Consider the following 42,907-nt stretch of genomic DNA (forward strand, 5'->3'; position numbering starts at 1 on the left):
CACTGACCTCTATGACCGAGGGAAGGCAGTTCACGGCAACCGACTTCGCGAAGACCTACCGCTGCCCGTAGCTGGATACGCGACCGGTGAACGATCCCCATGCGGGACGGTCGGATTACCGGGGTTGATCCGCCCCTCCGAGCCGCGGAAGCACGCCCTCTACGCGCGTGTCCCGTCAAGCAGTCTTATGTGCTCCTCCTCGCTGGCCCTCCGCCAGCCGTAGGGCGCGACAACCAGGTACGTCACGCCGCCCTCCTCAACTCGGAGTCGTCCGCCGGAAAGCCCACCGGTCCCCACCTCTTCATCGATCCACACGAGCAGCTGCGAAGTCCAGTCCGCAGCATCTCGCGGGGTGGCATAGATCCAGGGCTGATCATTTCCCGACGACGGCAACGCGATCCTGATCCGAGCCGTGTGACCGCCGACCTGCACAAGCCGAAAGTCGAGCAGACCAGCGACCAGCCGCACGTCATCGATCCGGTAGTCGTACTCCGAAACCGGATGACGCCGCCGCATCCCGACAGCCTCGAGCGCTGCGGCAAGCTCGGCGTCCAGCAACATGCGCTGATCCTCCCAGACGCCCGGCCAGCGATCCTCTTACGGGACGTAACGCCTTCCGTGGGATGGCTCAGTCGGCAGATGCCGCGACTGTCGGCGGTTCGAGGCCGAGTCCTTCGCAGAAGGGGCCGGTGGGCTGGCCCGCTCTGTTCGGGAAGACGCCGAGCCTGGTGTCCGCGAGGACGCAGACCGTCGGGTTGGGTACGTCGATGGGTCCGCTTCCCGGGTAGGGCTCGTCGGGGACGGCGCTCCAGCTCGCTTCGCATCGTTCGAGGGCGGCGGCGACCCGCTCCGACAGTGGAAGCAGCTCGAATGTGTTGCGGTCATCGTCCACGAGGCTGCTCGTGCCGTGGTCCGCGCGGACGTCGGCGACGGAGTAGCAGTCGAAGCTCGTGTTCGCTTCGTCATTGCTGGCCTGCGTGACGGCAATCGCGGCGGCGCTGGTGCCGGTCGCGACGACGGCCGCGAGGCCGAGACCGACGAGGCGGCGGCGCTTGGTGGAGCGGTGGCGGGCAGCGATGTCGGTGAGGATGGTGGCGCGCATCCTGGTGAGCTGTTCCGTGGTCGGGCCGAGGTCGTGGGTCATCAGTTCTCCCTTTCAAAGGGGCGCAGGGTGGTGCGGAGTGAGGCCCGGAGCCTGCTGAGCCGGTTACGGATGGAACCGTGGGTGGAGCCGAGTGCTTTCGCGGCGTCGGCGTAGCTGCTGCCCTGCTCGATGCACAGGTAGTACAACGCTTGATCGGTGTCGGAGAGCTCGGAGACGGCTTCCTTGATCGCCGCGGCGAGCTGGCGCCTCGCGACTTCCTCGTCAGGGGTGCCGCGTCGATCCGGGTGCAGGGACAGGTCCGCGTCCTCGGTGCGGTTCCGTGCACGGGTCTTGGTTCGGATGAGGTTGAGGGCGGTGAACCGTGCGGTGGTAAGCAGCCACGGGAGGGCGGATGTGTCTACGATCGCGACGTCGTTGATCCGCGTCCACGTGGTGAGGAATACGTCTTGCACGACGTCTTCGGCGTCGGCGGGCGCGCGGACGATACTGAGGGCATAGCGGTAGGTCGTCGCCGCGTGCCGGTCGTAGAGCCGGCCGAACGCCGCCCGGTCGCCTCGGCGCGCGCCGTCCATCAGGGCGGCGTCATCGGTGCGCGCCGCAGCGTCTCGCGCGAGTGCTGCTGCTTCTGGTGGCGTGCTCATGCTCAGTGGTGTCCGATCCGAGCCGATCGTCTCAGACGAGATCCGCTTCGCAACTGTCCGGTCAACCATCCCCATACGGGACGCGCCCCGCACCTGCGTAACCGGCGACCAGCCCCCAGGACCTAGCCTCTGCCTATGCCTTCGCAGACATTCGATCGTGACGACCGCCGGCATCTAGCTCACGCGCTGCAGGCCGGCATGACGCACGGCAACATGAACACTTATCAGGAAACGTTCAACCTCAACACAACTGGCAATCTGCCTACTCGCAGCGCCGCGATCATCAGGCACATCTTCGAAAACGAAGCAGACACCGATCGGTACGTTCTGGATCTGCTCAACGCGCTCTACGTCGATCATCCTGCCTCCGAGTTCCGGATGGACTCTGACGCCTACCGCACTCTCGAAACCAGAGTGCTGAACCGCCACGGTGTCACGCGGACGTCTCAGGGGTACGTCCTGCCCGACCAGGGACAGCCGACAGCCGCAGCTCCCGCGTCCGCTGCTGAACCGGCGCCGCCCGCCACCCTTCCCCTCCCACCTCGGCCAACCGCTCCAACTGACCTCGATGCTCGCAAACGCGTAGCGGTGATCTACGGGCAGGATCAGAGGGCGCGGACGGCGATGTTCACCTTCTTGCGAGCGCTGCACCTGGTGCCGTTGGAGTTCGAGACGATCGTCAACGACTCAGGAGAGGGCAGCCCCTTCACCGGGGCCGCGATCGACTTGGCGTTCACTCGGGCTCAGGCCATCGTCGCGCTCATCACGCCTGACGAATGGGCGGCGCTTCACCCAGACCTCGGCGTGTCGATCCGACGACTTCAAGCTCGACCCAACGTGATCTTCGAAGCCGGGCTTGCTTTCGGTCGTGTTCCGAGCCGGACCATCATCGTCACCTACGGGGACAGTGATCTGTGGAGCGATATCGACGGTCGACACCGCGTGGCGATGGACAACTCCCCTGAGCGCCGACAGGCGCTTCGGGATCGACTGCAACAAGCAGGATGCCTCATCACCCACGTCAGCTCGGACTACCTGTCCGCCTCAGGTGGCGGAGATTTCTCCGACTTCGCACGTTTGAGGTGACGGTCGGCGCCGACCGCGTCGCCACGGCATTGCGGCTGGGGTGGGCCGAGCCTGCGCTTGCAGTCAACCAGCCGGGGTCGCGTCCGGATAGTGCGCTCAGGAGAGGTCGGCCGCGCCGTCTCCAATGAAGCGAACGACGGCCGTTTCTTGCATGTCCTGGGGCTGCCAGAACAGGTAGTACGCCTGATCTCGGCCCCGCACTCGGACAGTGACAACGAAGGCGTTTGCTGGGCGGATGAGCTTGTTGCGCAGACGCCAGTGCCCCGGATCGGCGGGGTCATCTCGTTCGAGGAGGTCAAAAATCTCATCGAACGCGTCCGCGAGGTCGGGATCCTGCGCATCGTATAGGGCGAACTGCGCTGTTACTCGCGGGTCCATCTTGAGGTGCATTCACTCATCCTACACCCGTTTGCCCCATTACCCCAGCTCCCACTTGCGGCGCGACGGTTTAGGGGTAAACTGGCACGCACAAGACGGTCCCAGAGCGGACCACACAGACACAGACACAGACACAAGAACTGAAAAGTAGGCGACCATGAGCACCCTCATCCAGGTCGACGGAAGGAAGCGCGTGAGCCTCGGCAAGCTTGCGCAGCACGGCCAGTACCTCGTGACCGAGGAGCCCGGTGGGCGCCTCGTTCTTGAGCCGGCTGTTGTCCTGACCGTCGCTGAACAAAACTTCCTCAACGACCCCAGGCTCGTTGCGGCCCTTCAGGAGACCGCAGATACGAGTACGGCAACCGATGGGCGGCCCGCGCGCCGTCACAACGCATCTAGGGCAGCCTGATCGCGATGCCAAAAGGCCGGAGTCCGCTCGGGCTCCGGCCTTCCTCGCCTAAGGCGCAAGCCAAAGCCAAAACACCTGCTCAGCGCGCGTCGAGGGTCGCTACCGTAGCTGCATGAGCGACGAGCCTGATGGAACTGACGCACCTGAAACGCTGACCGGATCGACGTCGAGCACGAGGGGTCCTCGTTCGGAGTCTCCGAAGCAGCGTTACCTCGACCAGCTCATTGCTGAGGACTACGACAGCATGGGCGAAGGCGCGCGCCGAGAGATGCTCGAGGACTGACCTCGGATCTCGTGCCTGCGCGTCGCGGGGTACCGTCGTAGCCAGCAATGTCCGCGGTCGAACCTAGGGTGGGAAAGTGAAACTGCTGCCCGGCGACTCCGCGGAACTGCGCAAGGCGCGGGGCGCGTTCTTCACGCCGCCTGCGATTGCTGAACACCTGGCCGAGTGGGCCATCCGTGGGGATGCGGGCGCGAGTGTCCTCGATCCCACCTGCGGCGAAGCGGTGTTCCTCATCGCCGCAGGCCAGGAGTTGAAGCGCCTCGGGCAGACCGCCGGCGACCTCGACAGCCAGCTCTTCGGCGTTGATCTTCACGAAGCGTCCCTCGTTGAAGCGATGACGCTACTGGAGGACGAGGGGCTGGACGGGACGCTGATCGCGTCTGATTTCTTTGCCGTGCAGACCCCAGACATGCTCGGCGCGACCGTCCCGTTCGTTGACGCGGTGATCGGAAACCCGCCGTTCGTGCGCTACCAGGAGCACGTGGGCGTGTCCCGGCGCCTGTCGGCGGAGGCGGCTCTGCGAGGCGGCGTCCGCCTCAGCGGCCTCGCGTCCTCATGGGCGGCGAGCCTGGTGCACTCGGCCGGGTTCTTAAAGCCCGATGGACGGCTGGCGATGGTTCTGCCGGCGGAGCTGCTGACGGTCGGATACGCCGAACCGATCCGCGCGTGGCTGCGGAGCCGATTCGAGCGCGTGAGCCTTGTGCTCTTCGAACGACTTCAGTTCGAGGGTGCACTGGCCGACGTCGTGCTCCTGCTGGCCGAGGGTCGCGGTGGTTGCGACTCGTTCTCGCTGTATCACGTCGACTCCGCCGACGACCTCGCTCAGCTCCGCCCGTACACGCACACGAACGTCACCCCGCCGACGTCGGGTAAGTGGACTGACATCCTCATCCCCAAGAAGCAGCGGGGCCTGTACCGCGAGGTCATCGGCAGCCACTTCTCCGCACTCGGTGACTACGGGCGCGTCGAGTTGGGTGCCGTCACCGGCGGCAACTCGTTCTTCGCACTGACTGAGGCGACGCGGCTTGAATACGGGCTCGCGGAGAGCCAGCTCGTCAAGATCAGCCCACCCGGAACTCGCCACTTCCACTCGTCCGTGTTCACCGCGAAGCACTGGCAGGAGCTGCGCGAGCGCGGTGAGCGCGTGTGGCTCTTCCGGCCCGCGCCCACCGACGACTCCGATGCGCGCCGCGCGTACACCGCCTACGGCGAATCCCTGCACGTCAACGAGGCGTACAAGTGCCAGATCCGATCGCCGTGGTGGCGTCCTCCGGTCGCGGCTCCGCCGGACCTCTTCTTCACCTACATGAGCCACAACTACCCGCGGCTGATCACGAACACGGCGAAGGTCGGGTTCCTGAACTCCATGCACGGCATTCGGCTCCACGCTGACGCTTCGGCGGACGCCGCGGCCGCGCTGCCCCTGCTGTGCTTGAACTCCGCGACCATGCTCGGCGCGGAAATCAACGGCCGCTCCTACGGCGGCGGCATCCTGAAAATGGAGCCGCGCGAAGCAACCAGTCTCCCCGTCCCCAACGCGAGCGTCCTGGCCGCCGCATGGGCGGAACTGAAACCGATGAAGTCGAAACTGGAGAAGCAGCTCGCCGCCGGTGAGTGGACCGAAGTCGCGAAGCGCGTCGACGCCGCAGTGTTGGGTACCGGCGTCGGACTGGCCGAGGCCGAGATCGCGGAACTCCTCGAAGCAGCACGGCAGCTTCGATCCCGCCGACTCAACCGAGGAGAGTGACCCCATCGCGGACATCGATTCCCCCGAAGACCTCGACGCGCCAGGAGATGTGGCTGACGCGCGGCGCGCATCCCGGGACCCTGCTGATCAAGCGCGAGTCGAGGCCCTGGTCGGGAATCCCGCCCAGAAGCTCCTCCTCCTCAAGGAGCGGATTCAGGACGAGCACATTCGCGAGTTCAGTCGCGTCGAGGTCGACTTCCTCGACCTGCTGTGGTCGATCGACACCTACCGGCGCGAACACGTCATCCCCCGCACCCCGCGAGCGGTCGGAGCCGCCGTCGACAAGGACGAAACCGGCGAAGGCCTCTACCGCAGCAAAGGCAACTGGTTCTCCGAAATCATGGCCCTGATCCTCGGCAACAAGACCACCAGCGTCCTCGCGTCCAGGAGCAAGATCGCCGGCTTCTCGCAGAACCACCAGATCGACATCGCCTGGCCCGACCGCGACACAGCAGTTTTACGCGATCCCCTCATCTGCTGTGAAGCGAAGCTCACCGGAGCACCTGGAGTGAAGGGCGGCAAGCCCCGCGGTGGTCTCGCCGACTGGACCAACCGGCGCAAAGAACTGAAGTTCCAGGCAACGGACCTGAAACTTGCTCGGCACAGCACCAGCATCCACAACTGGAACGCGTGGAGGAAGAAAGCCGATCCTCGGGTATACACCCTGTGGGCCGCGCGACTCGAAAGCGTCACCGGTAACCATGATGAGGCGAAGCAGTACGCCCGCATGGTGAAAGAAGCACAGATCTTGACCGCCACCTACTCCGATGGAGTGGGTATCTACGCATTCAAACCCGACGACCTCAACCAGCGGTACGTTCCGGTGACAGTTTCGACCGATGCCGCTGCCCGGGTTACGACCTTGGATGAAGTACTGGATGAAATTGCGGGGGAAATCAAAGAACGGATGGAGGAGCACGGCAACCGTGTCCCACCTCCCCGCCCGTCACAGCCTCCTCTCGCCATCGACATCTCAGACGACGACTCCGACCAACTTCCGTCGTCCTGACTGGTGTCGGGGGAGCGTGAGGGGGTCGCCCCTCACGGGCCGGCCCGGGAGGCCGGCCCGCACCGCTCACTGGCGCGACCTGGCGCTCGAAGCGTCGATGGTCCCGGCAAGGCGGCGGATGATTTGCAGGGCGTGAGCGTGCTGCTCGGCGGTGATTCCGACGCTCTTGGTCGGGGAGTAGTCGAGCAATCCGGGCGATCGGAGCCAGTTTGCGGCGACCTGCGCCTGTGGCTTCCGCAGGAGTCGGGCAGTCTGGCGGAGGTCGCGCAGGATCGGGTTGTTCCGCTGAGCGCTCATCAGGCGTCCGTCTCGGTCGTCGCAGGAAGGCCGAGGAGGTCGCGCACGCGCGCTTCCTGCTCCGGGGTGAGGGGCACGGTGTCTCCCGTGTCGGCGTTCCCGCCGAGGACCACGGCGCTCCCGTAGACGGGGCTGGGGTAGCCGAGGAGGTTGGCCAGGAACGTCGCGGGGCGGTTAATGGTGCTCCCGTTGATCATGCCCTCGTCATCGACCCATAGATCGATCCCGTGCTTGCAGCGGATCACGTCAAACCAGTGGCAGCCGATCGCCGCCTGCAACTCAGCGACGTGCGCTTCCTCTCCCGGGTCCGCAATGCTCACCGTCTCGAATTCATCGGCCGTGATGCGAATGGCATCCATCTCTGCTCTCCCTTACTGATCGTTTTTCTTTGCCTCTCCGGCGAGTGAAAACCAATTGAGTGGAGCTGGCGGAGTGCTGGCTCTCTCGGGCGAAATAAGGGAGCTTGCGACCGCGTCCGAGAGAGACGGCACGCAGCCGGCGGAGCGAAATAGGTTGAAACCGCGGAGAGGTGAAGAAAACAGAAAAAGAGCCGCGTAGCGGCTTCCTCTTGGCGGTGCTCCGTCACCGCTGCGCGGGCAAAGCTCGCGCCTGAAAGAGAAAGCCAGAGGAGCTGGACCGAACTTGCCAAGTTCTTACGTGGACTAGGCAAAGCCAGTGGCGGCTGAGTTCAAGCGCCTGTGTGGTGTCTCACGGGCCTACAGGTTCGAGCGGGAGACTCCATCCCTCGGGCTTGTCGACGGCCTGGCCGTCGCGGTCGGTGAACACGTAGAAGTAGAACGTCGAGAGCCGCTTGTCGTTGTTGCCCGACAGGGCGCCGGCCGAGTAGAGCCGGCTCGCCCACGACTCCCCCACGGCCGCCTGCGCCCATGCGGCGTACTCGTCAGTGTCGAGGATCTCTGAGTTCCCGACGAGGAGATTCGAGCCCTTCACGGACACGCTGACGAGCGAGAGTGCCGGGTCGACGCCGGAGTCGGGTTCGAGCTGCGCGGCTGGGCCGCGGTCCATAATGACCGACACCTCTGCACGCCGGTTGGTCAGTGAGCGACCGCGCAGGCGCGGGAGGCTCGACGCGCGCGCTCGCGCTGCGGCGATCGCCTGGGCGTCGGTCATGCCGGCGCCGGCTATCCGCTCCCCCGCGTCGGTGAAGAGGGTGCGCTGCATCGCGCGGATGTCGCGCTCGTGCTTGTTGACGATCTTGCAAACAAGTGCCGAAACCATCCTCGGATTTTACGGAGGAGGACGCGCGCCCCTCAGCCGAGCGTGGCACGCTGGCGACATGAGTACTCCCCGGACTCCTCGGACGCCGCTGGCGTGGACCGCGTCGATCGCGAACGGCGGGGTGTGGGGCGGGCTGTCGCTGATGTTCCTCGGAATCGCAGGCGAGCAGACCTACGCGGCGTTCAGCGGTGAGTGGTTCAACGTCCTGGGCTGGGTGCTGATCGTCGCCGTCGCCGTGGGCCTGGCGGTCGTCGGCGTGATCGAGAACCGGAACATTCGAGCGGGGAAGACCTACAAGCCGCGACCCCGCCGCTGACGGCCGTTCGGGCGCGCCTGGCCGTTCCGGGCGTGCGGCGAGCGGTCGAGGGGGCTCTCCTCCTCGGGGCCGGTCCGACGAGGGCCGGCCCTGCATGTTCGGTGGGTCACTCCCCCATCGGTCGGCCCTGGGGCAGCTCGCGCGCTCCAACGGACGGGAACGGCTGGCCTCCGTTGTACTGAGCTTCGAGCCTCGCCACCTTCTCCATCACCGCGTCATTGATGAACTGCGAGAGAGTGCGGGTGCCTTCTTGGACCTGGGTGTGTCGGATCGCGCCGCGTACTCGAGACGTGTCCACGGGGTCCTGGTAGAAGCTCACCTTGGGCGGGTACTTCGGCTTCGTCATCGGCTTCGCGGCCGGCGTCTCCTGCTGTTCGATCGCGGGGGCCGGCGGCGCCGACCGAGCCGGGCTGTCCTGCGGAGCCGGCGGCTCTGCTGCCGGCTCCGCAGCCGCGATCTGAGGCGGGGTGATGGGATTTGCTCCGGCCAGGCTGGACTTACGGGGTGCGGGGCGGTTCACGGGCGTTCTCCTTCGATGCTGGCCAGGTGGTCGGCGTAGATGGCGCCGAGTGCGGATGCTTCGGCGCTCCCCCACTCGTCCAGGCCGCGGGCGGCCTCGGTCGCGTCCGCGATGACGACGCGCTTGGGGATCGGCGGGAGTAGGACACTGAGGCCCCGGGCCTCCGCGGCGCTGCGCAGCTCTTCCAGCCACGTCGCGCCACTGACGGTGCGCTCTTCGTGCTGGTTGACGATGATTCCCGCGACGCGCAGCTCGGCGTTGTAGTAGCCGCGAACGTTCTCGATGGTGTCGAGGAGCTGCGCGAGCCCGTTGGTGCTCCACAGCTTCGAGTGGGTGACCACCACGACGCCCTGGGCGGCCGTCAGGCCGTTGATCGTGAGCTGATCCAGCGACGGGGCGCAGTCGATGAGGATCAGGTCGTAGTCGTCCGCTACGGCCGCGAGAGCGCGGCGCAGCCGCCCCTCTCGCCCCGCTCCGGCGATGACCAGCTCGTCGCGGACGTAACCGAGAGTGACGCCGGTGGTGGGCACGACATCGAGCCCCGGCCAGACCCCCGCCACGATGACGTCGCGCAGTGTCTCTGGCGCGCGCTCGCTGAGCGCGTCTGCCAAGCCTGCCTGGTCGTCTGCGACGCCCTCGGCGGCGGCCACGGCGGTGAGGTTGCCCTGGGGGTCGTTGTCGACCACCAACACTCGCTGTCCGCGCAGCACTGCGGCGCGGGCTAGATGGAACGTGGTGGTGCTCTTGCCCACACCGCCCTTCTGGTTGCAGAGGGCGAATATCTGAGCGGTCATGGTGGTACCTCCAATGAGGAACAGTACTGTTACCGGGAGCCTAGCGGCAATCCCGGTAACAGTACCATTCGGGTTAGTTTGCGATAAGGGCCGCGTCGCCAAGGATCGCGGCCTGCGCCTGCTGCGCGAGTGCCCACCGGTCGGCCAATGCGGCCTGGTCTTGGGGTGAGTAGTCGCCGTGCTCGGCCTGGTACTTGAAGTCCTCGTAACCGCGCTCAGCGAAAGCCAGCAGCGCCTCCACACCCGCGCGCAGATCGTCGGAGACGACGAGCGTCCGCGCGTCGTCGACGTCGATCGTCAACGGGTCGTAGAGGTTCGTCAGGCGCAGCACGTACCCGGCGGGCGTGAGGTCGACGTGCGCGCCGAACACGGTGCGCTCCTCGTTGTCCTCGAAGTCGACGCGCCCGAACGTCTCGCGCTCGCTTGTGGGCTCCCAGAGCTGCGGCTGAAGCCGCTCCCCCGTGTCGTAGGGGGTAAGTGCCGATGCGGTCATGGCGTGATCCTCTCTCCTGTTACTACTAATAGTACTATTCGAGTTATTGTGAGTCAAGCGCGAGCGGGGGTGAGGAACGCGACCAGCGCGGCGGCGTAGGCGGTGCCGTCGTCAGTGACGGGGAACCCGCCCGGGCCACCCTCCCCGGGGAGGGCGAGCGTGTTGCGGACGTGCGCGAGGATCGCCGCATCCGAGTCGGACTCGAACGACTCGGGCTCGTCCTGGCGGTGGGTGGCACAGATGAGCGCGAGCTGGTCGGCGCTCGCGCGCCCACCGTCGACGGTGGACGCGCTGCGGTCGGTCTGAGGCTGGTTCTTCATGATGCTCCAATGCTGGTAAAAGTACTATTTAGGTCGGCTGGGATGAGCGGTGCTATCCGAAGGCGCCAGCCCAGCACGCGGGGTGGGTACCCGAGATGAGCAGCTCGCGCTGGTCCGCCGGGACATCCGGCAGCACGTCCTGGATGGGCGTTCCGGTCCGGTAGAGCGCCGCCTGATTGGCGGTCAGCTCGACGCGGCTGGCCTCGCCGCAGAACATGCACTTGCGGGTGGTCACTGTTGTGGTGGTCATGTGGTCCTCCAAACCTTCTACCCCTAATAGTACTATTGCCGCCACCGGATGGCAACGGCAATAGTACTATTGGGCTCAAATTTCTTCGGTGTCGGCGTCCTCGTCGGCGGTCAGCGCGTCGGCCAGGGTGTGTGCAGCGCGCAGCACCCGGGCGGCGGTGCTCTTGATCGTCTCGGGCTCGCCGTTGCTCCAGTTGGCGACGTATCCGATGCTGTAGGCGCTGGTGTCGAGCCCGAGAATCCCAGCGACGACGTACGCGACGCTCTCGGCCTCGGTCTCCTTGATGCCGCGGTGCTCGATGTACTCTTCCTCGTCCTCCTCGGCGTGGAGGATGACGTGCGCGGCCTCGTGCAGCGCAGTCTTGGCGGCCTGGGCGGGGGAGAGGTTGGCGTCGATCACGACGCGGCACGTGCCGTCCGTGGTCGTGTAGCCGTTGGCCTCACCGGGGATGTTCTCGCGCTCGACGGTCCATCCCTCCTCGGAGAGGTAATCCTCGACGGCCGCCGTGATGCCGAGCAAGTCGTCACCCGTGAGCCGCTGTGCGAGCGCCTGGGGGTCGCCCGCCTCGGGGTCGATGAGGTCCGTCTGGCTGATGTCGAACACGGAGAGGATGGGGAAGAACCGAACGACCTTCTGCCCCTCCTCGTCGGTCGTCGTCTCCTCGCCCTCTGCGACGTCCTCGGCGGCTACCTTCTTCTGACGGAAGCCGAAGATTCGGATGCCGCGCTCGCCCTTCCGCACCTGGCGGCCGAGCGCCTGCCACTTGCGGAACCCGGCGACGCGGCTCGCGGTGGGCATCTGGCTGAGTATCAGAAGAACGTTGTTGAGCGAGTAGGAGTGGAACGCCTGCGCGAAGGTCAGGAAGCGCGTCCACTGCTCCGTGCCGCGCAGCTCCTCGACCTGCTCAGCGATCGACGCTTGCAGCGCCTCGGCCTGCTCGCGGCGCTCTTCGGCGGTCTTGGTGCTGGTGATCTTGCGGGCCATTTCGGTTACCTCCGTTGATGGTATTAGTACTGTTAGCTCTCGCTGTCCCCCACGTTTTTTTGCCGTGGAGGCGGTTTTCCGCCTTAGCAACCGGAGGGCGTAGTGCAACCCGGAGGGCGGCGGGGGAGAGAGTTTCGGCGCGAAATAAGGGAGCGCAGCGACCGCGTGCCGAAAGTCTCGGAGGAGCTGGTGGCGGAGCCACTTGAACGGAGCCCGTAGGTGGCTACGAGGGAGCGCAGCGACCGAGCCGCCGAAGGCTTCACGGCAAAGAAACGGCACCCGAAGGGTGCATTTAGTCGGCCGGCTCGCCGGCCGTCCCTCACGACGCGCAGCGTCGAGGCTCTATAGAGCAGCCGGCGCCGACCTGGCTTCGACGGCAGAGGCCCAAACCCAGAGCCGGCGGCTGGTGTCGCGGTCCTGCCACTCGACCATGACGGCTCGGGCGGTCCAGGCGATCGCGAAGCCCTCAACGCGAACGGGGGTGCCGGGGTAGCGGACCCAAGCCCAGACGGGCAGGGGAGTGGCGGCCCAGGTGGGCCGCTGCCGGGTCTTGTCCAACTCGTCGTCGGTCAGGCCGATGGGGTGGCCGCGGCCGGCCGTCTCTTCGATGCGTCGATCGATCTGTGCGCCGACGTGGCGCTCGTAGCGTCGGTTCGTTCCCACGCCGCCAGTAGAACATATGTTCGAACGCGTGCAATCGACGTCATGCGGCGGTCGAGGACCACCAGAGCGAGCCGGGGGCGAGCATGCCGGTGCGTCCCCAGTGCAGCGCCTCGCGGTGATCGCCGCGGCCGGCGGCGTCGCGGGGGTAGAGCGGCCAGACGCGCTCACCAGCGGTGCTGTCCTCGAAAAGGGGACGGCTCGACACGTGTCGGCGTCGCGGTCGTTGCCTGGGGGAGGAGGAGCGGTGGGCGAGCTCGGCTAGCCACCAGGCCCAGACTTCGCGCTCGACGTCGTAGCGGTGCGCTCGATCCTTCAAGGCTCCGTCGACGCCGATCGCGCGAGCGGCGGCGGTTCGGAGGTCACGCTTGGCCTGGGTCCAGCCGTTGGTGTGCTTGATGATCAGGCGGTGGGTGCGGAGGCGGGAGAGGGCTGTGGCGGCGGTGCGGGTAGTCACTCCCAGCAGCGTGGCGGCGGCGTCGACGGCGAGGGTTCCTTCTCGGCGCAGCAGCGCGTACGCCTTCCCTGCCAGGTGTCCGAGACCGCCGCGGGTGAAGAGGTCGTGCCGAGTGTCCGTGAGGTCGGCCTCGAGCGTGGTGAGGAGCATGGTTCGTTCGGTGAAGAGCGGCCCGGGGGGGCGGGGGTTATTAGTGGTTGTGACCGGACCTTGCAGGGAGCCTGTGGAAAAGTGTTCGGAGAGTCGCCATTCGCTGGCGTTGGATCCGTCTGCGCGGACGGCGAGCTGCACGTAGCCGTCCTCGCGCAGCGTCCGCAGGGCGCTGGCGGCCGTGGTGCGGCCCAGGCCGGCCAGGAGGGCGAGGTCACGGATAGATGCGGCGACGGTGCGCTTGCCGGTGTGCAGGGTGAGGTAGGCCAGGGCGGTGAGGATCGTCTTCTCCGACGTCGCCCGCTCGGTCCTGCCCCACCGGCCCGGGCTCACCCGGAACCGGTCGAGGAGGGCGCTGACGGCGCCGACGAGGCTGTCCAGCTCCGCCAGGTCGCTCGGCTCGCGCTCGGGCGGGAGAACGGCGTGCAGCGCCGCGTACTGGCGGGCCTTCTCCCACTGCCGCGCCAGGCGCTCGGCGGCCTCGTCGCGGGCGCGGGGCCGGCGGTGGCCGCGGCCGGTGTTCTTGGTGCGGTAGTGCTCCATCCCGGGAGCGGTGCGAGCGGCGTGCTCGACGTCGGTCAAGGACCAGCCGGCGTGCGCGGCGGAGAGCAGGCACATGAACGCGGTCCACGACGGATTCGCGCCGCCTCCAGGCGTGGCCATGTGGGCGGCGCCGGCAGCGCTGAGCGCTCGGTGCGTGTGGTGTGCGGTGGCGGTGGGTACTGGGGGAGTGGCGTCGACGCGCCGCGGCGGCCGGGACGCTTCGAGGGCGTCCGTGACGGCCTCGATCGCGGCCGCGGTGACGGTCTTGTCCAGCAGCTCCTCTGCGCGGCCGCGGAGGACGCTCGAGAAGCTGCCGTCGCGGTGCGGGGACAGCGGCGGGCGGGCGGCGCCGGTGCGCGGGTTGCGGAGCATCCCGTGGTCCAGGGTGCGGAAGTTTGCTCGAGCGGCGATCGCCAATCGGGCCACCAGCTCGGCCGGAGCGCCTTCCGCGAGAGCGACCCACAGGTGCCGGCCTCCGGTGCCGGAGGACTGGCACACGACGTGAGCGACCTGGTGCGCGTCGAGGACGGCAGAGAGGGCGTCGCAGTCGTCTGCGGCCTGCTCCATGAGGTCGGCGTCGACGCCGTGGGAGTCCTTGCCGTCGAAGTCGAAGCACAGCAGCCGGAACGCTCCGGCGTCGTCGGTCAGATAGATCGCCCACGGCGCGGCCGGCGCGACGGCGGAGACGGGGAACGCGGCCGGATAGGCGTTCTCGTCCAGGCGCCCGTAGGCGTCCGGACGCATCGTGCGCACCGCGGCACGGGGGCTCAGCCTGCGCGTCAGTGCCCAGGGCGCCGAGAAGGAGTCAACTTCGGCGTTTTGGGCGTGCGCAGACACAGCAATGTGGCTTACGATGAGGTCACTTCTCCTCCCTCGGGTGGGGATGACGAAGGCCCGGCCTGAGAAACCGGTACTTCTGGAACTGCTTCACACCTGTTAGCCCTGGTAAGCGAGGGTGTGAAGCGAGAGCTTCTAGGCCCGTCGCGTGAGCGGCGGGCCTAATGCGTTAAGTCGTGGTGATCGGCAACTCCTCGTTCGGCTCGGTCTCAGAGGTCCACCACACCGGCAGCCCCCGAGAATCGACCTCGATGCTCTCCACCAGCCGTTCGAAGAACACAGCCGACGACACGTTGGCGTGACGCGCGAGCTGATCGAAACGATCCTTCGCCGCGCGCTCAACCTTCCAGCCGGTCGCTACGGCGTCATTGAGCGAGCCGCGAGGTCGCCTGGGAGTAGCCATGCCTGGAAACATACCGCTGTCGCTAGCGATCGCGAGACGCGCTGCCCGGTGTGTCGCCGTCACAGGTCGAGCGAGCGTCGCGCGGCGACCACGAACGACGCGATCGAGTTGGGGTCGACGCGGAGGTCTTCGCCCAGATGGATCAGGAGCCCCAACCGGTCGAGCGCTTCGACTTTGAGGCGCACCGCGGACGGCCGCAGGCGAGTAGCGCGCGCCAGCAGCGCCGGCGATGCCGCCGTGTCCGCGAGGAAGCTCAGCACACGGGTCATGTCCGGCTCGACAAGCGTCTGGATAGCTCCAAGCGCATCAGTGCCGTTCCCGGGGCCAAAGGCCTTCGTGCTCATCATCGATGCGCCCCCAAATCTGTCAACGAATATCCGTGCGGGTACTGGGCCGACCCCGTTACGCCTTGCATGAATCGCGGGCTTGCGGGACGGGGGGCGCGCGCCGTGAGGCGATTCCGCACGCTCATTGCAGCAGCGGAAAGCGCCGAGACAACGGCGTTGGTTCGAGGAAGTCCCAGCGCCTGACTCACGCGCTCATCGCCAATCCATGTGCTGAGGATCAGCCGCGCAAAGGGGCGGACAGGCTTCGGCATAGTGGAGCGGATGACTCCGACTGTCCAGTCGGTCAGCTCTTGCCCCTCACGCGACCAGGCAATCCGATCCTCCTCATAGGAGCAATAGAAGGAGGTCGCGGCGTCGACGTCCCCTGGAACATTTCTGAGACCCATTACGCGGCCAAGGTTCGCGTAAAAGTCGATTGTTGAAACCTGCTCCGCCGACGTCAGCTCACGCCACCCATGCTTCTCTATCCACCGAATCGGTACTATTGCAAGACTGAAGAGAACGTAGAGGAAATCTTCGCTAGGCGCTTTCACATGGCGATGAGCCGAGACAAGTAGGTCGATCATCTCGAGCGCGCGATCTGACTGAAGTTCTCCGTCGATGAGCTCGTAGAGAATGAGCGCAGTGTCTACTGAGCGTTTTCTGGGATCCGACTTGATAGCGCCTGAACGGTGGAGCGTCCGGGCGATCGACGGGACAGCGAAGGACCGGTAGTAGCTGAGCATGAGACCGATCTGCGCGTCGCGAGGCAGATCGAACATCACGAGCTGACGGTAGGTGTCGGCCCATGCCTCGCGCGGCGCAGCCGCGAGCGCACGGAGCCGTGCGGCGTGCGATGCGTGCATGGAACCACCCCCCGTCTGGCCGCTAACGACCGGTGTTGTACGTGTTCAATGAACCATAATGTGTCCGTGTGGTCAAAACAGGTACGCGCCCTCGTGTCGAGGGTGATGCTCGCTGCAAAGCTTCCGCGACCCCTGACCGCGGAGAGCCTGCTCGCCTACATGGAGGACCTCTGCGGAAGAGACATCGTGTTTCGTGACACACCTCCTGCTCTCCTGCATGGGGGAGTGGTGAGCTACTGGCAGCGGACAAGTAGCAATAAGAACGTCATGTATATTCCCCACGACACGACGCGTCTACACCGCAAGCACAATCTGCAACATGAATACGGACACGTGCTGATGTGGTTCTTTCTCGATCAACAGGAGGTAACGATTGGGGTCGATCGGGAGGACCTAGCGGAGGCCATCGCAGACGCCCTCGCGAAGATACAGGCGGCCGACGCGCTGGACCAGTCAATGCAACGCAATATCGGTTTTGGCGGAACGCTATGGTGACCATTCTCGAGTGGGTCATCGTTGCAGCAAGCGCTCTTCCAGTCATCGCCCTAATAGCGACACGGAATGCCTTCAAATATCCTTTGTTGACGATCGGGTGCGTGGGCTTTGCGATACTCCTCGCTCTAAAGAATACGCTCCTTTACACAGGAGTCGATCATGCTTTAGGTGGTTACAACCGAGCCGTTCTACTAATGCATATGGCTGGACTGGTAGCAACCATCATCTTTGATGACATAATCATGCGTTCTGTCAGCTCTACGAACAATCGGATGCGTCGGCGGTTCACTGTCTACTCGCTTGGTCTAGCAGGCGCGTGTCTACAAGTGGAAATTTTCGCAGCCAGCAACTGGCCCGTTACTGATGTCGAACTCATCCACTATGACCACGAAACGTCGGCGCTCGCCTTCAAATCGGTGCTCTGGCTTTCTCTCATCATGACAGCAAGCATGGGACTCGTTGCCTGCCATAGGAATCTCCGTGTTCATTCCGGTTTCCATCGTCGGCTGCCTATCTACCTGATCGCCCTCGGTTGTCTCGGAGTGCTGCTGGTAACTCTGCTCGTTGCTAGAGGCTGGGTGGATTCGGACCACATCTCCAAAGGGACGGATCTGACCCTGTCACTGGCGGGCGGTGCCTTCCTCGCGGCCGGCTTCAGCTACGCGCCGATTACTGACCGGTGGCGGGCTCGTCAGCAGCACCAGCGCGAGCGATACCATTTGGTCAAACTGAGGCCAATCTGGACGGACCTTACGACACAAGTTCCGGCGGCGCGACGCCGAAACGGTGGTCCGGATGATGACTACAGCGAGCTGTACGGCTACCTCTCCGAGTGCGAGGACGCCCTACTGCTGCATGCGAATCTCTCTGGCGACCAGTACAGAGTGTTAGAAGAAGCCCGCGCCTACGTGCACGAACGACAGGGAGTACCTCATGACTGATTCCGAGTCAGGAGCGGGCACCCCCACGAGCCCGGGCGGGATCACCGTCTCGAAGGAGGAGCTGGCGCAGCGTCTGCGACTCGCAACCGACCGCTACGAAACCATGCACGGGCGTCAACCGTCCTGGGCCGTGGTGGAGGAACACGTCAAGGCCGCAGGGGTCGACCTCTCTCGCACCAAATGGCACTACATGCTGTCCGGCTCTCACGTCCTCGCAAAGGACATTGGCGTGTTTGAGGCGCTGGGCGATCTGTTTGACATTCCTTCCACCTTCTTCTATCGGGCCGAAGAAGATGTGCCGCCGCGTCTCCATGAGGCCATGCCGGCCATCCTCGACCTTCGGAGAAATCGAGTTCGAAGAGAAATGCGCTCTATCGGGGAGATTTCACCCGAAGCAGAGGCGGCAATGGAACGCATCCTTGCGGAGCTTGAAGCGGAATAAGCCAGCTACGGCGTGTGATTGCTCTTGATCCACGACGTGAAGCCGTTAAGGACTTCATCAAATCGCTCGGTGTCTATCGAGTACATGACCGACACCCCGCGACGTCCGCCGGGTGGAAGATGAGTACTCACGCGGACGATACCGGCACTTTCGAGCGTTGAGAGACAGCGCGAAAGTGATGCGTCGGTCATATCGACGGAACGTTTCAGATCTCCGAAGTACATGCCGGTTTCGCCCCACAATGCGCGGATGACTTCGCCGTTTTTCTTCGCCAGAACGGCTTGAGTCAACAGAACCTCCGGTGGCAAGGCAGGCACATCGGGGGCGCCGGGCTCGGAGGTCATCACAACATCATGGCGTATGGGGTCCCCGCCGAGACATCTTCGGGTATCGATGTGGAAGCAAGACTGCACTGAATGAGTTCAGGATGTCAACTCGTGCAATTATGACCCCATAGAGTGATATCTTCGAGGTGTGGGGGTGGCTGTCGCTCCTGCTCATCTCGCAGGGGGCACAACTTGGGTGGAGTTCACCAGCGGACCGTAGGTGAGCAGCGCGCACGCGCACTGCTGCTTGGGGTGTCCGTCTCGATCGCAGGACTCCTCTCTGCATGCTCAACACCCGCTGACCCTCCGGCGGCGGAGACCTCGCAAGCTCAGATGCCGACCGTCCTGGCCAGTCCTGACGCCACCGAGGGTTCGCCGGCGCCGGTCCCATCAGCGACCGAAGCGGCACCAGTCGACGCCGAGCCGGCGCCGGCTCTGAACGTCGAGGCTGACACTCTTGCGATCGCCACGGCCGCTGTCGCGGCATTCTGCCGCCCCTCCGTGGACTACGACATGTGGATCGCTGAGCTGTACCCGTTCCTCAGCCAGCAAGCGGCGGTCGCCTATGAAACGGTCGACCCGGCCAACGTGCCCTGCACGAGCCTCACGGGCGCTGCGACCGTCCGTGACGGCGACGGCGCGTTCACGATGCGCATCCTCGTGCCCACGGATGCAGGGGAGTACTCGGTTTACGTCCACCGCACCGACGAGGCAGGCCCCTGGGCCGTCGACCAGATCACTCCTCTGGCATCGGAGTAATCCAGTGGCGAAGGGGGGACTGGGGGTACTGGCGTTCGTCATGGTGCCGGTGGTGGCCATCGCGATTCTGTTGTACGTGTTGCTCTTCGGCGGCGCGGCTGTAGCCGCATGCCTGCCAGCCGGGGGACCGGTGAACGTGTCCGCGATCCCCGCGGACGCGAAGGTCGGCGCCTACGGGCACGACCAGCTCGTGAACGCAGCACTGATCGTCAACGCGGGCGCCGCGAAGGGCCTCGGCGCCGATGGGCAGACGCTCGGCGTGCAGACGGCGATCGGGGAATCCTCGCTGGTGAACATCAACTACGGGGACGGTGCGATCAACCCGGACGGGTCGGTTGCTGACTCGATCGGCTTGTTCCAGCAGCAGTCGAGCTGGGGCACCGTCGAGCAGCGCATGGACCCGACGACCTCGGCGGGCTTCTTCTACGACCGCCTCGTCGCGGTCGAGGGCTGGCAGTCGATGGAGCCCTCCATTGCGATCAACAAGGTGCAGCGCAACGCCGACCCGAACCACTACACGAAGTACCGCGCCGACGCCGTGGCGATCATGACGTACCTCAACGGCCTCGGCAGCAGCGCGACCGCACCCACGGCCACCACTGCGCCGGTGAGCGTCCCGTCGACGCCGACGAGCACCGCGACGTCGACGGCCGCGCCGGTCGGCGGATGCGTCCCCGTGTCCGGCGACGCGCAGGCACTCGCGGCCGGCCTCGTGACGGCGATGGAGGAGGGCCGGCTGCGGCTGCTCGAGGACCGCTACGCGCAGCAGATCCGCGACATGGCCGCCGGGACCGCCAAGGAGAACTGCGGCATCGACGTCCGCATTCTCCAGATCATCACGATCGCGCTCAACACGTTCGAGCACGTCGGCGTCTCGGACCTCAACCGCCAGTGCACCGGCTCCCTGCTCGGAGCGGGCACGGGCTCGTCGCACTGGATGAACGGCGGCGGCAACGCCGTCGACTTCTTCTCCTTCAACAACACCGCCACCACCGGCTGCGACGCGAACGCACTGCAACTGCTGACGGTCCTGGACCCGCAGGTACCCCAGGGCTCTCGTGCCGGCCAGATCCAGTGCCGCTCGACCACGTACCAGCACATCACCCAGTTCGGTGACACCCCGAACCACCTGCACTTCGACGTCGCCTACGCCGACGGCCCCCTCACCACCGGATAACCGGACCCCGTCGACGTCGCACCCGCGGCGCCGATCACCCCCGCACCACCCAACACAGAAAACGGAGCACACCATGTCTGCACTGCTCGCAGCAACGACCGACATCCTCACCACCGCGGGCGCGCTCGGCGCGGTCGTCCCGGACCCGGGTCCCGGCGGCATGCCCCCCGGGTTCGAGGCCTTCACCACCGTCATGGGCTGGGCCAAGTGGGTCGGCCTCGGCGTCGCCGTCGTCGGCCTGATCATCCTCGGCGTCACCATGACCGTCTCCGCCCGCCGCGGCGAGGGCGGAGAGATCGGCGGCTGGCTCGGCCGGCTCCTCGTGGGTGTGATCGTCATCTCCGCCGCGTTCACGATCGTCGGGTTCCTGATGGGCGCGTAGCGTCCCCGGGAAACCGACACCACCAACAGAAAGGCAAGGGACATCATGAACGACTCCGAACCGCGTAACCCATTCACCACGAAGGGCTTCATCGTCGGAGCCGCCATCGTCGGAGCACTCGCCGTCGCCGGCATCGTGCTCGGCGTGACGTCCCTGGACGCCGGGGGAGGCGGCAACACCGCCGCCACCCCCGGCGCCTCCACCCCCAGCTCGACCATTTCGGCGGACGCCGCGAGCGTGTGCGGACTCTCCGGATACGACGAGACCGGGACTCTCACCGCAGCACCGACGACGGAATGGACCATCGTCGGCACGATGGCCGCTCCGAACTCGGACACGGCCGGACCGGGAGCTACTGATGACGACGGCGTGCGACGCTGCTACGCCCACACCGTCGACGGAGCACTCTTCGCAGTCGCGAACCTGTGGGCGATGGGCTCCAACGCACGCTTGTCCGATCCCGTCATCGAGAAGCTGACCGTTCCCGGCCCCGGACGGGATGCAGCACTGGCGAGGGACGTGGCGCAATCGAACACGGGCCTGAGCGCTCAGATCGCGGGCTTTAAGACGCTGTCCTACAACGGAGACAGCGCGACGATCGACATTGCCTTCCGGCTCAACGACGGGACCCTCGCGAGTATCGCGACGGACGTTGCCTGGTCGGACGGCGACTGGAAGATGCAGCTCACCGATGAGGGCCAGTCGGCCTACAACCCGGTGCGGCTCCAGAGCCTCGGCGGCTACGTGCCATGGGCAGGTGTTGCATGAGCATCCTCGCCACCACCACCGCTCCGCCCGAATCGGAATGCGGCCTCCTCGACTTCCCCTGCAAGCTCAACGAGGGCATCGGCGACATCGTGTCGGTCGCCGCGAACGATGCGTTGCAGCAGTTCGTCAACAACATCATGGAGGGCTACGGGAAGGCCCTCGCCTCCCTCGGCACCCTCTGGGTGCGCGTACCTTCGCCGGTCACGGTCGTGGACCAGGGCGGCGGAGTGAACGGTGGCGGGACTCCGCCGCAGCCGGAGGCGTTCGAGACGATTCTCGGCTACGTGACGTGGGTGTCCGCGGGCCTGGCCGTCATGTCCCTCATCATTGCCGGAGTGATGATGGCCTCCCGGCGCCGGCACGGCGACGGCGAGGCTCACATGGGCCGTATCGGTGTGATCATCATGGCCGTGCTGCTGCTGTCCTCGGCATCAGCGCTCGTGACCGGGTTCCTGCCTCTGGCGATGCACCTCAACGAGTCCTCGAGCGTCGTCGGCTGGGTGCAAGGTCAGTTGCAGTGGTACACCGGCGGTATCGCGATCCTCTCGATCCTCGTCGCCGCCGGCCGCATGGTCTGGACGCAGCGCGCGATGCCGTTGCGCGAGCTCGCGGGATCGGTCCTGACGCTGATCGCCGTGGCCGGTGCCGGCCTCGTCGTGATCCGCCTCGCGACGTCCGCGGGAGATGCGTTCTCCGTCTGGATCCTCGATAACTCGACCGACTGCAGCGTGACCAACGGGGAGTCGAACTGCTTCGGCACGACGGTCGGAGCGATGATCGGGATGACGATGGCGTCGCAGAACTCCATCGGCCTGATCGGCCTGTTCCTGCTGGGCATGCTGGCGGTGTTCATGACCTACGTGCAGATCGCCCTGATGGTGTTCCGCGGCGCGATGCTCGTCGTCCTCGCCGGGATCTTCCCGATTGCCGCCGCCGCGACGAACACGGAAATCGGGCGGCAGTGGTTCAAGAAGGCGATGGCCTGGACTCTCGCCTTCATCCTCTACAAGCCCGCCGCCGCGATCGTCTACGCGATCGCGTTCCGGATGACCGGCACCGACCTGTTCAAATCGGACGGCACCGGGCTCTTCCAGATCGTCACAGGCCTCGCGCTGATGCTCATCGCGCTCGTGGCCCTGCCCGCGTTGATGCGCTTCCTCGTCCCGGCCGTCTCCTCGGTCGGCGGTGGCGGCGCGGCGGGCCTGCTGCTGGGCGCCGCGGCGCTCTCAGCCGCAGGTGACGTCGCGACGGGCGCGATCCGCGCCAGCAGCAACGGTGGCGGCGGTGGCGGGAATGGCGGCGGTGGAGGCGGGAATGGCGGCGGTGGAGGCGGCAACAGCTCGTCCACGGACGGACCGTCCGGCAGCACGTCGACGCCGGGCTCTCCCGCGTCATCGCCGGCCGCAGACCCGTCTGGGTCGGCGTCGACGGCAGGAAGCGGCGCTGGTGCCGGTGCCGGTGCCGGAAGCGCGGCGACCAGCGGTGCAGGAGCCGCCGCGTCGAGCGGCGCCGGTGCAGGGGCAGCCGCGAGCGGCGCCGCGGCCGCGGCCGGACCGATCGGCGCCGGTATCGCCGTCGCGACGAAGGCCGCGGAGGGCGCGAAGCACGCCGCGCAGGCCGTGAAGGCCGGCACCGAAGAGGCGACCGGCAGCAACGAGAGCGGGAGCTAACCCATGTCGAGCACAGCAACCGAGCCGATCAAGGCTCGCACCTACGGCAACTGGCGAAAGCCGCAGACCGCCGGCCTCGGCGGGCTGGGACAGCTCGCCACCCTCGTGATGTTCGTGGGCATCGTCGCCTCGATCATCGCGTCCATGTTCTCCGGCCTCGGGCCGGCACTGATCGTCGCCGCGATCTTCGGCGGGATTCTCCTGACCGTCTCGGTCAAGGACAAGCACGGGCAGAGCGCCCTCGGAAGGATGGTGGTCCGCGTGAACTGGTGGCGTACCAAGAGCAAGGGAGCGAACGTCTACCGCTCCGGTCCGATCGGCCGCGCGAAGTGGGGGACGTTCCAGCTCCCAGGCTTGGCCGCACCTTCGCAGCTCACCGAGCACGAGGACTCCCACGGCCGCCGGTTCGCTCTGATCAGCACTCCGATGACGAAGCACTTCACCGTGGTTCTCGCGACGGAGCCGGACGGCGCCGCGCTGGTGGATCAGGAGCAGATCAACAACCAGGTCGCGGAGTACGGCATCTGGCTCGCGAACCTCGGAGACGAGCCCGGCATCGAGGCCGCCTCGGTCACGGTCGAGACGGCCCCCGACACGGGCACGCGCCTGCGCGGCGAGGTCGAGGGGTCGATGGACCCGGACGCGCCGCTGTTCGCGCGAGCGATGCTCCAAGAGGTCGTAGAGACCTACCCGGTCGGATCGGCCACGATCCACGCCTACATCGCGCTCACGTTCACGGCGACCGCGCGGATCAACGGGAAGCGCCGCAACGCGAAGGAAGTAGCCTCCGACCTCTCCGCCCGCATCCCCGGCTTGACGTCTTCTCTCGCGGCGACGGGTGCGGGCGCAGCGCGGCCCCTGAGCGCGCAAGAGCTGTGCGAAGTCATCCGCACCGCGTACGACCCCGACGCGGCGCTCCTGATCGATCAGGCGCGCGCAGAGGGCGAGACGGCCGACCTGTCTTGGACCGACGTCGGCCCCGCGGGCGCCGAAGCGCACTGGGACTCCTACCGTCACGACGGAGCGGTGTCGACGTCGTGGACCATGACCGCCCCGCCGCGCGGCGTCGTCCAGTCGAACATCCTCGCCCGCCTGCTCGCACCGCACCGCGACATCGCCCGCAAGCGCGTCACCCTGCTCTACCGACCCATCGACCCCGCCCGCGCCGCAGCGCTCGTGGAGGCGGACCTCAACGCCGCCCAGTTCAACTCCTCCGCGTCCACCAAGCCCACGGCGCGCTCGACGCTCTCGACCCGCTCGGCGCAGGCCACGGCCGCGGAGGAAGCCTCCGGCGCCGGACTGATGAACTTCGGCCTGATCGTCACCGCGACCACGCTGCAGCGTGGCCAAGAGCCCGAAGCGCGCGCCGCGATCGACTCCCTCACCTCAGCCGCCCGACTGCGGATGCGGCCGGCGTTCGGCTCGCAGGACTCCGCCTTCGCCGCCGCCCTCCCGCTGGGGCTGGTCCTGCCTCGGCACCTGCGCATCCCCAACGAAATGCGGGAAATCCTGTGACACACCCCGCCACCACCAGGACGGCACTGGACACACGTCCGGTGCCGTCCCGGCTTAACCCTCAGCCCTCACCCGTCTTTGTCGCCGTTCCGACCCTTATTGGAGGCCCCCAGTGAGCATCACCACCAAGCTCTTCTCCCGCCACCGCGACACCGAGCCCGTCGACGTCCCCGCCGACGTCGACGGGGACGAGCTGCCCACCGGCGCCGTCGACGTCGACCAGAGCGAAGAGGCCGGCGACGTCGACGCCCCCGACTCGGCCACGCCCACGGGCGCGGTCGGCTCCCCGTCGACTGACGCTGCCGCGTCAGCAACGGCGGACAGCCGGGCCGGGTCTCGCCGCGCTCGGAAGGTGCAGGAGGAGAGTGCCGCGGCCCGCGCCGCGGCCTCGCCGCTCGCCCGCGAGACGCCGTCCAAGCGGTCGCGGAAAAAGCGGGCGATCCCGCACCAGGGCGGGAAGCAGAAGACCGAGAAGGAATCGGCGCCGAAGCGACCGATGCGGCCGACGTCGACGGGATGGCTCGGCCGCGGCGGCGGACAGGTCGTCTCGATCCAGCCCGCCGATGAATTCCGCGCGACGACTGTGCAGGTGTGCGGCCTGTACCCATTCTCGGTCGGCACCGGCACGCCCATGATCGGCGTACCGCTGGGCAAGAACCTCACCACCGGGGCCTCCGTGTTGTGCGACCCGATTAGCTGGTTCCAGCGGGCGCAGCTCATCTCCAACCCGTCGATGTTCGTCCTCGGCAAGCCGGGTCTCGGGAAGTCCTCGCTGACCCGCCGCATGGCGACCGGGCTCGCCGGGTACGGCACCATCCCGCTGGTCCTCGGGGATCTGAAGCCCGACTACGTGGACCTCATCCGCGCGATGGAAGGACAGGTCATCACCCTCGGCCGCGACCGCGGCTACCTCAACATCCTCGACCCCGGCGAGGCGACCAGCGCGGCAAAGCGCCTCCGAGACGACGCCGACCAGGCGCTGGAGCAAGCCGCGGAGCTCGACGCCCGCGGCGGCGACTCCAAGGAGCTGCACCTGCGTGCGGTGAAAGCGCAGCGCCTCGCCGCTCAGGTCCTCGCGGACGCTCACGGCCGCCGGCACACGATGATCGCAGCGCTCCTGACGATCCTCCGCTCTCAGCCGCCCACGGACCGGGAGGAGACGATCATCGACCGGGCGTTGAAGTACCTGGACGAGCACCACGAGGGCATCCCCGTCCTCGCGGACCTGCTCGCCGTGATCCAGGCCGCGCCGGACGAGATTCGACAGGTCGCGCTCGACCGCAACGACCTCAAGCGGTACAAGGAAATCACCGAGAACCTCGAAGCGTCGCTCATCGGCCTCACCTCCGGTGGCCGGCTGGGCGAGATCTTCTCCCGCCAGACGACGACCCCGATGCGGCGGGATCGGCCGGTGGTCTACGACGTGTCCTCGATCGATGACTCCGAAGGCGACCTCCAGGCGGCGATCCTCCTCGCGTGCTGGTCCGCGGGGTTCGGGACGGTCAACGTCGCCGCGGCGCTGGCCGATGCGGGGATCGAGCCCCGCCGGCACTACTTCGTGATCCTGGACGAGCTGTGGCGGGCTCTGCGCGCGGGCAAGGGCATGGTCGATCGCGTCGACGCGCTCACCCGCCTCAACCGTGCCCGCGGTGTCGGCCTGGCGATGATCAGCCACACCATGTCCGACCTCCTCGCGCTTTCCAGCGAAGAGGACCGGATGAAGGCCCGCGGCTTTGTGGAGCGCTCCGGCATGGTCATCTGCGGCGGCCTTCCCGGTGCGGAGATGCCTCTGCTCACGTCGGCGGTGCCGCTGTCCGCGAAGGAGCAGGAGATGCTCACGAGCTGGCAGGACCCGCCGGCCTGGGATGGCGTCTCCGGGAAGGAAGCGGACCCGCCCGGCCGTGGCCTGTTCCTGATCAAGGTGGGCGGCCGTCCCGGCATCCCCGTCCGCGTCCACCTGACCGCAGCGGAGAAGGACGTCAACGACACCAACAAGCTCTGGCACACCACGAGCCGCGCAGGCCGCGCGAACGAGCCCCTGGCGACCGATCCGGTCATGGTGGAGATTCTGCCGTGAGCGTCCTCGTCGCCCTCGGCGCGAGCTGCGTCGCGCTCGGCGCGGCCGGCGCCGCGATCGTCAGCGTGATCGCCGCCCGCCGTCAGGGGGCGGCGGAGCGCGACCGGTTTCTGCTCACGGGCTGCTGGACCGGGGTCGCCCTCATGGCGGGCTTCGTCGCCTGGGACCAGTGGGACCGGGTGATCGCATGAGCTGCACGTCGACGGTCGTCTACGACGGCTACCTCTGGGGCTGCTCGATGACGACGACGCTCCCGCACACCGACCACATGACGGACCTGCCGGTCGAGTACGTCGACAACGGCCAGGCCGTCCTCACCTGGGGCACCAGCCGGCAGGCGACCAGCGACGACACGACGGCCCCCTACGACGGGCCGATCTATGAGCGATGCGAGCCGCGCAGGTTCCTGCCGGCATCTGTTCCGTTGCTCGAGCGGGCGATGTCGTGATCGCCGCCCGCGCCGGGGGTGCGCTGCTGCGGGGTCCGCTCGGCCAGGTCGGCGCGGTCGCCGGGCTCCTGGCTGTCGCGGTCCTCGTGGCCACGGCCGCCACCCTCGCGTTCACCGCGCAGGTGCAGCACGCGATCCCCGCCCAGACCACTCTCACCAGCCCAGCACCGACCGAAGGAGTTGCACCATGAGCCTCACGAACAACCGCCGGAAAGAGCCCGGGAAGGCCAGTAACGGCTTCGGGGTCGCGTTCGCGGCCGGCGGTGTCCTGATCATCGCCCTGGCCATCTACATCGCGGTCCGCGTCGGGTCCCAGGTCGACGGTGTGAATCCCGACATGGACACCGACCCGTCGAACTTCTTCTCCGTCGTGGTCGACGTGTTCCGCGGCCGACTCGTCTGGCCGGGCACCGCGACCCTCATCGTCGCCGGGATCGGCGCCGTGGTCGTCTTCTTCGGCACCCTGTTCCTGATCGCGAAGAACGGCGGGAAGAAGAACCGGACCCCGATCGACTGGACCGCCCGCCACACCGCCACCTCCGCGGAAATGAGCCACATGCGCGGCAAGGAGGCGAAGGAGAAGTCGGCCCGACTGGGCGTGACCGACTCGTTCGGCGTCCCTCTGGGTGACCTCCTCAGCGACGGTCGACCTATCTACGCCTCGTTCGAGGACATGGTGCTGCTGCTCGCCGGCCCCCGCGTAGGCAAGTCGACGTCGTTCGTCATCCCCGCGATTGTCAACGCTCCCGGGTCCGTGGTCACGACCTCGAACAAGCGCGACGTGCTCGACGCGACCCGCGACCTCCGCGCAGCACGGGGGCAGGTGTGGGTGTTCGACCCGCAGCGCGTCGCGGTCGAGCCGCCGTCGTGGTGGTGGAACCCGCTCTCCTACGTCACCGACGACACCAAGGCCGCGAAGCTCGCGCAGCACTTCGCGTCCGGATCCAGCGAGGTCGGAGCGCGCTCGGATGCGCACTTCGAGCCGTCCGGTCGCGAGCTGCTGGCAGGCTTCCTGCTCGCCGCGGCCCTCGATGGCCGACCGATCACGGACGTCTACGAGTGGACGACGAAACCCGGCGACGAGACGGCCGGAGACATTCTGGCCTCGAGCGATTTCCCGTTGATGGCCAAGAGCTTGCAGGGCGCGACGCGGTTGGAGCACCGGGAGCGCGGATCGGTGTACTCCACTGCCCGGCGCATGGCGTCCTGCTTGAAGGACTCCGGGACCCGCCAGTGGGTGAACCGCACCGGCGAGAAAGACACCCGGCCGGAGTTCGATCCGGGCGCCTTCGTCCGCTCCACCGGGACGCTCTACAGCCTGTCCAAGGAGGGTGCCGGCAGCGCCGGCCCCCTCGTCCTCGCACTCACCGCCGCGACCGTCGAGGCCGCGGAGGAGCTGGCAGCGGTGTCGCCCGGCGGCCGGATGCAGACCCCGATGCTCGGCGTCCTCGATGAGGCGGCGAACGTCTGCCGCTGGCGCGACCTGCCCGACCTCTACAGCCACTACGGCTCCCGGGGGATCCCGATCATGTCGGTGTTCCAGTCCTGGTCGCAGGGCGTGAGCGTGTTCGGGCGGGAGGGCATGGACAAGCTGTGGTCGGCCGCGAACGCGAAGATCTACGCCGGCGGAATCTCGGAGACGGGGTTTCTGCGGATGGTGTCGGAGCTGATCGGCACCTACGATCGCGAGACGACCTCCGCGAGCATGAACAAGGGCGTGCGCTCGACCACCAGCGCGTTGAAGCGCGAACTGATCCTCGACGTCGCGGAGCTCGCGAACCTCCCCACGCCCAAGAAGGGGCGCAAGATCGGGCGGGCGATCCTGATGTCCTCGGGCTCGCGTGCCGCGATCCTGCGCACGGTGCCGTGGTTCGACGGTCCCAAGCCGCTCGTGGCCGCGATCAACGCCTCCATCGCGAACCACCGACCGGGCGCAGCGCCGACACCGACGCCGCCGCCGGCCCCGGAGCAGGGACACGGCTTCACGCCGGTGACGGGCTCATGAGCGAGGACTTCTATGGGGGCGTGGACGACGAGGCCGCGCCCACGTCAGCGGACGATGTGGCGACGAGTGCCCCGGAGAGCGAGGAGCCGACAACGCATTTCGGGTCGGCGGATGAGTTCGTGCGCAAGCAGCTCATCGGCACCTACCGGCGCCGAGTCATGGCGCAGGGCTCCGGTGGCGGTCTGCGGTGGAAAGCGGCCTGGTGGGAGTCCAAGGAAGCGCAGCAGCGCATCGAGGCGCTGTGGCGGGCGTGGGAGGCCGCACGCGCCGACCCGAAGGCCGGGATGAGTGCGTGGTGGATCAACCACTGCGATCCGCACATGAGCGTCCTGCTCTCTGCGGACGGGCCGTTCGCGGACTCGACGGACGAGAACCGGCTCGGTGAACCGCTGCCTTACACGGCACCGGTAGAAGGCACTTTCCCGTCCGATCTACAACCGCCGCTGTACACGCAGCGCCCATCCAGAGAAAACGCCTGAGAGGCGCTCTGAGGACGTAAGAAGGGGAGCACCGTCCGGTGCTCCCCTTCTTCGTTGTCGACGCTCCGGCTAGCGGCTCAGGTCCGCGCGATCGGCGCCCTGCCCCTGGCCACGACCGCGCCGCGTCTGAGGGACGGTGCTCATCGGAGCCTTCGACGTCACCGCGGCGCTGGGCGGGGTGGCGTGCGCGCTGTCGGCGCTCATCCGCGCCTCGATGACGTGCGGGGGGACTCCCTTGGCTTCCATCGCCTGAATGGTCGACTGTCGACGCTCGGCACTGTCGTAAGCGATCTCTCCGGCCTCACGCGACGCTGACGCGCGCGGATCTGTCGCGGGCGGCGCCGACTCCGTGGACGGGCCTCCGGTGCCCTGTGCGGCCTCCTGGCGTTCTGCGGGGGCGTCGTCGCGGAAGAGCTGTGCCTGAGCGCGCGCGTCGGAGGCCAGTTCGCGCAGCTCGTCGGGAGTCGCGTTGGCGGTGCCGCCGGCGGCCGCGTCGCGGTCGTAGTCGCTCGCGCGCGCTTCGAGCTGTGCAGCCATCTCCGCGCGCCCGTTGTCGACGTCGGACGCGCCGGGGGTTTCTCGAGCGGCCTCCTGGTTGCGGGCGTCGTTCGCGCGGTCGAGGCGGTCGGCTTCCGCGATCAGTAGTTGTGCCTCCGTAACCTCCGCTCCCGCTCGAGCACGCTCGGGAGCTACCGTGTCCTTCCACTCCTCGACCAGCGCGGCTCGTGCAGCAGCGACGGCCGCGGGGTCCGCGGTGCGGAACTCTCCGTCGTTCCAGTCGATCGACGTCTGCACGCGGTAGTCCTGGAACCCGGCCGGGTCGGTGTCGCGCTTCCATTCCTCGGCCGCGGAGAGTTCGAGGGTGCCGGCGTCGCCCGCGAGCGCCGCGCGGTAGTCGGTGATCAGAGCGCGCTCCGCGTTCACGTCCGGCTCTGCGCGGCCGCGTATGTCCATGGTGAGGCGGTCGTCGTCGTGGCGGTGGTAGTGCTCCGGCGCGGAGTTGGTGGCCCATTCCTTCGCCCGGTCCAGCTCCGACTTCGCCTGACCTGCGGCGTCGCGCAGCACGGCGGTGTCGACGCCGTAGCGCTCGAACACTTCGCGCTGAACGACGGCCGACGCGCGCTCCGCGATCGGGTCGTGGTTCTTCCACGCCTGCGCCGTCTCCGCGACCTTCGAGATGTCTTGGATGCTCGCCTTCTCCCACCAGTCGGGCCGGTCCACGACCTGCAACGTCGCGCGTGCAGCGCCGCGCTCGGCGTCGAAACGGGCCGACAGCTCGCGCGCCTGCGCGGCGGAGCGTGCCTGCGCGTCGCGAGCCAGCTCCTCGCGCAGCCGGGCGAACTTCTCGCCCATCTGCATCGCGATGGTCAACGCGATCCGGACGTTCTGACCGACCTCCTGGCCTACCTCGTCGTCGTCACTCATGACTTCCTCCCCTTGCCTTGGTGAATCGTCTATCGGCCACGGTCGCCGCGGTCCTGGTCAGGTCCCTGCCGAGACTGTCGGGCGCGGTCCGCGAGCATCGCTTCCTCGCGCTCCCGGTCAGCCTTGGTGAGCTTCGTGGGTACGGGACTGCCCGACCCGAAGTTGGTCTGGGACAGCCGGCGAACGTCTTTGAGCTCCTCCGGGAGCGCCTGCCAGGCCCGCTCGTTCTCCGCGACCTTCTCGGCCTTCACGACGACCTGGTAGCCGTCGCGAACAGCGGACAACTGACCCCGCAACGTCTGCGACAGCTCGCGCATCCGTCGCGCATCACCGGCTGCCTTATGAGCCGACGCGACCGCGTGCGTCAAGCGCGCGAACTGGTTCAGCAGCAGCAGCTCCGCGGCTGCATTCTTCTTATTCCCCGCCGCGGCCATGATCAATGCGGAGTACGCCGCCGTCGAGGGCATCATCGCGGGCCGCGGGCGCGTCTCGTGCGCCCGCAGGTGCGCCGAGCGGGCGAGCGATCGCGCAGCGTCCGCGAGCGGTCCCGGGGTGGGCTCCATGCGCCGGGACCACGCCGCGTAGGCGCCGGCCGTCTCGCGCGCAACGTGCGCCCACGTGGCCCTGTCGGAGGGGTCCACGGACCTGATGTAGTCGTGCAGCCGGTCCATGTCCGCGGCGTACGCCTCGAACAGCTCGGGGGCCGGCTCCGCCGTCTCCCGGCCAGGGTTGACCGGCGTGTACTGCCAGGGATTCTTGGCTGTCGCGCGCCATTCGGATGCCGCATCCGACGCGGACTCCGGCTGGTCCGGCCAGCCCTTCCGCAGCTCCGGCAAGGTCAGGTCGCGAGCGAGCCGGCCGCCGCCGTGCCAGATCGCCTTCTCGCCGTTCGTCGGCCGCAGCGCCACCGAATAGCCGGCGATCACATCGTCACGACCCGTCGCGAATCGAGGGCGCACCAGCACCCCGCCCTGACGCAGACGACGAACGAACTCGCTCTCATCCTGGGACGCGGACGAGGCCGCGCGTACGGCGCGCTCGAGGCGCTGCATGTCCGGCTCGACGTGCCCGCGACGTGCAGCGGACTCACGCGCTCCCGGCCGCACACCGCGCTCCGGGAACTCGCGCTCCGGCGCCTGGTAGACCTGCAACCCGTACTCGCGCTCCAGCTCACGGCTGATCGTCTGCGACCGCTCGTAGTCCTTGTGCACCGACGCTTTCGTGCCGTCCTCGCGCACCAGCGACACGGCGATGTGTACGTGGTCGTTGCCGTTCTTCGACAGCCCGTGACGCACCGCGACCCAGCGGCAATCGGCCTTGCCGATGTCCTCGCCCGCGAAGCCCATCCGCTGCACGAAGTCGGTCGAGATTCGGCCCCACTGCTCGTCTGTGAGCTGGCCCTCCTCGGCCGCCAGCGACAGCGAGCAATGCCACACATCAGCCGCCACGCGATCCTTCACGATCGCGCCGGCCGAGTCCCGAACCGCCTCGCCGTTCTCGTCGGTGCGCACCTTGTTGCGCGTCACCTCGACGCCGAACAGCTCCCGCGGTCGGTCCAGATCCGCAGCGATCGCCGCAGCCGCAGCGCCATCCAGAACCTCATGCCCGTACTCAGCCATGATCGCGGAATCCCCCGCGATCAGGTGCTGCTCCTCGTGCTCGTTCGTCTTGCCGGGACCAACGAGGTAGCCCATCAGTCCACGCATGCGCGTGCCGCGCGTGATGTTCGTTCTCACCGTCCACCGAGCCGGTCTGCCGTCGCCTCGATCAGGCGTCGCACCCGCCGGTACTCCTCCGCAGCCTCAACAGCCTCGGCCGGGAACTGGCCCGTGCTGTTCGCGAACCGCGCGAGCTGGTTCATGTTGTCCGACGTCTTCTGCAACAGCTTCGACGCCCGGAACAGCTCAGCAACCACCAACCGCCACTCCGTGTCCGTGCGCACCTGGGCGTTCATCGCGGACTCGAACAGCAGCCGCGGCACCGTCACTTCCAGCACCTCGGCACGGGCGCGCAGGTGCGCGTCCTCCTCGGGCGTGACCGACACCTCGTACCGCTTCGACCGCGCAGCGACACCCGGCACGTTCGCGCGGCGGCGCCGGCCGAACAACCGACCCTCTCGTGACGACTCCGACACGACCCTCACCGTCCTTCCGGCCCAGCGCAGCGAACCCGCCCCCAGGCGGGGACCATACGACCAGTATGCGCCGACCCGGCCGCGCAGCGGAAGGGGCGCAAGCGGTTTACCACGGGTAAACCTATAGCTTGCTCCACAAACCATCTTCGCACCGAGCGCGACTTGGGTGTAACTCGGGTCCGAAGGACACCCGAGCGTCTCGGCTGGCGAAGCCGAACCCGAGACGCTTGAGTCCGCGCCTTCCGCATGACGGCGGCGGCGGCGGCTAGCCTTTCCGCATGAGCGACCACACGAGGAACCCTGACGACGCCGCCGACGCCGCCCGCCGACTGCTCGAACAGAGCGTCGAGAAGCGCGTCGAGGCGGTCCGCACGATCGTCTCCGCAGCCAACGACACCGACACCGCACGCGCCACCCTCAGCGACGCGCAGAACCGACACAGCAAGGCGTGGGCGGACGCCCTCGCCGCCGGATGGTCGGAGAAGGAACTCCGCGCAGCAGGAGTGCCGCGACCCGAGCAGACTCGCGCTCGCGTCACCCGCGCGCGACGCACAACGTCGGCGGAGGGAATTCCCGCCGATTCGACCGAGAGCGACAGCTCCGCGTCCATCGAGAACGCTGCATGACCGACAACGACTCCGCCGCGCTCCACGGCCAGGTCCGCGCCTGGGCGGAGGGGGCCAACCCGCTCACGGCCGCCGTCGAACTGCTGATCCGATCGGGCCTCGTGTACGCCGGAGCACCGTGGGTGAAGACCGACAACGCCTGGCACACGAGCGCAATCGACTTCGACCGCCTCGGCTACGAAATCGGAGCGCTCAGCGGAGGCGAACAGCGCGTCGCGCGGATCGCGTCGTCGCTCGGTCAGGGTGTCCCTGTCGACCTCCGCGAGGACGTCGCCGGGCTCGACCTCGAACACACGCGACTGGTCCTCGCGGCGATCGCGCACGCCGCCGGACTCGGAGAGCCCGGCACGACGATCCAGACCGTCGACGGAGTGCCGACAATCGTCCCCCATGACGCTCTGGCGTCGTGGCCGAACGAGTAGGTCGATCGCGCACGACGACCGCCCTCGTCGAGTAGCAAGCCCCCGCTCGAGCAGTCACGCTCGCGGGGGCTTCTGCCTTCCCGCGACGTGCGCGCAGGCTGCGGTCCGGCCGTCCATCCGACGCTTCACTCTTGCCTGCGCCGGCCGACCGTCAAGAGCGCTGCGCGTCCCTCCGGGATACCCCTCCGGGGCACTCCTGACGGCCACCCGCCTCCGGCATCGCGCCGCTTATCGGATGGATGGCCTCAGAGAATGCTCCCCTCGGGAAGAGTTCCGATCAGCGGCCCCTGCCGGACGCTCACCGGAGCGCTACATCGCGTAGGTGATGACGACGGATGAGAGCTTCCGCGACGTTCACGTCCACCGACGACGTGTGCACGGCCCTCCTCGCCTTCGTCGGTTCGATCGCCGCCGGCGGACACTCCGAGTCGATCGCTATTCCCGCGCTGCGCGTGGATGGGCAGGTCATGGAAGTACGGATGACGGTGAACGCCAACAGCGCGTTCGTCGTCGTCCCAGTCGATGCCGACGCGCAAGACGAGCGCGCCCTTCTGGCAGCCTCAAAGTCGGTAGTCAGCGAGCTGCGCAAGCGAAGCGCGGCCAGCCGTCAGGATGCCGAGCGGCGCTGACAGGAGTTGCTCGACTCGCTCCGCTCACGCTCACCGTCTCGGCACTTCGTGTCTAAAGTGGCGGTGCGGTTGAGAAGTGGGGACCTCGACGCCGCGCGCGGCAGACCGACGAGGGGTCGTCGGTGTCGCTCTGCTCTCGGCCGCGTCACACAGCGCGGCCGAGAGCACCACTCGCCGGCTGCTGCTCAGGGCCGTCAACCCTCCTCCCGTGGGCACAGTCGGCACCTATGGTCGGGCATGTACGGAGTGCCGTTCGCTCCGGCCCCAGTGCTCCCGGCTCGGATGCGGCTCGGCCCCTGAGCCGGGAGTAGCGGCCCGGCCCCGCGTCGGGGGATGCCGGGTCGGGCCGCTTCCCAGGGGAAGAAGCCGCACCCGAGCGAAACGACACCAGGCGTAACGTGCGGTGGTTATGCTCCGCGCATGATCGACTTCAGCTCCGCCGAGATGGCGACAGTCGAGTACGTCGAGGACCAGTGGCGCCTCACGATTCTCGACGGGACCGGCACCACGTTGGCCGAGACCGGGCTTCCGCTTTTCGGCCCCGAGAACTTCTTCGTTCGCGCCAGCTCTGACCGGCCGGCGGGCCTGGATTACGTGGGGCCGTTCTTGAACAAGCGCGGCCTGTACTACACCCAGTGGACCGGTCGCGGCCGAGACGGATGGAGCACACAGCTCCACTACTGACGAGCACACGTTGCGCGGGCAGACGTCCAGGATGATGAGCACATGTCGCGCAACACTGAGCCGTTGGCCGGTCAAATGGTCTGGCTCGTCCGCTGGATCCAATCGCGTGACGGCTGGTCGCACGAGACCATCAGCGGCGCTTTTCAGGAGCGCACCGACACGTGCTGGCGCGTCTGGGTGAACGAGGAGCTGCGCGAACTTCCCTCACAGGACTGGTCCCCCTACAAGCCGTGACGCCGACGGTGGTCCACGCTCAGCTGTGGTCAGTGACGGATCGCGGAAGCGCGCCAGCCTTCGTCCTTGACCCAGCGGAACCCAATCCAGCAAGTCTGCGGCTCCGGCGCGTCTGCGGCCGCGTCCAGGGCGACCCGAAACGTGGCAGGTGTCGCGCCGTCGATGATCGTGAACTCCGAATCGCGGTCCGCGAGCGCCCCGCACGCATCGCGCAAGCCTGCACTGTCTGACTCGGTGTTCGCGGGAAGAAGCTTCGCGATCGCCGGATCATCGTTCAACACGGGCACGAGCTCGTACACCAGCTCCTGGCCACTCCCCGACGGCGGCACCGCTCCCGACGTCGAGTCATCGAGCGACCCGACCGCAAACATGAAGACAGCGACGACGCCGGCCAGCACCGACGTCAGCAGAACGAGTAGGACCACGGTGACGCCACGATGGTGCCGCGGCGGTGAAGGAAGATCCTCCGCCTCGTCGTACGCCCCCACCGCTTCCCCTCCGCCGACAGGTCCTCCCGACCCCGGCTCACCAGAGATACCAGACCTGAACGACCAACCATCACGCACTATCCCCATCGCCCTCCCCCGTTTGGCTGATGCTCGGCAGATCACTCAGGAACCGATGTGTATGATTCCGCATGGATTGAGCGGGGACCTGGACCGCCGATCTTTGGCTTGTGACGCGAGAGCGCCAAGCCCGCCGGCGGGGGTGCGCCGACCCGAACGGCGCGCCCTCAGCCGCGCCACGATGCCAAGCTCGGTTCATCAGCTCGATGGCGTGGCGTCCGATCGGCGTCAGGTCGACCACGACTCGTCTTGGCGTGGCCGTGCCGGCCTGCCAGGGTCATGGCCATGGAGATCACAGATGATGTCGAGCGGGCCGAATGGCTTGGGCTGCGCATGCAGCGAGAGCGAAGCTGGGCACGAGTCGGCTCGGTCGCCGGATACGGGTTCGAGGCGTACGCCCGTGTCCTTCACCCTCGACCTGACGGCGATGACATTTGGGAACGCCAGCGGTGGGCGGACGTTGCTGCTACTGCCGGCAAGGTCATGCACCCGCTCGTCCAGTGGGAACGGCTCCTAGGCAGGGACGAGCCGCGCGGCGGCACAAGTGACGTCGGACGACTCGATCCGCAAGTACTCGCCGCCCTCGCACCCATCCTCAGTTCGGCGACCACTACGCCCGGCGATGCGCTCGCGGCGTACTGGGTCGGTGGGACCGGCCAGAACCTCCTCGGCAGGCCGGTCAGCATTGACCGATACGACTACATACTGGCCGCCACGAGCATGGCGGAGCTTGCCGAACCCGGATGGGGTCCCGAGATTGGCCTCCGCGGCGAGGAAGCGCCGCAACTACTCTGGCCTGAAGATCACGCCTGGGTGCTCGCCACCGAGATCGACTGGGACTCCACCATCGTCGCCGGCTCGCACACGCTCGTAAGCGCGATCCTCACTGACGGCCGATTCGAGGCCTTCCCCGTCGATGAGGACTCCGACCTGTCGTGGAACGGTGACACGATCAACCGTCCCAAAGTCCAGGAACCGTCCTAGGAGAGCGCGAAGGACAGCGATCGCGACGTCAGTGAGTGATTGAGGCCGCCTGCCATCCGCTCCGAGTTCGAGTCGTCGCATCGTTCTACGGTGCAAGCGACGCCTACCGATCGGGAGGCCGAAGGTACGCGGACAGGGTGAAGGCGGGCGGCCCATGGGTCACCCGCCTTCACACTCGCGGACGCGGAGCGCCTCTTGCGGTGACCCTACGGAGCCAGGATGTAGGACATGCCCACGACGTCCTGCACAGTTCGCGTGTTGTAGACGCCAGGTCCGGCGGCACCGTTCATCTCGGTGATGTTGATGTAGAGGCCGTCAGCGCGCTGCTCGACGGAATCGACCCAGGCGACGTGACCGTAGGTGGGGTCCGCCCCCTGCACGCCGGGCTCGAAGACGACGATGCTGCGAGCCTGAGCATCCAGGACGGTAGTCCAGCCGTTCGCGGCGGCGCTGGTGTCCCAGTCGAGGGCGTTGCCGTAGATGGCGGGACGCAGCCCGGTCGCCTCGAAGAACTTTTCCTTCGCACCCCATGTGCACTGACCGGCAGCGCCGCTGTTCGCTCCCTCGGTAACGCCAGTGGCGCGGCCGGAGTCAGCGACGGCGGTGGTTGTCTGAGTTGTGGTGTCCGCGAAGGCCGGCGCGGCGCCCACGATCGGGACTGCGACGGTGAGTGATGCTGCGAGCAGGCCCGCAGCGATGCGGGACCGGCGGAAGCCGTGTCCCGGGTGGTTCTGACGGTTGGCCGAGCTGGTGTCGAATTCGTTGCTCGTGCTGGTGCGCATGATGTACTCCTTCGTCTCTTCTTGCTTCCCTTGAACACCCTCCACGCTGCCACTCATACGGCTCCCATCACCGAAATGGAGGAAGCGGCCACGTAGCGCCCACCTCCCACCCAGGCGCGAAGCAGCGCCCGCCACGCACTGCGAGCGACCGCACCGGAGGGTGACGGGGGCTCCGTCTAGCTGAGGTACACCCCAACCGGACGTCAGGCACCATGGCCGAAGCGCGTCCGAATAGGGCCGTGTCGGACCTTGTCTGACACTTGCCCCTGCGGCTCTTAGACTTCAACTGGACAAGTAGGGGTCGGAGGCGGCATGTCGGGTCAGAGGGTCGGGTACGTGCGGGTGAGCACGTTGGATCAGAGCACGGTGCGCCAGCTCGACGGCCTGACGCTGGATCGGGTGTTCGAGGACAAGGCCTCCGGCAAGGACGTGAACCGTCCGCAGCTCGAAGAGATGATCGGGTTCGTCCGCGACGGAGACACGGTGCTCGTGCACTCGATGGACCGGCTCGCAAGGAACCTAGAAGACCTCCGCCGGCTCGTGCGCCGACTGACGGACAAGAAGGTCCGGGTCGAGTTCGTCAAGGAACAGCTCACCTTCACTGGTGAGGACAGCGCGATGGCGAACCTGCTGCTGAACATGATGGGCGCGTTCGCAGAGTTCGAACGCGAACTCATTCGGGAGCGTCAACGCGAGGGCATCGCTTTGGCCAAGCAGCGCGGCGTCTACCGAGGCCGCGCCCGCTCGCTTACCCTCGCGCAGGTCGCGGAGCTGCGCGAGCGGGCTGGTGCCGGCGTGCCGAAGACGACGTTGGCAAAGAAATATGGCATCAGCCGGGAGACGGTGTACGCCTACCTTCGCGCCTCGACATCGGCGCTACAAGCGTCTGAAGAGTGACGGGGCGCTGACATGGTGAGCACTGTCGGAGTCGTTCATGGCGCGGGAGGAAGCTGATGACAACACAGATGTTCCCTGGCGAGATCGGGTCGATGCCGGAATTGGGTTCGTCCGCGATTGCGACGTTCCGGCCCGCAACAGAGCTTCCGACTCCTGTGCGGTTTGTCGACGGCTTCGATCTCTTCGTTCAGTTCCTGCAACGCCATGGCGTGGACCCAGAGAGCCTTGCTGGTGACGTGTCGGGAGTGTGGCTCTTCCTGGCCAAGCATCCGACCGCCTTGACGACGCCAGAGATTGCCGACGCCGCAGCCCGGTTCGTCGGGAACGTGATCGCGGTGGTGCATCCCGCGGCGACCTGGCGAGTCACCAACGAGCCGGAAATCGGGACGAACGTCCGCTCCATTCCGGTCGCCGCCCTCGTGCGAACCATGGTGCAGCGTCCCGAGCAGCGGGAACCGTTCCTCGAGATGCTGTCCACCTGGGATCAAGAAGACCTCGACGACCGCGAAATCACCGCGCTCGCTCACGATGTCACTCCACCGCCGTTCACGGTTCCACCGGTTCCGTTCCAACGCGCCGCCTTCCCTCCCATCGAGTTCCGCGACGACAACGGCCACGTCATCGAATACGGGCAGCGCTGGCCCGACCACCACCCACCTGACGACGCGTACTCCCGCGTCTCCCACCCAGAACGCTTCGCACCCCTACGCCATGACGTCGACGCCCTGGCCGACTACCTCCACCGCTGGTACTCCGTCGACGTCCGCCACCTCGACCACGACGGGACACAGCAGATCCGGTTGCAGCCTCGCGCCGGAACCCCGATCACCGTCACTGCAACCGACGAATCAGTCCAAGTGGAAGCAGGCGTCTTCTTCCGCGCCACCCTGCCGAACTGCTCCTGCGATGCCTGCGACGAATCAGCAGAAACCGCCGCCGACCGCCTCGAAGAAGCCGTCCTTTCCATCGCCGCGGGCGGCTTCCGCGAGACGTACCCCCTCGGAAGTCGCCGGTGGCTGCACACCCAGCTCCACGCCGTTGACGGCAGCGGCTACACCGGCAGCAGTGGCGCCCCCGACAGAGACCTCACCACCGACGACCTCGAACACGCCACCACGACCCTGCGCCAACTCGACAACGGCTGGTGGCCCGCCTGGCCCCTCCGCACCCCCAACTCGCCAGACCGAACAGGCGACGACGAAACGACGAACGACCGAACCTGACGAGCGGCTCCAACTGCTTCGTTAGACGCCCCGCCACCTGGCTCCCCACCGGACGGGTCGCCACCACCCGTCCTCTGAACCCACGTTCGCGTACGAATCGCATGGCTAGCCTGGCTGAGTGGACTTCATCGGGTTGGCGCCCCAGCACTTTGACACCGCGCTCGGCACGGTACTGACCACAGCCGTGCAGGCGCAGGGCTGGAGCGCACAGAAGGTAGCCGTGTTCGCACGGCTCCGACCGCGCACCGTCCGACGCATCCTGACCGGCAAAACCTCGGCCGGCACCGTACAACTGCACCGCCTCCTGCAAGTCCTGCAACTCGACCATGACGCCACGATGCGCACCGTCTACATCGAAGCGCGAGTCGCGCAGCTGGCCGCGGACACCGAAGCAGCCGAGGACCGCGACCGCCCCCGGGACATGCTCGGATGATGACCGGCAACGACCTCGCCGTTCTTCTCAACCCCTTCGTCATCACCGGGGTCGTCGTCCTCGTCGCGATGATCCTCGGTGGGCCGTGGCTGCGCGAGCGGTACATCTTCCGCGAGCTCAACCGCGACACCGGCGTCACCCGACACCAGCCCACCGCCCTTTTCACCCCAGGCCGGGCCGGCAATCCGCCGCTGGTGTATTTCCTGGAACTGCACTACGCCGAACGCCTCGACACAGTGCTGATGCTGCACCGCGTCGGCGCCATCGCGAGCCTCCACGACGGCTCCATGACCATGCACGACCGCGCCGGACGCCTCCTCACCCACCTCAGCGCGCTCGACGTCGCCTACTATCGCCGCCTCAACGACACAGCCCCGCAACCACCCAACCCGGGATAGACAAGCCGGCCTGGCGCTCGGCCTTCCCTGCCCCGTTTCACGCCCCCTCAGCGGAATCACCACCGGACAGGTCTAACGAGACGGCCCCGCCCGCGCCACGCCGCGGCGGCGCACGCAACTCGCGTGCGACCGGTTGACGACCCCCTTACGGGACGTCGTTCTACCTAGCGCTGCGCATCCGCAGACGATCGACGGTGACGCCGACCGCGACGGTGACTGCGGCGGCGACCAAGCCCCACCCCAGCCCGAGCGTGAATGTTCCCCTGCTCGGGTCAGCCCAGTTCTCGATCTCCGGGCGTCTGGCGAAAGCAGAAGCATTGAGCTGGGTTGCCACGAAGGCGACAACAAGAGTCACCAGCGCAAACACCACCAGCGAAGCCAGAACCCACAACAGGAGCTGCCGACGTCGACTCCGCGCGTACCCTCGAACAGTCATGTGCTGAGCGTACGAACTGGACCGCCGCGGCGCACTAGCCGCAGTGCAAAACGTCAACGATCAGCCGGTCATCCTCCGCCTCGCGCCGGAGGCGCAAGGCGTCCGGTGGTCGATCCCGATACGGGACGCGCGCCAGCACTGTGATACCTCGCGCCACGGTGACCGAACGACGTCGGAACCGACGAGGATCCGAGGCGTGAAGAACAGCAGTGACGGTGAGCACTACCTCCTCCTCAGGACAGCCCTCTGGGCAGACGCCACCGACGTCGTTGGAATCTATGGCAGCGAGCAGCGCGCTCGGGAAGCAGCAGGTTCCTCTACGGGACCCGATCAGTGGACGCTCGAGGAGTGGAGAGGAGACGTGCGCCGCAGCAGTCTCCAGCTCTAGGCCGCTACGCGCTCACGCTGACGCAATGGAGTTGCACGGCTACAGTCACGAAGGAGGGTCGCGATGCGGCGACCGCTGGGGAGGTCGCTGTGGGCGAATCGAATGATGGCCGCTTCAAGAAGCTGCCCGATCGGATCGAGCCGGCTCAGCAGACCGTGAGCGTCCCGGCCAGCGAAGACGACTCCACGACGCCACCGCAACCGCCGGCCGGCGTTCCTGACCTCGTGATCGCGACTCGCGTGGCGGACGCCGCCACGATGACCGGCCTTCTCCGCCGTACGGCGGGGCGCGTTGCACTGACGGTCGTCGTCGTCGCGGCCGGCCTCGTCACCGTCCTCGCCGCGCTCAACCTGCGCCTGTAACCAGACCGATCAGCCGTGAGCGAGGACGGCGCGTCCGACAGCGGCGCCTCTCGACTCGCCCACCGAACATTCCGGGGATCCCATGCTCAGAGCACTTTCGTCCACTTCCATGTTCTGGATCGGTGTCGCCGGGATTCTCCTGGGCATCGTCTTCGGCACGATCGTGCCGTTCTGGATCGCCCCCTACCAAGCCAACGGATCACCCACCGTCGAACAGATCATCAGCACCATCCCGGTCCTCACACGAATCGCGGAGGGCATCGGCTACTCGTTCGTCGCAGGAGCCTTCGTCGTTCGCCACTTCGAGAAGCGCGAACTCGTCGACGCTCGACGGTCCGTGCACTTCGTCGGCCGAGCAGCCCGGAAAGACGAGCAGTAGCCCCTCCGAGCAGTCCGCTGAAAGCGTCCCGCGGATCGATCCCCTTACAGGACACTCTCGGTCGCGAGTCGGTAGCTCCTCGTGGTGAGAGCCGCGTCACGCCTACTGTTCTCCCGTGGGAGAACTCAAGGTAACGAGCTCGGCGGCGGTCGAGGCCGCTTCACGTCGCGCCGAGGGGTGGATACGCCGTGGTTGAACGCCTGGACAGTTGGGACCCGAGCAGACTCTCGCCGGACCGGCAGACACCACCCCGCCAACGACGGTTGGTGAGACTGTCGATCGCGCTGGGAGCTCTAGCCGTCGTGGCG

59 protein-coding genes are annotated in these 42,907 nt (G+C 67.2%); 34 read left to right on the forward strand and 25 right to left on the reverse strand.

Annotated features, from left to right (window positions below):
- Positions 1 to 159: 159 nt before the first annotated feature.
- The 3 genes from C5C35_RS14505 to C5C35_RS14515 all read right to left on the reverse strand — a co-directional run bounded on the left by C5C35_RS14505 (position 160) and on the right by C5C35_RS14515 (position 1,815).
- Positions 160 to 561: a hypothetical protein gene (locus C5C35_RS14505; RefSeq protein ID WP_104223337.1), complete on the reverse strand. Its 402-nt coding sequence runs from the start codon at positions 559 to 561 to the stop codon at positions 160 to 162.
- Positions 562 to 628: 67 nt separating this feature from the next.
- Complete coding sequence (locus C5C35_RS14510; RefSeq protein WP_104263426.1) at positions 629 to 1,144, reverse strand: hypothetical protein; 516 nt, start codon at positions 1,142 to 1,144, stop codon at positions 629 to 631.
- Complete coding sequence (locus C5C35_RS14515) at positions 1,144 to 1,815, reverse strand: RNA polymerase sigma factor (RefSeq protein WP_181065556.1); 672 nt, start codon at positions 1,813 to 1,815, stop codon at positions 1,144 to 1,146. The genes C5C35_RS14510 and C5C35_RS14515 overlap by 1 nt, the downstream gene beginning before the upstream one ends.
- A 66-nt stretch (positions 1,816 to 1,881) precedes the next feature.
- Between C5C35_RS14515 and C5C35_RS14520 the strand changes: the two genes are divergently transcribed.
- Positions 1,882 to 2,832, forward strand: a complete 951-nt coding sequence (locus tag C5C35_RS14520; protein ID WP_104263459.1) for a TIR domain-containing protein — start codon at positions 1,882 to 1,884, stop codon at positions 2,830 to 2,832.
- 96 nt (positions 2,833 to 2,928) lie between these two features.
- Here the strand turns inward: C5C35_RS14520 and C5C35_RS14525 are convergent, their stop codons facing one another.
- Positions 2,929 to 3,222, reverse strand: a complete 294-nt coding sequence (locus tag C5C35_RS14525; protein ID WP_104263428.1) for a hypothetical protein — start codon at positions 3,220 to 3,222, stop codon at positions 2,929 to 2,931.
- Positions 3,223 to 3,367: 145 nt separating this feature from the next.
- On the opposite strand from C5C35_RS14525, the gene C5C35_RS14530 reads away from it, so the two are divergent.
- The 4 genes from C5C35_RS14530 (at position 3,368) to C5C35_RS14540 (ending at position 6,658) form a co-directional block, all read left to right on the forward strand.
- A complete protein-coding gene (locus C5C35_RS14530) occupies positions 3,368 to 3,619 on the forward strand; it encodes a hypothetical protein (RefSeq protein ID WP_104263429.1) in 252 nt (83 codons plus the stop codon).
- A gap of 112 nt (positions 3,620 to 3,731) precedes the next feature.
- A complete protein-coding gene (locus tag C5C35_RS17055) occupies positions 3,732 to 3,902 on the forward strand; it encodes a hypothetical protein (protein WP_181065555.1) in 171 nt (56 codons plus the stop codon).
- A gap of 76 nt (positions 3,903 to 3,978) precedes the next feature.
- Complete coding sequence (locus C5C35_RS14535; protein WP_104263430.1) at positions 3,979 to 5,649, forward strand: N-6 DNA methylase; 1,671 nt, start codon at positions 3,979 to 3,981, stop codon at positions 5,647 to 5,649.
- Positions 5,650 to 5,698: 49 nt separating this feature from the next.
- Positions 5,699 to 6,658 carry a hypothetical protein gene (locus C5C35_RS14540; protein ID WP_104263431.1) on the forward strand — a complete coding sequence of 320 codons (960 nt, stop codon included), beginning with the start codon at positions 5,699 to 5,701 and terminating at the stop codon, positions 6,656 to 6,658.
- A gap of 66 nt (positions 6,659 to 6,724) precedes the next feature.
- Here the strand turns inward: C5C35_RS14540 and C5C35_RS14545 are convergent, their stop codons facing one another.
- From C5C35_RS14545 to C5C35_RS14555, 3 genes are all read right to left on the reverse strand, one after another.
- The gene (locus C5C35_RS14545) at positions 6,725 to 6,955 is read right to left on the reverse strand and encodes a hypothetical protein (protein ID WP_104263432.1); all 231 of its coding nucleotides are present in this window, start codon (positions 6,953 to 6,955) and stop codon (positions 6,725 to 6,727) included.
- Entirely contained in the window at positions 6,955 to 7,314 is a 360-nt protein-coding gene (locus C5C35_RS14550; protein ID WP_104263433.1) for a DUF3846 domain-containing protein, read from the reverse strand. Before C5C35_RS14550 ends, C5C35_RS14545 begins: the two co-directional genes overlap by 1 nt.
- Positions 7,315 to 7,663: 349 nt before the next feature.
- The gene (locus C5C35_RS14555) at positions 7,664 to 8,194 is read right to left on the reverse strand and encodes a hypothetical protein (protein WP_104292760.1); all 531 of its coding nucleotides are present in this window, start codon (positions 8,192 to 8,194) and stop codon (positions 7,664 to 7,666) included.
- Positions 8,195 to 8,252: 58 nt separating this feature from the next.
- Between C5C35_RS14555 and C5C35_RS14560 the strand changes: the two genes are divergently transcribed.
- Positions 8,253 to 8,510, forward strand: a complete 258-nt coding sequence (locus tag C5C35_RS14560) for a hypothetical protein (protein WP_104263435.1) — start codon at positions 8,253 to 8,255, stop codon at positions 8,508 to 8,510.
- 106 nt (positions 8,511 to 8,616) lie between these two features.
- On the opposite strand, the gene C5C35_RS14565 is transcribed toward C5C35_RS14560, so the two are convergent.
- From C5C35_RS14565 to C5C35_RS16765, 11 genes are all read right to left on the reverse strand, one after another.
- Positions 8,617 to 9,030 carry a hypothetical protein gene (locus C5C35_RS14565; protein WP_104263436.1) on the reverse strand — a complete coding sequence of 138 codons (414 nt, stop codon included), beginning with the start codon at positions 9,028 to 9,030 and terminating at the stop codon, positions 8,617 to 8,619.
- Complete coding sequence (locus C5C35_RS14570) at positions 9,027 to 9,824, reverse strand: ParA family protein (RefSeq protein WP_104263437.1); 798 nt, start codon at positions 9,822 to 9,824, stop codon at positions 9,027 to 9,029. Before C5C35_RS14570 ends, C5C35_RS14565 begins: the two co-directional genes overlap by 4 nt.
- Before the next feature lie 73 nt (positions 9,825 to 9,897).
- Positions 9,898 to 10,317 (reverse strand): hypothetical protein, encoded by a 420-nt coding sequence (locus tag C5C35_RS14575; protein ID WP_104263438.1) that lies wholly within the window; start codon positions 10,315 to 10,317, stop codon positions 9,898 to 9,900.
- 53 nt (positions 10,318 to 10,370) lie between these two features.
- Positions 10,371 to 10,637, reverse strand: a complete 267-nt coding sequence (locus tag C5C35_RS14580; protein ID WP_104263439.1) for a hypothetical protein — start codon at positions 10,635 to 10,637, stop codon at positions 10,371 to 10,373.
- Between the two features lie 52 nt (positions 10,638 to 10,689).
- On the reverse strand, positions 10,690 to 10,887 hold the full coding sequence (locus C5C35_RS14585; protein ID WP_104263440.1) for a hypothetical protein: 198 nt from the start codon (positions 10,885 to 10,887) through the stop codon (positions 10,690 to 10,692).
- A 75-nt stretch (positions 10,888 to 10,962) separates the two neighbouring features.
- Positions 10,963 to 11,871, reverse strand: a complete 909-nt coding sequence (locus C5C35_RS14590; protein ID WP_104263441.1) for an ArdC-like ssDNA-binding domain-containing protein — start codon at positions 11,869 to 11,871, stop codon at positions 10,963 to 10,965.
- Positions 11,872 to 12,213: 342 nt separating this feature from the next.
- Positions 12,214 to 12,534: a hypothetical protein gene (locus C5C35_RS14595; RefSeq protein ID WP_104263442.1), complete on the reverse strand. Its 321-nt coding sequence runs from the start codon at positions 12,532 to 12,534 to the stop codon at positions 12,214 to 12,216.
- A gap of 40 nt (positions 12,535 to 12,574) precedes the next feature.
- Complete coding sequence (locus C5C35_RS14600; RefSeq protein ID WP_374953064.1) at positions 12,575 to 14,425, reverse strand: hypothetical protein; 1,851 nt, start codon at positions 14,423 to 14,425, stop codon at positions 12,575 to 12,577.
- A 262-nt stretch (positions 14,426 to 14,687) separates the two neighbouring features.
- Positions 14,688 to 14,921, reverse strand: a complete 234-nt coding sequence (locus C5C35_RS16760) for a hypothetical protein (protein WP_146076972.1) — start codon at positions 14,919 to 14,921, stop codon at positions 14,688 to 14,690.
- A 59-nt stretch (positions 14,922 to 14,980) separates the two neighbouring features.
- The gene (locus C5C35_RS14605; protein ID WP_104263444.1) at positions 14,981 to 15,268 is read right to left on the reverse strand and encodes a hypothetical protein; all 288 of its coding nucleotides are present in this window, start codon (positions 15,266 to 15,268) and stop codon (positions 14,981 to 14,983) included.
- A complete protein-coding gene (locus C5C35_RS16765; RefSeq protein WP_146076971.1) occupies positions 15,265 to 16,032 on the reverse strand; it encodes an oxygenase MpaB family protein in 768 nt (255 codons plus the stop codon). Before C5C35_RS16765 ends, C5C35_RS14605 begins: the two co-directional genes overlap by 4 nt.
- Before the next feature lie 147 nt (positions 16,033 to 16,179).
- Between C5C35_RS16765 and C5C35_RS16770 the strand changes: the two genes are divergently transcribed.
- Genes C5C35_RS16770 through C5C35_RS14610 form a run of 3 tightly spaced genes read left to right on the forward strand, consistent with a single transcriptional unit; the run spans position 16,180 to position 17,991 of the window.
- A complete protein-coding gene (locus C5C35_RS16770) occupies positions 16,180 to 16,608 on the forward strand; it encodes a hypothetical protein (protein WP_146076970.1) in 429 nt (142 codons plus the stop codon).
- A complete protein-coding gene (locus C5C35_RS16775; RefSeq protein ID WP_146076969.1) occupies positions 16,602 to 17,549 on the forward strand; it encodes a hypothetical protein in 948 nt (315 codons plus the stop codon). Before C5C35_RS16770 ends, C5C35_RS16775 begins: the two co-directional genes overlap by 7 nt.
- Entirely contained in the window at positions 17,542 to 17,991 is a 450-nt protein-coding gene (locus C5C35_RS14610; protein ID WP_104263445.1) for a hypothetical protein, read from the forward strand. The genes C5C35_RS16775 and C5C35_RS14610 overlap by 8 nt, the downstream gene beginning before the upstream one ends.
- 5 nt (positions 17,992 to 17,996) lie before the next feature.
- Here C5C35_RS14610 and C5C35_RS16780 read toward each other — a convergent pair whose 3' ends face one another.
- A complete protein-coding gene (locus tag C5C35_RS16780) occupies positions 17,997 to 18,335 on the reverse strand; it encodes a helix-turn-helix transcriptional regulator (RefSeq protein WP_146076968.1) in 339 nt (112 codons plus the stop codon).
- Positions 18,336 to 18,650: 315 nt separating this feature from the next.
- Here C5C35_RS16780 and C5C35_RS14615 point away from each other — a divergent pair, with 315 nt between their 5' ends.
- The 12 genes from C5C35_RS14615 (at position 18,651) to C5C35_RS14675 (ending at position 29,597) form a co-directional block, all read left to right on the forward strand.
- Complete coding sequence (locus tag C5C35_RS14615) at positions 18,651 to 19,076, forward strand: hypothetical protein (RefSeq protein WP_104263446.1); 426 nt, start codon at positions 18,651 to 18,653, stop codon at positions 19,074 to 19,076.
- A 136-nt stretch (positions 19,077 to 19,212) separates the two neighbouring features.
- Positions 19,213 to 20,253: a hypothetical protein gene (locus tag C5C35_RS17060; protein WP_181065710.1), complete on the forward strand. Its 1,041-nt coding sequence runs from the start codon at positions 19,213 to 19,215 to the stop codon at positions 20,251 to 20,253.
- 73 nt (positions 20,254 to 20,326) lie between these two features.
- Entirely contained in the window at positions 20,327 to 20,635 is a 309-nt protein-coding gene (locus tag C5C35_RS14625; RefSeq protein WP_104224227.1) for a hypothetical protein, read from the forward strand.
- Between the two features lie 45 nt (positions 20,636 to 20,680).
- A complete protein-coding gene (locus tag C5C35_RS14630) occupies positions 20,681 to 21,403 on the forward strand; it encodes a hypothetical protein (protein WP_104263447.1) in 723 nt (240 codons plus the stop codon).
- Positions 21,400 to 23,073, forward strand: coding sequence for a hypothetical protein (locus C5C35_RS14635; RefSeq protein WP_104263448.1), 1,674 nt, complete (start codon positions 21,400 to 21,402; stop codon positions 23,071 to 23,073). Before C5C35_RS14630 ends, C5C35_RS14635 begins: the two co-directional genes overlap by 4 nt.
- A 3-nt stretch (positions 23,074 to 23,076) precedes the next feature.
- Positions 23,077 to 24,588 (forward strand): SCO6880 family protein, encoded by a 1,512-nt coding sequence (locus C5C35_RS14640; RefSeq protein ID WP_181065711.1) that lies wholly within the window; start codon positions 23,077 to 23,079, stop codon positions 24,586 to 24,588.
- 496 nt (positions 24,589 to 25,084) lie between these two features.
- A complete protein-coding gene (locus C5C35_RS14650) occupies positions 25,085 to 26,665 on the forward strand; it encodes an ATP/GTP-binding protein (protein ID WP_219812664.1) in 1,581 nt (526 codons plus the stop codon).
- Positions 26,662 to 26,856, forward strand: a complete 195-nt coding sequence (locus C5C35_RS14655) for a hypothetical protein (protein WP_104263449.1) — start codon at positions 26,662 to 26,664, stop codon at positions 26,854 to 26,856. The genes C5C35_RS14650 and C5C35_RS14655 overlap by 4 nt, the downstream gene beginning before the upstream one ends.
- On the forward strand, positions 26,853 to 27,113 hold the full coding sequence (locus tag C5C35_RS14660; RefSeq protein ID WP_104263450.1) for a hypothetical protein: 261 nt from the start codon (positions 26,853 to 26,855) through the stop codon (positions 27,111 to 27,113). Before C5C35_RS14655 ends, C5C35_RS14660 begins: the two co-directional genes overlap by 4 nt.
- Positions 27,110 to 27,304, forward strand: a complete 195-nt coding sequence (locus tag C5C35_RS14665) for a hypothetical protein (protein ID WP_104263451.1) — start codon at positions 27,110 to 27,112, stop codon at positions 27,302 to 27,304. Before C5C35_RS14660 ends, C5C35_RS14665 begins: the two co-directional genes overlap by 4 nt.
- Positions 27,301 to 29,118 (forward strand): type IV secretory system conjugative DNA transfer family protein, encoded by a 1,818-nt coding sequence (locus C5C35_RS14670; RefSeq protein ID WP_104263452.1) that lies wholly within the window; start codon positions 27,301 to 27,303, stop codon positions 29,116 to 29,118. The genes C5C35_RS14665 and C5C35_RS14670 overlap by 4 nt, the downstream gene beginning before the upstream one ends.
- A gap of 20 nt (positions 29,119 to 29,138) precedes the next feature.
- Positions 29,139 to 29,597 carry a DUF4913 domain-containing protein gene (locus C5C35_RS14675; RefSeq protein ID WP_219814049.1) on the forward strand — a complete coding sequence of 153 codons (459 nt, stop codon included), beginning with the start codon at positions 29,139 to 29,141 and terminating at the stop codon, positions 29,595 to 29,597.
- A gap of 69 nt (positions 29,598 to 29,666) precedes the next feature.
- On the opposite strand, the gene C5C35_RS14680 is transcribed toward C5C35_RS14675, so the two are convergent.
- The 3 genes from C5C35_RS14680 to C5C35_RS14690 are packed head-to-tail and all read right to left on the reverse strand — an operon-like array spanning position 29,667 to position 33,066.
- Positions 29,667 to 31,022 carry a hypothetical protein gene (locus C5C35_RS14680; protein ID WP_104263454.1) on the reverse strand — a complete coding sequence of 452 codons (1,356 nt, stop codon included), beginning with the start codon at positions 31,020 to 31,022 and terminating at the stop codon, positions 29,667 to 29,669.
- 29 nt (positions 31,023 to 31,051) lie between these two features.
- Positions 31,052 to 32,758, reverse strand: a complete 1,707-nt coding sequence (locus C5C35_RS14685) for a relaxase/mobilization nuclease domain-containing protein (protein WP_104263455.1) — start codon at positions 32,756 to 32,758, stop codon at positions 31,052 to 31,054.
- The gene (locus tag C5C35_RS14690) at positions 32,755 to 33,066 is read right to left on the reverse strand and encodes a plasmid mobilization relaxosome protein MobC (RefSeq protein ID WP_236553717.1); all 312 of its coding nucleotides are present in this window, start codon (positions 33,064 to 33,066) and stop codon (positions 32,755 to 32,757) included. The genes C5C35_RS14685 and C5C35_RS14690 overlap by 4 nt, the downstream gene beginning before the upstream one ends.
- 368 nt (positions 33,067 to 33,434) lie before the next feature.
- On the opposite strand from C5C35_RS14690, the gene C5C35_RS14695 reads away from it, so the two are divergent.
- The 5 genes from C5C35_RS14695 (at position 33,435) to C5C35_RS14715 (ending at position 35,751) form a co-directional block, all read left to right on the forward strand.
- Entirely contained in the window at positions 33,435 to 33,782 is a 348-nt protein-coding gene (locus C5C35_RS14695; protein ID WP_104263456.1) for a hypothetical protein, read from the forward strand.
- A complete protein-coding gene (locus C5C35_RS14700; protein ID WP_104263457.1) occupies positions 33,779 to 34,204 on the forward strand; it encodes a hypothetical protein in 426 nt (141 codons plus the stop codon). The genes C5C35_RS14695 and C5C35_RS14700 overlap by 4 nt, the downstream gene beginning before the upstream one ends.
- Before the next feature lie 335 nt (positions 34,205 to 34,539).
- Positions 34,540 to 34,833: a hypothetical protein gene (locus C5C35_RS14705; RefSeq protein WP_104227097.1), complete on the forward strand. Its 294-nt coding sequence runs from the start codon at positions 34,540 to 34,542 to the stop codon at positions 34,831 to 34,833.
- 420 nt (positions 34,834 to 35,253) lie between these two features.
- Positions 35,254 to 35,517 (forward strand): hypothetical protein, encoded by a 264-nt coding sequence (locus tag C5C35_RS14710; RefSeq protein WP_104227096.1) that lies wholly within the window; start codon positions 35,254 to 35,256, stop codon positions 35,515 to 35,517.
- 42 nt (positions 35,518 to 35,559) lie between these two features.
- A complete protein-coding gene (locus C5C35_RS14715; protein WP_104227095.1) occupies positions 35,560 to 35,751 on the forward strand; it encodes a hypothetical protein in 192 nt (63 codons plus the stop codon).
- Positions 35,752 to 35,780: 29 nt separating this feature from the next.
- On the opposite strand, the gene C5C35_RS14720 is transcribed toward C5C35_RS14715, so the two are convergent.
- Positions 35,781 to 36,239: a hypothetical protein gene (locus C5C35_RS14720; protein WP_104227094.1), complete on the reverse strand. Its 459-nt coding sequence runs from the start codon at positions 36,237 to 36,239 to the stop codon at positions 35,781 to 35,783.
- Positions 36,240 to 36,602: 363 nt separating this feature from the next.
- Here C5C35_RS14720 and C5C35_RS14725 point away from each other — a divergent pair, with 363 nt between their 5' ends.
- Positions 36,603 to 37,301 (forward strand): hypothetical protein, encoded by a 699-nt coding sequence (locus tag C5C35_RS14725; protein WP_146078502.1) that lies wholly within the window; start codon positions 36,603 to 36,605, stop codon positions 37,299 to 37,301.
- 206 nt (positions 37,302 to 37,507) lie between these two features.
- Here C5C35_RS14725 and C5C35_RS14730 read toward each other — a convergent pair whose 3' ends face one another.
- Positions 37,508 to 38,083: a CHAP domain-containing protein gene (locus C5C35_RS14730; RefSeq protein WP_219812207.1), complete on the reverse strand. Its 576-nt coding sequence runs from the start codon at positions 38,081 to 38,083 to the stop codon at positions 37,508 to 37,510.
- 312 nt (positions 38,084 to 38,395) lie between these two features.
- On the opposite strand from C5C35_RS14730, the gene C5C35_RS14735 reads away from it, so the two are divergent.
- From C5C35_RS14735 to C5C35_RS14750, 4 genes are all read left to right on the forward strand, one after another.
- On the forward strand, positions 38,396 to 38,980 hold the full coding sequence (locus tag C5C35_RS14735; RefSeq protein WP_104227091.1) for a recombinase family protein: 585 nt from the start codon (positions 38,396 to 38,398) through the stop codon (positions 38,978 to 38,980).
- Positions 38,981 to 39,036: 56 nt separating this feature from the next.
- Entirely contained in the window at positions 39,037 to 40,203 is a 1,167-nt protein-coding gene (locus tag C5C35_RS14740; RefSeq protein ID WP_104227090.1) for a DUF6226 family protein, read from the forward strand.
- A 118-nt stretch (positions 40,204 to 40,321) separates the two neighbouring features.
- Positions 40,322 to 40,636 carry a helix-turn-helix domain-containing protein gene (locus C5C35_RS14745; RefSeq protein ID WP_104227089.1) on the forward strand — a complete coding sequence of 105 codons (315 nt, stop codon included), beginning with the start codon at positions 40,322 to 40,324 and terminating at the stop codon, positions 40,634 to 40,636.
- Positions 40,636 to 41,034 carry a hypothetical protein gene (locus C5C35_RS14750; RefSeq protein WP_104227088.1) on the forward strand — a complete coding sequence of 133 codons (399 nt, stop codon included), beginning with the start codon at positions 40,636 to 40,638 and terminating at the stop codon, positions 41,032 to 41,034. The genes C5C35_RS14745 and C5C35_RS14750 overlap by 1 nt, the downstream gene beginning before the upstream one ends.
- 160 nt (positions 41,035 to 41,194) lie before the next feature.
- On the opposite strand, the gene C5C35_RS14755 is transcribed toward C5C35_RS14750, so the two are convergent.
- Positions 41,195 to 41,470 carry a hypothetical protein gene (locus C5C35_RS14755; protein WP_146076966.1) on the reverse strand — a complete coding sequence of 92 codons (276 nt, stop codon included), beginning with the start codon at positions 41,468 to 41,470 and terminating at the stop codon, positions 41,195 to 41,197.
- Positions 41,471 to 41,666: 196 nt separating this feature from the next.
- Here C5C35_RS14755 and C5C35_RS16785 point away from each other — a divergent pair, with 196 nt between their 5' ends.
- The 3 genes from C5C35_RS16785 to C5C35_RS14765 all read left to right on the forward strand — a co-directional run bounded on the left by C5C35_RS16785 (position 41,667) and on the right by C5C35_RS14765 (position 42,599).
- Complete coding sequence (locus tag C5C35_RS16785) at positions 41,667 to 41,858, forward strand: hypothetical protein (RefSeq protein ID WP_146076965.1); 192 nt, start codon at positions 41,667 to 41,669, stop codon at positions 41,856 to 41,858.
- Between the two features lie 89 nt (positions 41,859 to 41,947).
- A complete protein-coding gene (locus tag C5C35_RS14760; protein ID WP_104227086.1) occupies positions 41,948 to 42,220 on the forward strand; it encodes a hypothetical protein in 273 nt (90 codons plus the stop codon).
- Between the two features lie 109 nt (positions 42,221 to 42,329).
- Positions 42,330 to 42,599, forward strand: a complete 270-nt coding sequence (locus tag C5C35_RS14765) for a hypothetical protein (RefSeq protein WP_104224259.1) — start codon at positions 42,330 to 42,332, stop codon at positions 42,597 to 42,599.
- The last annotated feature ends 308 nt before the right edge of the window (positions 42,600 to 42,907 follow it).

The sequence above is a fragment of the Rathayibacter sp. AY1F8 genome (assembly GCF_002932165.1).
GTDB lineage: Bacteria > Actinomycetota > Actinomycetes > Actinomycetales > Microbacteriaceae > Rathayibacter.

Bases quoted from the DNA above. Each gene is read 5' to 3' on its own strand.
- C5C35_RS14635 (WP_104263448.1), top strand. From the start codon at position 21,400: ATGAGCATCCTCGCCACCACCACCGCTCCGCCCGAATCGGAATGCGGC.
- C5C35_RS14625 (WP_104224227.1), top strand. From the start codon at position 20,327: ATGTCTGCACTGCTCGCAGCAACGACCGACATCCTCACCACCGCGGGC.
- C5C35_RS14550 (WP_104263433.1), bottom strand. From the start codon at position 7,314: ATGGATGCCATTCGCATCACGGCCGATGAATTCGAGACGGTGAGCATT.
- C5C35_RS14755 (WP_146076966.1), bottom strand. From the start codon at position 41,470: ATGACTGTTCGAGGGTACGCGCGGAGTCGACGTCGGCAGCTCCTGTTG.
- C5C35_RS14725 (WP_146078502.1), top strand. From the start codon at position 36,603: ATGGAGATCACAGATGATGTCGAGCGGGCCGAATGGCTTGGGCTGCGC.
- C5C35_RS14525 (WP_104263428.1), bottom strand. From the start codon at position 3,222: ATGCACCTCAAGATGGACCCGCGAGTAACAGCGCAGTTCGCCCTATAC.
- C5C35_RS14515 (WP_181065556.1), bottom strand. From the start codon at position 1,815: ATGGTTGACCGGACAGTTGCGAAGCGGATCTCGTCTGAGACGATCGGC.
- C5C35_RS16780 (WP_146076968.1), bottom strand. From the start codon at position 18,335: ATGACCTCCGAGCCCGGCGCCCCCGATGTGCCTGCCTTGCCACCGGAG.
- C5C35_RS14580 (WP_104263439.1), bottom strand. From the start codon at position 10,637: ATGAAGAACCAGCCTCAGACCGACCGCAGCGCGTCCACCGTCGACGGT.
- C5C35_RS14765 (WP_104224259.1), top strand. From the start codon at position 42,330: ATGTTCTGGATCGGTGTCGCCGGGATTCTCCTGGGCATCGTCTTCGGC.
- C5C35_RS14560 (WP_104263435.1), top strand. From the start codon at position 8,253: ATGAGTACTCCCCGGACTCCTCGGACGCCGCTGGCGTGGACCGCGTCG.
- C5C35_RS14590 (WP_104263441.1), bottom strand. From the start codon at position 11,871: ATGGCCCGCAAGATCACCAGCACCAAGACCGCCGAAGAGCGCCGCGAG.
- C5C35_RS14680 (WP_104263454.1), bottom strand. From the start codon at position 31,022: ATGAGTGACGACGACGAGGTAGGCCAGGAGGTCGGTCAGAACGTCCGG.
- C5C35_RS14510 (WP_104263426.1), bottom strand. From the start codon at position 1,144: ATGACCCACGACCTCGGCCCGACCACGGAACAGCTCACCAGGATGCGC.
- C5C35_RS14650 (WP_219812664.1), top strand. From the start codon at position 25,085: ATGCGGCCGACGTCGACGGGATGGCTCGGCCGCGGCGGCGGACAGGTC.
- C5C35_RS14585 (WP_104263440.1), bottom strand. From the start codon at position 10,887: ATGACCACCACAACAGTGACCACCCGCAAGTGCATGTTCTGCGGCGAG.
- C5C35_RS14730 (WP_219812207.1), bottom strand. From the start codon at position 38,083: ATGCGCACCAGCACGAGCAACGAATTCGACACCAGCTCGGCCAACCGT.
- C5C35_RS14570 (WP_104263437.1), bottom strand. From the start codon at position 9,824: ATGACCGCTCAGATATTCGCCCTCTGCAACCAGAAGGGCGGTGTGGGC.
- C5C35_RS14520 (WP_104263459.1), top strand. From the start codon at position 1,882: ATGCCTTCGCAGACATTCGATCGTGACGACCGCCGGCATCTAGCTCAC.
- C5C35_RS14695 (WP_104263456.1), top strand. From the start codon at position 33,435: ATGAGCGACCACACGAGGAACCCTGACGACGCCGCCGACGCCGCCCGC.
- C5C35_RS14740 (WP_104227090.1), top strand. From the start codon at position 39,037: ATGACAACACAGATGTTCCCTGGCGAGATCGGGTCGATGCCGGAATTG.
- C5C35_RS14575 (WP_104263438.1), bottom strand. From the start codon at position 10,317: ATGACCGCATCGGCACTTACCCCCTACGACACGGGGGAGCGGCTTCAG.
- C5C35_RS14660 (WP_104263450.1), top strand. From the start codon at position 26,853: ATGAGCTGCACGTCGACGGTCGTCTACGACGGCTACCTCTGGGGCTGC.
- C5C35_RS14735 (WP_104227091.1), top strand. From the start codon at position 38,396: ATGTCGGGTCAGAGGGTCGGGTACGTGCGGGTGAGCACGTTGGATCAG.
- C5C35_RS14705 (WP_104227097.1), top strand. From the start codon at position 34,540: ATGAGAGCTTCCGCGACGTTCACGTCCACCGACGACGTGTGCACGGCC.
- C5C35_RS14600 (WP_374953064.1), bottom strand. From the start codon at position 14,425: ATGCGTCCGGACGCCTACGGGCGCCTGGACGAGAACGCCTATCCGGCC.
- C5C35_RS16775 (WP_146076969.1), top strand. From the start codon at position 16,602: ATGGTGACCATTCTCGAGTGGGTCATCGTTGCAGCAAGCGCTCTTCCA.
- C5C35_RS14710 (WP_104227096.1), top strand. From the start codon at position 35,254: ATGATCGACTTCAGCTCCGCCGAGATGGCGACAGTCGAGTACGTCGAG.
- C5C35_RS14670 (WP_104263452.1), top strand. From the start codon at position 27,301: ATGAGCCTCACGAACAACCGCCGGAAAGAGCCCGGGAAGGCCAGTAAC.
- C5C35_RS14530 (WP_104263429.1), top strand. From the start codon at position 3,368: ATGAGCACCCTCATCCAGGTCGACGGAAGGAAGCGCGTGAGCCTCGGC.
- C5C35_RS14630 (WP_104263447.1), top strand. From the start codon at position 20,681: ATGAACGACTCCGAACCGCGTAACCCATTCACCACGAAGGGCTTCATC.
- C5C35_RS14700 (WP_104263457.1), top strand. From the start codon at position 33,779: ATGACCGACAACGACTCCGCCGCGCTCCACGGCCAGGTCCGCGCCTGG.
- C5C35_RS14750 (WP_104227088.1), top strand. From the start codon at position 40,636: ATGACCGGCAACGACCTCGCCGTTCTTCTCAACCCCTTCGTCATCACC.
- C5C35_RS14605 (WP_104263444.1), bottom strand. From the start codon at position 15,268: ATGATGAGCACGAAGGCCTTTGGCCCCGGGAACGGCACTGATGCGCTT.
- C5C35_RS14505 (WP_104223337.1), bottom strand. From the start codon at position 561: ATGTTGCTGGACGCCGAGCTTGCCGCAGCGCTCGAGGCTGTCGGGATG.
- C5C35_RS14610 (WP_104263445.1), top strand. From the start codon at position 17,542: ATGACTGATTCCGAGTCAGGAGCGGGCACCCCCACGAGCCCGGGCGGG.
- C5C35_RS16760 (WP_146076972.1), bottom strand. From the start codon at position 14,921: ATGGCTACTCCCAGGCGACCTCGCGGCTCGCTCAATGACGCCGTAGCG.
- C5C35_RS14555 (WP_104292760.1), bottom strand. From the start codon at position 8,194: ATGGTTTCGGCACTTGTTTGCAAGATCGTCAACAAGCACGAGCGCGAC.
- C5C35_RS14640 (WP_181065711.1), top strand. From the start codon at position 23,077: ATGTCGAGCACAGCAACCGAGCCGATCAAGGCTCGCACCTACGGCAAC.
- C5C35_RS14615 (WP_104263446.1), top strand. From the start codon at position 18,651: ATGCCGACCGTCCTGGCCAGTCCTGACGCCACCGAGGGTTCGCCGGCG.
- C5C35_RS17055 (WP_181065555.1), top strand. From the start codon at position 3,732: ATGAGCGACGAGCCTGATGGAACTGACGCACCTGAAACGCTGACCGGA.
- C5C35_RS14545 (WP_104263432.1), bottom strand. From the start codon at position 6,955: ATGAGCGCTCAGCGGAACAACCCGATCCTGCGCGACCTCCGCCAGACT.
- C5C35_RS14715 (WP_104227095.1), top strand. From the start codon at position 35,560: ATGTCGCGCAACACTGAGCCGTTGGCCGGTCAAATGGTCTGGCTCGTC.